The organism is Stutzerimonas stutzeri, assembly GCF_018138085.1.
In the GTDB taxonomy this organism is placed as follows: domain Bacteria; phylum Pseudomonadota; class Gammaproteobacteria; order Pseudomonadales; family Pseudomonadaceae; genus Stutzerimonas; species Stutzerimonas stutzeri_AI.
Window position 1 is genome coordinate 4152687 of sequence record NZ_CP073105.1, and the last position, 57671, is coordinate 4210357.

Consider the following 57671-nt stretch of genomic DNA (forward strand, 5'->3'; position numbering starts at 1 on the left):
GTCAGGGCCTCGACCAGCACCGGCTCGCCCGGCTCGCACAAGCCGATCAGCGCAGCGAACACGCCCTGCTGCGCCCCCGCGCAGAGCAACACCTGCTGCGGCGGGATCTCGATCGCTCGGTCACGCAACCAGCTGCTCACCGCCAGTTGGCCACGCTGCAGGCTGCGCGCCGAGGGATAGCCCTGCAGGCTGGCCAGCTCGCCCGTCGCGCACAGCGCCGCCATGCTGCGCTGTAGATCGTCATCGCCTGGGTCGAGTACCGGCAGGTTGGTTGACAGATCGACCAGCTCCGGATGGGCCTCCGGGGTTTTCAGCCGGAACAGGCTGGCCTCGCGGCTGCTGGCCAGCACATAGGTGCCGCGCCCGACCTCGCCGCCCACCAGGTGCCGACGCGCCGCTTCGCGATAGGCCTGCATGGCCGTGCTCGGATTGAGGCCGAGCGCCCAGGCCAGCCGACGCTGCGGCGGCAGTCGATCGCCCGGTTTCAGCTCGCCACGGGCAATAGCCGCGGCAATGGCATCGACCAGCGCCAGGTAACGCGGCTGATCGTCAGATTCGAGTTTGGGCAACCACATTGTTTGCCATGCAATATAAAGATTTACCCATACAATGCCCGCCGCCTAGGATCGACGTCAAACCCGCCAAGGAGCTTTCGATGTTCGATCTCGATGCACTGCGTCAGGCAGCCCAGCTGATACACCGGAGCGTACCCCCGACACCGCAATATGCATGGCCGCTGCTCGCCGAGCGGCTTGGCTGCGAGGTCTGGCTCAAGCATGAGAACCACACGCCGGCCGGCGCCTTCAAGGTGCGCGGTGGTGTGCTCTACGTGCATGAACTGCTCAAGCGCGAACCACGTCTGCCGGGGCTCGTCACCGCGACCCGCGGCAACCACGGCATCAGCCTGGCAATGGCAGCACGCAAGGCAGGCCTGCCGTTGCAAATCCTGGTCCCCGAGGGCAACTCCACCGAGAAGAATGCCGCCATGCGCGCGAGCGGCGCCGAGGTCGTCGAATACGGTCGCGACTTCGACACGGCTCGGCAGCGGGCCGCAGAATTGGCCAAGGCCAACGGCTGGCATTTCGTCCCGTCCCTGCACCCGGACCTGATTCGCGGCGTTGCCACTTACGCACTGGAACTGCTCGAAGCGGTGCCGAACCTGCGCCGGATTTACGTGCCCATCGGGCTCGGCTCCGGCATCTGCGGGATGATCCGTACCCGCGATCTACTGGGCCTGGACACGGAGATCATCGGCGTGGTCTCCAGCGCGGCAGACGCCTATGCGCAAAGCTTCGAGCAGGGCCGCATCGTCACCACCGAAACGGCAGACACCTTCGCCGACGGCATGGCTTGCCGGATGCCTGCGCCCGAAGCGCTGGAGATCATCCGTCAGGGAGCGGCGCGAATCGTGCGCGTCAGCGACGAAGAGATACGCCAGGCCATACGTGCCCTGCACGAAGACACCCACAACCTCGCCGAAGGCGCCGGCGCCGCCGCGCTGGCCGCGGCGATGCAGGAACGTGACACCAACCAGGGCGAGCGGATCGCGGTGGTGCTCAGCGGCGGCAATATCGATCGGCGGGTGTTGACGGATGTTCTCGCCGAGCGCCACGAAACGCCATCACCAGCGTCAGTCTAGAAACGGCGCGCTACGCGCCAGCAGTGCGCTGATGTCCAGCCCGCGCGGCAGTGTGCCGAAGGCACGGCCGCAGCCCTCCAGGCGGCTGGCGATGAAGGCGTCGGAGACGGCGCCGTTACCCGCCTCGAGCAGCAGTTTGGCCTGTAGCGCGACGGCGATGTCTTCGGTCAGCTGACGGGCGCGATACTGGATGTCGTCTTTATCGGCAAAAGCGCTCTGCAGGCGGCTGATATGACGCTGCAGGCGCGCATCGCCGTGGCCGTCGCCGAGTTCGGTGAACAGTACCTCGATCACGCCGGGCTCCTTCGAAAGTGCGCGCAGCACGTCCAGGCATTGCACGTTGCCCGAGCCTTCCCAGATGGAGTTCACCGGCGCCTCGCGATACAGCCGCGGCAGGATGGTGTCCTCGACGTAGCCGGCGCCGCCCAGGCATTCGCTGGCCTCGGCGACCATTGCCGGAGCGCGCTTGCAGATCCAGTATTTGCCGATGGCCGTCACCAACCGGGCGAACTTTTCCTCGGCCTCGTCGAACGGGTGATCGAGCGCGCGGCCCATACGCAGGGTCAGCGCCAGGGCAGCTTCGCTTTCCAGCGACAGGTCGGCCAGCACGTTCTGCATCAGCGGTTGCTCGGCCAGGGCGCGACCGCTGACCTGGCGATGGGCACAGTGGTGCATGGCCTGGGTCAGCGCCTGTCGCATCAGCGAGCTGGAGCCGATCATGCAGTCGAAGCGGGTCGAGGAGACCATCTCGATGATCGTGGGGATGCCGCGCCCTTCCTCGCCGATCATCCAGGCCAGGGCCCCGCGGTACTCCACTTCGCTGGAGGCGTTCGACCAGTTGCCCAGCTTGTTCTTCAGCCGCTGGATGTAGAACTGATTGCGGCTGCCATCCGGGCGGTGCCGCGGCAGCAGGAAGCAGGACAGGCCCTTGTCGGTCTGCGCCAGGGTCAGGAAGGCGTCACACATCGGCGCCGAGCAGAACCACTTGTGCCCGACCAGCTCATACGCCTGGCCCGGGCCGCTCGCGCCGACGGCATGGGCGCGGGTGGTGTTGGCGCGCACATCGGTACCGCCCTGCTTCTCGGTCATCGCCATGCCGATGGTGACCCCGCTTTTCTGCTCCATGGGCAGGTTGCGCGGGTCGTATTCGAGGCTGAGGATCTTCGGCAGCCATTGCTCGCTGATGCCGGGTTGCAGGCGCAACGCAGGCACGCTGGCGTAGGTCATGGTCAGTGGGCAGCTGCTGCCCGCCTCGGCCTGGTTGTGCAGGTACATCAATGCCGCCCGCGCAACCTGGGAGCCGGGCTGCGGGTCGGTCCAGGGCAACGAGGGGATGCCATGGGCGATCGCGGTGCGCATCAGCTCGTGATAAGCGGGGTGAAACTCCACCAGGTCGATGCGATGGCCGTAGCGGTCATGGCTCTTGAACACCGGCTTGTTTTCATTGGCCAGGAAGCCCGCCACCATCAGCGGCCCGCCGGCCAGCTGGCCGTAGGCATCGAGCCGCGACTCCGCCCACCCCCCCTTGTTGCGCCGCACCCAGTCCTGCAGGGGTAGGTCGAGACGGTACAGGTTGGCGCCTTCCAACGGCGGGACCTGGTTCAGCACCTCATGGGTTTCGGCGTATTGGTGCAGGTTCATGAGGATCTCCTTGGCAGGCGAAAGCGATGATCGACCAGACCGCTACGCGGCGAGGATGTGGATTAGCACCTCGCCGTCAGGGCGTGCTGGGCCGTCGCGAATCGCCGCTGGCAGCGACCCGCAAGAAGAAGTGAAGCATGCATGGATGCACTGAAAAAGTGCGGTTTCGGCCAAAACCTGCGCGCAGGCGATCTAGAGCCGGCGCAAGGGCACCCGCACCTTGAAGCAGCTGCCGCGACCCGGCGCTGACTGATACGAGATTTCGCCGTCGAGCAACTCGACGAGCTGACGGCACAAAGAAAGCCCGATGCCGAGACCGCCGTACTGACGCGTCATGCTGCCGTCGAGTTGGCGGAAGTAGTGGTAAAGCGAATCGTCGACGGGCGCTTCGAAGCCGATGCCGGTATCGATCACCTTTGCTTCCAGGACGAACAGGTCGCCCGCCATTTGCTCGCCACTCAGTTCCAGGCGCACATGCCCCCGCTCGGTGAACTTGATGGCGTTATCCAGCAGGTAACCGAGGCTTTGCCGCAACCGGATGGCGTCGCCCTCGAACCGGTCCGGCACGTGACCTGCGATGTCGAGCTCCAGACTCAAGCCGCGCAACGCCGCCCGCGCCCGATAGGTGGCGAACAGTTGGTCGGTCAGCGCACGCAGCTCGAACGGTTGGCTGCGCATTTGCAGCCTGCCGGCCTGCAGTTCCGTCAGCGCGAGGATGTCATTGACCAGCCGCATCATCTCGCGCGCCGAGCCAGCCGCGATCCGCTGGTATTGCTCCAGCTCGCCTTTGAGCTCCAGCGTCTGCATCAGCTCGAGGCTGCCCAGAATGCCATGCATGGGCGTACGCAATTCATGGGTGACATTTGCCAGGAACTGGTCCTTCAGGCGATTGCTCTCGGCCAGCTCGCGGTTCATCCGCTCCAGCTCGCGACCGGTTTCCTGCAGCATCCTGGCGCGCTCTTCACGCATGGCGTTGATGCGGTCGGCCAGCGCCAGCGACAGCAATGCAACCTCGACGGCAGAACCGATCTGACCGGCGTACATGGTGAAGAACGAATGCGGCAGATAGCCGAGCACCATAAGGGTGTTGATCAACCCTCCGACGAGGAAAGCCGTCCAGGCGGTCATGAAATAGCGCGCCACCCGCATCCCGCGGTACCAGGCGAGGCTGCCGGCCAGGAACACCACCAGGATGAACAGCAGCGCCAGGAGCGTGGCCAGCCGCAGCGACAATGCATAGCTGGACGTAAACGCCATCGCCATGGTGATCACGCCAATCGCCATGACCACCATCAGGGTACGGTCGACCCAGAGACTGTGCTCGCGCGTATGCAGGAAGCTGCGCGCGAACTGGCTGCCGAACAGGCCTGCCGCGCCGATCAGGAAAGGCGTGGAAGCGTTGGCCCACCACGGCGAATTGGGCCACAGGTATTGCACGCCCAGGCCATTGACCGAGACCTGATAGAGGCCGAACGAGCCGATGTACAGAATGTAATAGAGGTAGCTGCGATCACGAACGCTGAGGTAGATGAACAGGTTGTAGACCAGCATCACCAGCAACACGCCATAGATGATCGCCAGTATGTAGATGTGCGCCGACTGCTCTTCCAGATAGGCCGCCGGCGCCCACAGCGTCAGGGGCGCCTGAATCGAGCCTTCGCTCTCCAACCGGATGTAGATGCGCTGCGTCTGCTCAGGCAGTAAGTGCAGCTCGAATAGATGGTTGCGTTGCCGGATCTGCCGCAGGCCGAACGGCAGGGCATCGCCACTCTGCTGGGCGAGCCGATAGTTGCCCTGCTCATCCGGCAGATAGAGATCCAACCGATCCAGCGGCGGATAGGCCAGCTCGAGCCACCAGCGGCTGCGGTGCGCGGATTGGCTTGGGCGCAGCCGCAAGTCCACGCGCAGCCAGAAGGCCGAACGTGAATAACCCGCATTGAGCACATCGCTCTGATGGTCGACGAAGCGCCCGGCCGCATCGAGCGCGAGCACGTCCGAGATGGAAGCATCCCGACCGGGATCTTCCAGCACCGCCATGACCCGCCCCAACGGTAGCCGTCGGGTGTCCTGGTCGAATTCAACCGCGCTGGCCAGTGCCGGTAGCAGGCCGAGCATGAAGATCAAGAAGTGATGCATGGCGTATAAAACCTGCCGGCCCGCGTCAGGAAAACCCAATTCCCTGAGAGTTCGCGACCCCGAAAATGGTGGCACTTTAGCATGTAGGCGCGCGCCTCGACTCAGGTTCTGCGCCATCGTGATGAATGGCTATGGCAATCCGCCCACCGAGCCGGCCAGGACGATTGGTGATAAGCTCGCACGCCTGAAATCTGGCTGTGCCTAGCCCCGGCCACTCCATCATGCCATGCATTCGGGGAATTCGTTGATGACTGGCCCTTGCTCTCGCCCTGTTGTTCTCTGCCTTTCCGGCCACGATCCCAGCGGCGGCGCCGGCCTGCAAGCCGACATAGAAGCGCTGATCGCCCAGGATTGCCATGCCGCACCGACCGTAACCGCACTGACCGTGCAGGATACCGTCGACGTGAGCGATTTCCGTGTGCTCGATCGCGATTGGGTGCTGGCCCAGGCCCACGCCGTGATCGCTGACATGCCGATCGCGGCCGTCAAGCTGGGCATGCTCGGCTCGGTCGAAATGGTCGAAACGGTACTGCACATCATGCAGAAGCTGCCGGGCGTCCCGCTGGTCTGTGATCCGGTACTACGCGCCGGTGGCGGCGGTGCCCTGGGCAAGGATGAAGTGGGATACGCCATGCGCGAGCGGCTGTTTCCAGTCTCCACCATCGCCACGCCGAACCTGCCGGAAGCACGCATTCTCGCGGACCTGCCCGAGGGCAGCGCCGACGAGTGCGCGCAGAAGCTGCTGCCTTACATACGCCACCTGTTGATTACCGGCGGCCACGGCGACGAGACGGAAGTCCACAACCGGCTGTATTCACGTGACGGCGATCGCCACGATTTCAGCTGTCAGCGCTTGCCCGGCAGCTATCACGGTTCCGGCTGCACCCTGGCCAGCGCGCTGGCTGGCCGACTCGCCCTTGGCGAAGGCCTCGCCAGCGCCGTGAAATCCGCGCTCGACTACACCTGGCGCACCCTGCGCGATGCCGAGGCGCCGGGACGTGGGCAGTACATTCCACGCCGGCTACCGTTGGACCTGGCCTGACAGGAGCGTTGCCGATGAAAGATGCCAAGCTACGCGGACTCTACGCCATCACCGACAGCAAGCTGCTGGCCGATGGTCGCCTGCTGCCCTACGCCGAGGCGGCACTGGCAGGTGGCGCACGCCTGCTGCAATACCGCGACAAATCCGACGACGACAGGCGCCGTCTGCGTGAAGCTCAAGCGCTGGGCGATCTCTGCGAGCGCCACGGGGCCCAGCTGATCATCAACGACGACGCCGAGCTGGCGGCTCGTCTGGGCGCTGGCCTGCACCTGGGTCAGGACGACGGTTCCCTGTCGGTCGCCCGCGCCTTGCTGGGTCCTCGCGCCATCATCGGAGCGACCTGCCACGCGCGTCTGGAGCTGGCCGAGGAGGCCGTCGCCCAGGGCGCCAGCTATGTCGCATTCGGTCGTTTCTTCGACTCCAACACCAAACCCGGCGCGCCAGCGGCCACCCCGGCGATGCTCGAGCAGGCGCGCCAGCGCTTCAGCCTGCCGATCGTCGTGATCGGTGGCGTGACGCTGGACAACGCGCCGGACCTGATCGCTCGCGGCGCCAGCCTGGTGGCCGTGGTGCATGCGCTGTTCGCGGCCGAATCGGCCCGCGAGGTCGAGCGTCGCGCACGCGCATTCAGCGAGCTGTTCGTCGGCGACTGACCGACGTCATGGCGGGACCCGCCTGCGTCGCCCAACCTGTATTTCTGTATTTCCGTTTTCCTGTATTCCTAATCGAGAGGCCCGCATGTCACGTTCCGAAACCCTCTTCGCCAGCGCACAAAACCACATTCCCGGCGGCGTCAACTCACCGGTCCGCGCCTTCCGGAGCGTTGGCGGCACCCCACTCTTTCTCAAGCACGCCGAAGGCGCCTACGTCACCGACGAGGACGACAAGCGCTACGTCGACTACGTCGGCTCCTGGGGCCCGATGATTCTCGGCCACAGCCATCCCGAGGTGCTCGACGCGGTCCGCCGTCAGCTTCAGCATGGCCTGTCCTACGGCGCCCCGACCGCCATGGAAACCGAGATGGCCGAGCTGGTCTGCAGCCTAGTGCCATCGATGGAGATGATGCGCATGGTCAGCTCCGGTACCGAGGCCACCATGAGCGCGATTCGCCTAGCCCGTGGCTATACCGGTCGCGACAGCATCATCAAGTTCGAAGGCTGCTACCACGGGCACTCCGACAGCCTGCTGGTCAAGGCCGGTTCCGGTGCCCTGACCCAGGGTGTGCCGAGTTCGGCCGGCGTCCCCGCCGCCTTTGCCAAGCACACCCTGACCCTGCCGTTCAACGACCTGGCCGCGGTCGAGCAGATGCTCGGCGAAGTCGGCAACGAAGTCGCCTGCATCATCGTCGAGCCGGTTGCCGGCAACATGAACTGCGTGCCGCCGGCTCCGGGCTATCTGCAAGGCCTGCGCACCTTGTGCGACAAGCATGGCGTGGTACTGATCTTCGATGAGGTGATGACCGGTTTCCGCGTGGCACTCGGCGGCGCTCAAGCCTATTACGGCGTGACACCGGACCTGACCACCTTCGGCAAGATCATCGGCGGCGGCATGCCGGTCGGCTGTTTCGGTGGCAAGCGCGCCATCATGGAGCGCATCGCCCCGCTGGGCCCGGTCTATCAGGCAGGCACCCTGTCGGGCAACCCGCTGGCCATGGCAGCCGGCCTGACCACGCTGCGACTGATCAACCGTCCGGGCTTCCACGACGAGCTCACTGCCTATACCACGCGCATGCTCGACGGGCTCAAGGCGCGCGCCAAGGCCGCCGGCATCCCGTTCGTCACGACCCAGGTCGGCGGCATGTTCGGACTGTATTTCAGCGAAGCGAACGACATCGTCACCTTCGATGACGTCATGGCCAGCGATGCCGAGCGCTTCAAGCGCTTCTTCCACCTGATGCTCGAAAGCGGCGTGTACCTGGCGCCCAGCGCGTTCGAAGCCGGCTTCACATCCATCGCGCATGGCGATAAGGAGCTGCAACTGACCCTGGACGCAGCCGAGCGCGCGTTCGCCCAACTGGCAGCCTGATGTCCGAGTTGCTGCAAGCCACATTGCTGGCGGCCACTGCGCTGACTAGCGCGGTCTGGATCGGTATGGCACGGCGCGGGTATGGCGAACCGGACCAACCGGCCCTATTCTGCGCCCTGCTCGCGTTCAGCCTGGCGGCTGGCACGGGCGCCTGCGCCGTCGCCAGGCTGGCGTTCGGCCTCGACACCCTCGAAGCCGAGCGTTGGTTGCGGCAGGCGACGCTGTCGCTCGGGCTACCGCTGGTCGGCGTGGTGGCGCTGACACTGGGCCGTAGATGGATCTGGAGTCGACCGACCTGGGGGCGCATCGTCATCGGCCTCTGCGCCTTTTTCGAATTGGCGCGCCAATTCGACTGGAGCGCACCTTACGCACTTGCGCTGGGCCTGATCAGTGCATCGCTGGTTGTCTATGCAGGCCTGTTGCAGTGGCCCGCACGCCTGCAAACCAGCGCTGGCGCGGCTGGCGGCGCACTGATGTTGGCCCTGCAGCCCTGGAGCGGACTCGCGATCGGGCCCAACCCGCTCAGTGCCTACGAGCAACTCTTGCTGGCGCTGGCCTGCCCACTCATCGCCTGGTTGCTGCTCAATTTGCCGGGGAATCTTCGCGAAGGAATTCGCGAGCCCGCATAATTGCCAGGCGTGCGCCATCAAAGCCTTTGTAAGCAGGCGGCGGCTTATCCATAATGTGAACGTCGGCTCGTTCTTGCCGGACTTTCAGTCACCGCCCTGCTCTTCGAGGCGCTTAGATCCATGACTCGCACCGGCCGCAGCCTCGCCCTAGGCTGCCTGCTGCTACTCACGCCCCTGCTGGCCAGCGCAGGCGGCAACTCGCTGCTGATTCCGGCCACGTCCCGTTGCGCACTCAACACCGTCCCGGAAGCGATGCGCGAAGCCCTGCGTGCGTGCGAACAGGCCGCCAGCGAAGGCGATCTGCAAGCCGCCTATGAACTGGGCGAGTACTATTACGACGGCCGCCGCGCGCCGCGCGACCTGAGCAAGGCACTGCACTGGTTCGAACAGGCGTCGCTACAGGGACATGCCCTGGCTCAACATCGGCTCGGCGTGATGTTCTTCCGCGGCGAAGGCGTGCCGGCGAACAACGTCCAGGCCTACGTGGTATTGAAGATGGCGGCGGTCAATGGAGAGGAAGACGCGCTGGACACCGCCGACCGCGTCTCGGCACAGATGCGCCGCGACGAACTGGAGATCGCCACCCAAGTGCTCGGTCAGATCTTTCGCGACTACTTGATGGACTTGCAGACCGCCGACGGCAACGAGCCGTTCCGACCGTAGCGACGCGCAGGATGACCGTTCCTGCGCCCTGCGCTCATGCAGCCTCCCAGCGCACCCGCGCCGCGCCCGAAGCCGCCGACTTGCGCGCCGAGATCAGTACTTTTAACGGTCACCTGCTGGCCGTATAATCGCCGGTCATTTTTTGCACAACGCCGGCCCCGTAACATGACCCGCAAGCTCTATATCGAAACCCATGGCTGCCAGATGAACGAGTACGACAGCTCGCGCATGGTGGACCTGTTGGGCGAGCAACAGCCTCTCGAGATCACCTCCAACCCGGCGGAAGCCGACGTGATCCTGCTCAACACCTGCTCGATTCGTGAAAAAGCGCAGGAGAAGGTGTTTTCGCAACTGGGACGCTGGCGTGAGCTGAAGCTGGACAACCCGCAGATGGTGATCGGCGTCGGCGGTTGCGTGGCGAGCCAAGAAGGCGCGGCGATCCGCGACCGGGCCCCCTACGTCGATGTGGTATTCGGCCCGCAGACCCTGCACCGGCTGCCGGAAATGATCGACGCGGCGCGCACCACGAAAAAGCCGCAGGTCGACATTTCCTTCCCCGAGATCGAGAAGTTCGACCGCCTGCCCGAGCCGCGCGTCGACGGCCCGACGGCCTTCGTTTCGGTCATGGAAGGTTGCAGCAAGTACTGCACCTTCTGCGTCGTGCCCTACACCCGCGGTGAAGAGGTCAGCCGGCCGTTCGACGACGTACTCGCCGAGGTCATCCATCTGGCTGAAAACGGCGTGCGGGAAGTCACGCTGCTCGGCCAGAACGTCAACGGCTATCGCGGCGCCACCCATGACGGGCGCACTGCCGATCTGGCAGAACTGATCCGCGTGGTGGCGGCAGTCGACGGCATCGACCGCATCCGCTACACCACCAGCCACCCGCTGGAATTTTCCGACGCGCTGATCCAGGCCCATGCCGAAGTGCCGGAACTGGTGAAGTACCTCCACCTGCCGGTACAGGCAGGCTCCGATCGCATACTGGCGGCGATGAAGCGCAACCACACAGCGCTGGAGTACAAGTCGCGCATCCGCAAGCTGAAAGCCGCGGTGCCGGATATTCTGATCAGCTCGGACTTCATTGTCGGCTTCCCCGGGGAAACCGAGAAAGACTTCGAACAGACCATGAAGCTGATCGAGGACGTTGGTTTCGACTTCTCCTACTCCTTCGTCTATAGCGCACGCCCCGGCACGCCGGCGGCGGATCTGGTCGACGAGACACCCGACGAGGTCAAGAAGCAGCGTCTGGCAATCCTGCAGCAACGCATCAACCAGCAGGGTTTCGAGAACAGCCGACGGATGGCAGGCACCGTGCAGCGCATCCTCGTCACCGACTACTCTAAGAAAGACCCAGGCATGCTTCAGGGACGCACCGAGCACAACCGGATCGTCAACTTCCGTTGCGACAATCCCCGGCTGATCGGACAGTTCGTCGATGTGCATATCGACGACGCCCTGCCACACTCATTGCGCGGCTCGCTGATCGAGCAAGCGGCGAGCTGAGAGGGTCACGCTGCGGCTGACCACCGTGCAGAACGTCAGCCGCGCGTCGCCATGGATTGCCAGGGCCTGCGCGCCGCTGCTTTTTTCGCCGTGCGGCGCTATTCTCATCGAATCTTATTGCAGAGCAGGTCAATCAAAATCCCTTGAACGCCCCCATAGAACCTCATCGTTTCACCCTGGAACCCTTTGAAGCCAACCGCTTCGCCAACCTGTGCGGTCAATTCGACGAGCATTTACGCCTGATCGAACAGCGCCTGGAGCTGGAAATCCGTAATCGTGGCAACCAGTTCGAACTGGTCGGCCCGAGCGACGTGACCAAGGCCGCCGAACACCTCCTTCGCCGCCTCTATCGCGAGACCAAGAGCACGGAGCTGTCGCCGGATACGGTGCACCTGTTCCTGCAGGAGTCCGCCATGGAGGAGCTGAACAATGCCTCCACCACGCCGAACGTCTCGCTGCGTACCCGCAAGGGCAATATCCGCCCGCGCGGCGCCAATCAGCAGCGTTACGTGCAGTCGATCCTCGACAACGACATCAACTTCGGCATCGGCCCGGCCGGTACCGGCAAGACTTACCTGGCCGTCGCCTGCGCCGTCGATGCACTGGAGCGCGAACAGATCCGTCGCATCCTGCTGGTGCGTCCGGCGGTGGAGGCCGGCGAAAAGCTCGGCTTCCTGCCGGGCGATCTGGCGCAGAAGATCGACCCCTACCTGCGCCCGCTCTATGACGCCCTCTACGAAATGCTCGGTTTCGAACACGTCGCGCGGCTGATCGAGAAGCAGGTGATCGAGATCGCACCGCTGGCCTACATGCGCGGACGAACTCTGAACAACAGCTTCATCATCCTCGACGAGAGCCAGAACACCACGCTGGAACAGATGAAGATGTTCCTCACCCGCATCGGCTTCGGCTCCACGGCGGTGATCACCGGCGACATCACCCAGGTCGACCTGCCGCGCGGTACCAAGAGCGGTCTGGCGCATGTGATCGAAGTGCTCAAGGACGTCAACGGCATCAGCTTCACCCATTTCAAGCCCAAGGACGTGGTGCGTCATCCGCTGGTGCAGCGCATCGTCGAAGCCTACGAGGCCTTCGAGGATCGAGCGCCCAACGCCGGCCATCGGAGCGCGCGGGACAGCCAAGGTGATTGAACTCGACGTGCAATGCGCCAGCAGCGCCGCTGTGCCTGACGAAGCGGACCTTCGGCGCTGGTGCGAACTGGCGCTGCGCCAGCGCACCGCGGACTCCGAGCTAACCATCCGCCTGGTGGACGAGCGCGAAGGTCGCGAGCTCAATCGCACCTGGCGGCAGAAGGACTACGCCACCAACGTGCTGTCTTTTCCCGCCGACGTACCGGACGAATTGCTGGACATCCCGCTGCTGGGCGATCTGGTGATCTGCGTGCCGGTGGTCGAGCGCGAAGCGGCCGAACAAGGCAAGACGCTGTCGGCGCATTGGGCGCACCTGGTCATCCATGGCTGCCTGCACCTGCTGGGCTACGATCACATCGATGACGAGGAAGCCGAAGAAATGGAAAGCCTCGAGCGTCAACTGCTGGCAGAGCTGGGTCACCCCGACCCCTACGCCACCGAATAGCCCGAACGGGCAACTGCAAGGACCATTGAGTCAAAGACATGAGCGAAGACCGATCGAGCAACGGGCAGAAGTCCTGGTTTGGGAAAATCACCCAGGCTTTTGCCCAGGAGCCAAAAACCCGCGAGGAGCTGCTGGAAGTATTGCGCGGCGCCCACCAGAACAAATTGCTGGATAACGAAGCCCTGGCGATCGTCGAGGGCGCCATACAGGTAGCCGACCTGCAGGTACGTGACATCATGGTGCCGCGCTCGCAAGTGATGAGCATCCGTGCCGATCAGTCGCCGAAGGAATTCTTGCCAGCGATCATCTCCGCGGCGCACTCACGCTATCCCGTGGTCGGCGACAGCCTCGACGAGGTGATCGGTGTATTGCTGGCCAAGGATCTGCTGCCCCTGATCCTGCAGGACGATCAGCAGGCATTCGACATCAAGGACCTGCTGCGGCCGGCCACCTTCGTCCCCGAATCCAAGCGCCTCAACGTGCTGCTACGCGAGTTCCGCGCGAACCACAGCCACATGGCGATCGTCATCGACGAATACGGCGGCGTGGCGGGCCTGGTGACCATCGAAGACGTCCTGGAGCAGATCGTCGGCGATATCGAAGACGAGCACGACATCGAGGAAGACAGCTACATCCGCCCGCTGCCCAGCGGCGATTTTCTGGTCAAGGCGCTGACACCGATCGACAGCTTCAACGAGTTCTTCGGCAGTGAATTTCCCGACGAAGAATTCGACACCGTGGCCGGGCTGGTCATGAGCACGTTCGGGCATCTGCCCAAGCGCAATGAAGTCACCGAAATCGATGGCTTCCGCGTCCGCGTGCTGAATGCCGACAGCCGCCGCGTGCATATGCTGCGCCTGACCCGCACGCGAACGGAAAACGGCTAGGCGCCCTGCCGGCGCTTCGAAACCTTCGGTAGACTCCTCCGCTCCGCATCCTCGCCGCCGGGCATCGAACGGCGGCGGCACTTCAAGGAAACCCCATGCGCTGGATCACCCGCCCCGGCTGGCCGGGCAACCTGCTGGCGCTCGCCGCTGGCGCCCTGACCACCCTGTCGCTGGCACCCTTCGACATCTGGCCGCTGGCCCTGCTGTCGGCCGGACTGCTCTATCTCGGCCTGCGTGAGCTGGCGCCGAAACAGGCGGCCGGTCGCGGCTGGTGCTATGGCTTCGGCCTGTTCGCCTCGGGCGTAAGCTGGGTCTACGTCAGCATTCACGATTTCGGTGCCGCACCGCCGCCGCTCGCCGGCGCGCTGACGCTGGGGTTCGTCGCCGGTCTGGCGTTGTTCTTCGCCCTGCTCGGCTGGCTATGGTCGCGCTGGCTGAGACCCGCCGGCGGGCCGCTGCTCGCCGCGCTGGTGTTCGCTGCATTGTGGCTCGCGATCGATGCGCTGCGCGGCTGGATCCTGACCGGATTTCCCTGGCTGTACGCCGGCTACAGCCAGCTCGACGGTCCGCTGGCCGGACTGGCACCGGTGGGCGGGGTATGGCTGCTAACGTTCGCCATCGTGCTGAGTGCAGCCATGCTTGCCGAGCTGCCTCGCCTGCTCGCGGACAAACGCGCGTTGATCGGCGCACTGATGCTGCTGGTGGCGCTATGGGGCGGCGCGCTGGGAGTCGGCCAACACGCCTGGACGACAGCCAAGGCCGAGCCGATCACGGTCGCGGCCATGCAGGGGAACGTGGCGCAGAGCATCAAGTGGGACCCGAAAAAGCTCGAGATGCAACTGTTGCTCTATCGCGACATGACCTTCCGCAGCCGCCCCGTCGACCTCATCGTCTGGCCTGAAACCGCCGTGCCCATCCTCAAGGAGCACGCCGAAGGCTATTTGACGATGATGGGCCGCTTCGCCCAGGATCGTCGCTCGGCGATGATCACCGGTGTGCCCGTGCGCCAGCCGAACGCCGAGGGCGAGTTGCGCTACTACAACGGCCTGACGACAGCCGGCGATGCGCAAGGCACCTATCTGAAACAGAAGCTGGTGCCCTTCGGCGAGTACGTACCCTTGCAGGACCTGCTGCGCGGGCTGATCGCATTCTTCGACCTGCCGATGTCCGACTTCGCCCGGGGCGCACCGGAGCAACCGCTGTTGCAGGCGAAGGGATATCGTATCGCGCCGTTCATCTGTTATGAGGTGGTCTATCCCGAATTCGCCGCCAGCCTCGCGGCGCAGAGCGACATTCTGCTCACCGTCAGCAACGATGCCTGGTTCGGCCATTCCATCGGGCCGCTGCAACACCTGCAAATGGCCCAGACGCGCGCCCTGGAGGCCGGACGCTGGATGATCCGTGCGACCAATAACGGCGTCACCGTATTGATCGATCCGCAGGGGCGCATCACCGAGCGAGTACCGGCGTTCGAAGAGCAGGTGCTCTACGGCGAAGTCACCCCCATGCAGGGTCTGACGCCGTATCTGCGTTGGCGCTCCTGGCCCCTGATCGCAATATGTCTGGTGCTGCTCGGCTGGGGCGTGATCCGCCGCCGCTCGGCCTGAGCCCCGCCTGCCCGTCGACTGATCAACCGCTCAGTCGGCGGAGCCTCCATAGAGCAGCGGATAGATCAGCATTCCCAGGGCCTCGTTCAGCAGCAGCCCGTTCTGCCAGACGGCTTTGGCTTCTGGCAGCCAGCCACCGAAAGGACGGCCGTTGGGCACTCCGACAAAACCCATCGGCGCGACGGTCACCTGCAAGCCGTTCTGCTCGAAGCACCAGCGCGACCTCGGCATATGCGATGCCGAGGTGACCAGGATGATCCGATCGATGCCGGCATCCTTGAGCATGCTGGCGCTGTAGAGCGCGTTTTCCCAGGTCGTGCGGCTGCGCTCCTCGAGCCAGCGGGTCGGTGTCGAGAAATCGCGCTGTAGCGCCTCGGCAGCCAGCTGCGCCTCACTCGGCGGCTGACCGAAGTGCAGCCCGCCACTGGCAAGGATCGGCAGGCCCGAGGCCTTGGCCAACCGCGCCGCGAAGCGCAGCCGCTCGAGCGCAAGGTAACTGGGCTGGTCGGATCCCCAGCCGGGGTCGGCCTGCTCGCGCCCCGCCCCTAACACCACGATCGCCTGCGCACGCTGCGCGAGGTCGGCCCACTCGGCTCGATCGAGCGGCGCCTCGCGTTCAAGCGCCCGCCCGGCCCATTCCACGGTGACCGGCAGGCTCATCAGCCACAACCCACCGAATCCGACCACGAAGCACAGCGCGGCCAGCCGCGGCGCCCGGCGCCGCAGCCACCAGGCAGCGAGCAGCAGCAAAAACAGGCCGCCGGGCGGCAATAGCAGTTGTTTGAAGAAATAGCGAATCGGCATGTGCAGCTCCGGCAGATCGGTTGCTGCAACTTTACCTGTCAGGGCGTCCACTTGTCGGCAGCGAGGACGCCGTCAATGCTTTGGGTAGGTATGTAATCGCTGCCTCGCACGCAGCAGTTGCGAACCACAGGCCGAACAGGCGACCGGCCCGGCACCTTCCGGCCAACTCACACTGGCGCCACAGAGCGCGCAGCTCATCGTCTGTTGGAGCGACAACGGCGCCTGCTTGCTCCGTTTGCCCGGATGAGGATGATGGCGCAGTACATTGCGCAGTGCCGGGCGCGTCGCCTGGCGCACCAGCTGCGCCTGTTCCTCGGCCGCTGCGTGCCAACCCGACAGCCATTGCGAATCCTGCTGCAGATAGGCGCGGATCAGATCGAACTCCGCTGGCGTCAGCCCGCCGACTTCCAGCTCGGTCGTCGTGCCGGAACCATCGCCCGCGGTTCGCTCCGCCTCTTCCAGGGCCACCGTCAGCCTCTGCAGTACGCGCCCGTATAGGTTGCCCTCATCTGCCTGGCGCTCTTTACCCATGGTTCACCTCCTCGGTCGTCCCGCCCCCAGCTACAAGCGTAGCTCACACAGGAACGACGACGAGGCCCGCGACCAGCGGGGCGCGCGCTCGCCGGCAAATCAGGTTTCCCTCGGTCGCGGGGGGTCATGTATGCTACGGCGCTTCCATGCTCTCGCATCCAGCCCGTTGTGCCGCCGACTTCGCCAGGTTTCGACCGGCATCTGCGCAGCCCGTCGCCGCTTCGCGAGCAGCCAGCCATCATTCAACGCCAGTAGCCATGCACGAACAGTATCAGCCCCGCGAAATCGAAGCCGCCGCGCAGTCCTCCTGGGACGCGCAGAAATCCTTTGTAGTGAGCGAGCAGCCAGGCAAGGACACCTTCTACTGTCTGTCGATGTTCCCCTACCCCAGCGGCAAGCTGCACATGGGCCACGTGCGCAACTACACCATCGGCGACGTGATTGCCCGCTACCAGCGCATGCAGGGCAAGAACGTGCTGCAGCCCATGGGCTGGGACGCGTTCGGCATGCCGGCCGAGAACGCGGCGATGAAGAACAAGGTCGCGCCGGCGAAGTGGACGTACGAAAACATCGACTACATGCGCAACCAGCTGAAAAGCCTGGGCCTGGGCGTCGACTGGACACGTGAAGTCACCACCTGCAAGCCCGACTACTACCGCTGGGAGCAGTGGCTGTTCACCCGCCTGTACGAGAAAGGCGTGATCTACCGCAAGAACGGCACCGTCAACTGGGACCCGGTCGACCAGACCGTGCTGGCCAATGAGCAGGTCATCGATGGCCGCGGCTGGCGTTCCGGCGCGCTGATCGAGAAGCGCGAAATCCCGATGTACTACTTCAAGATCACCGCCTACGCCGATGAGCTGCTGGAGAGCCTGGACGAACTGGACGGCTGGCCCGAGCAGGTCAAGACCATGCAGCGCAACTGGATCGGCAAGTCGCGCGGCATGGAGATCAGCTTCCCCTACGACGTCGCCAGCATCGGCAGCGAAGGCGTGATGAAGGTGTTCACCACTCGCCCCGATACCCTGATGGGCGCCACCTACGTGGCCGTCGCCGCCGAACATCCACTGGCCACCCTTGCCGCTCAGAACAATCCCGAGCTGCAAGCCTTCATCGACGAATGCAAGCGTGGCGGCGTCGCCGAAGCCGACATCGCCACCCAGGAAAAGAAAGGTCTCGCCACTTCCCTGCGCGTGCAGCACCCACTGACCGGAGAGTTGCTGCCGGTCTGGGTCGCCAACTACGTACTGATGAACTACGGCGAAGGCGCTGTGATGGCCGTTCCGGCCCATGACGAACGCGACTTTGCCTTTGCGACCAAGTATGACCTGCCTATCAAACCCGTGGTGCGCACCAGCGCTGGTGACGAAACGCCCGCGCCCTGGCAGGACGCCTATGGTGAGCACGGCGAGCTGATCAACTCGGGCGAATTCAATGGCTTGGACTTCGACGGCGCCTTCGACGCCATGGAGGTCGCTCTGCAGAGGAAGGGCCTCGGCCAGGCCCGCACGCAGTTCCGCCTGCGCGACTGGGGCATCAGCCGCCAGCGCTATTGGGGCTGCCCGATCCCGATCATCCATTGCGACAGCTGCGGCGATGTGCCGGTGCCAGAGGATCAGCTGCCGGTGGTCCTGCCCGAAGATGTGGTGCCGGACGGCGCCGGTTCGCCGCTGGCTCGCATGCCCGAGTTTTATGAGTGCAGCTGCCCCAAGTGCGGCGCTGCAGCCAAGCGCGAAACCGACACCATGGACACCTTCGTCGAGTCGTCCTGGTACTTCGCTCGCTATGCCTCGCCGCATTACGACCAGGGCATGGTCGACCCCGCAGCCGCTAACCACTGGCTGCCGGTAGATCAATACATTGGCGGTATCGAGCACGCCATCCTCCATCTGCTTTACGCGCGCTTCTTCCACAAGCTGATGCGTGACGAGGGCCTGGTCAGCTCCAACGAGCCGTTCAAGAACCTGCTGACCCAGGGCATGGTGGTCGCCGAGACCTACTACCGCACCCTGGAAAACGGCGGCAAGGACTGGTTCAACCCGGCCGATGTCATTGTCGAGCGTGACGCCAAGGCCAAGGTCATTGGCGCCAAACTCGCCAGCGATGACCTACCGGTGGAAATCGGCGGCACCGAGAAGATGTCCAAGTCGAAGAACAACGGCGTCGACCCGCAGGCCATGATCGACGCCTACGGCGCCGATACCTGCCGCCTGTTCATGATGTTCGCCTCGCCGCCAGACATGAGCCTGGAATGGTCCGATTCCGGCGTAGAGGGTGCCAACCGCTTCCTGCGTCGCGTCTGGCGTCTGGCCCACGCGCATGTCAGCCACGGCCCGGCAGGTCAGCTGGACACCACCAACCTGAACGACGAGCAGAAAGCGGTACGCCGCGCGATACATCTGGCCATCAAGCAGGCCAGCGTCGACGTTGGTCAGCATCACAAATTCAACACGGCCATCGCCCAGGTGATGACGTTGATGAACGTGCTGGAAAAGGCCGCAACCGAGACCGAACAGGACCGCGCCCTGTTGCAGGAAGGGCTGGAAACCGTCGCCCTGCTGCTGGCACCGATCACGCCGCATATCTGCCACGAACTCTGGCAGCAGTTGGGCAAGAGCGGTGCGATCATCGACGCGCAATGGCCGAAGGTCGACGAATCTGCACTGGTGCAGGACAGCCTGACACTGGTTGTACAGGTCAACGGCAAACTGCGCGGGCAGATCGAAGTGCCCGCCAGCGCCAGCCGTGAAGACATCGAAGCCAGCGCCCGCGCCAACGAGAATGTTGTGCGCTTTACCGAAGGCCTGACGATCCGCAAGGTCATCGTGGTGCCGGGCAAGCTGGTCAATATCGTCGCTAACTGATTCGCCTTGGCGCATCGCGCCAAGGCTGGCAAGGGGATAACAAGATGATCAAACGCAATCTCGCGGTGGCCGGCCTGGCCCTGCTGTTGAGCGCCTGCGGTTTTCAGCTGCGCGGGACGGGTGAAACCAGTTTCGCCCTCGAGGAGATCAACCTGCAGGCACGCAACAGCTACGGCGACACGGCCAAGGATCTGGAAGAGCTCCTCAAGGACAACGGCGTACGCGTCTACCCGGGCGCACGCTACACCCTGGATCTGGTCCGCGAACAGAATCGCCAGCGCACCGCCAGCTATACGACTGCGGCGCGTACCGCCGAATACGAACTTTCCAGCGTGCTCGACTACCAGTTCCGTGGCCCGCAGGACACCGTACTGCTGGAAGACAGCGTCGAAGTGCGCAAGGTCTACGTGCATGACAGCAGCAACCTCATCGGCTCCGACCAGGAAGCCGAACAGCTGCGTCAGGAAATGCGCCGTGAGTTGCTGCAGCAGGTGAGCATGCGCATCCGCGGCATCACCCCCGCACAGCTCGACCAACTTCAGCAGACGGCTGAGGCCAGGAAGCGCGCCGAAGCCGAGGCCATCGAGGCGCAGATGCGCGAACAGAGCCAACGGCCGCTGCAATCCCCGATCGAACTGCCGATTCAGTAATGAAACGGTAGCCACCGCCGGTGGCTACCGTTCCCGGAACTCATGAAACTGCCCCCCGCCCAGCTTGCCAAGCACCTGCAAGGCGCTCTCGCGCCCGTATACGTGGTCAGCGGTGATGAGCACCTGCTCTGCCAGGAAGCCTGCGACGCTATCCGCGGAGCCTGCCGTCAGCAGGGTTTCAGTGAACGCCAGGTGCTGAACGTCGAGACCGGTTTCGACTGGGGGCAGCTCATCGAAGCGGGAGCGAGCCTCTCGTTGTTCGCCGAAAAACGCCTGCTGGAGTTGCGCATCCCCAATGGCAAACCCGGCGACAAGGGCGCCGCCGCACTGCTCGACTACCTTGCACGCCCGGCCGAAGACACCGTTTTGCTGATCAGCCTGCCCAAGCTCGACGGCAGCACCCAGAAGACTAAATGGGCCAAGGCGCTGATAGACGGCAAACCGGTGCAGTTCCTGCAGATCTGGCCAGTGGACGCGCAACAGTTGCCGCAGTGGATTCGTCAACGCCTGTCGCAGGCAGGGCTGGCCGCCGACCAGGAAGCCGTAGAACTGATCGCTGCGCGCGTCGAGGGCAACCTGCTCGCCGCCGCGCAGGAAATCGAAAAGCTCAAGCTGCTTGCCGATGGCGGTCAGGTCACGACCGAAACCGTGCAGGCCGCCGTCGCCGATAGTGCCCGTTACGACGTTTTCGGCCTGATCGACGCAGCGCTGCTTGGCCAGCCGGAGCACATTCTGCAAATGCTGGCCGGACTGCGCGGCGAAGGCGTCGAGGCACCGGTGATTCTCTGGGCCGTGGCGCGCGAGATTCGCCAGTTGGCCAACATCGCACAGCAGTACAGCCAGGGCGTGCCGCTCGATCGAGCCTTCAGCCAGGCCCGCCCGCCGGTCTGGGACAAGCGCAAGCCGCTGGTCAGCAAGGCGCTGCAGCGCCACGACGTGGCGGGCTGGCAACGCCTGCTGATGGATGCGCAGCGCATTGACGAGCAGATCAAGGGGCAAGCCGAGGGTGACCCCTGGCTGGGCTTGACGGACCTTTGCCTGCAATTGAGCGGGCGCAGACTCAAGGTCTAGCGCTCGGCCTGACGGGCGCACCGGATAACCACGCTGCAACACTCTCAGACGCGATAGCGGTCATCGCCAGGTCGGCTGGACAATTTTTGTACAAGCCTTATGATGCCTCGGCCTGATCAGAGCAACCTGGAGGGAAGATCATGAGCAAGCAACGAAAGCGGCCGAACAAGGCCAAGAGCCTGGTGGCGCAACCGCTATTTCGCAGTCGCCAGGAACAGCCGAAAAAAGGCAAAGGCAGCTACCGCCGCGAAGCCTCCCAGTCCACCAACTGGGAGGCTTCGGTCCTTCTGGCAGCTTGAAAAGCCAAGCAAGGCAAAGCGTGATAATGTCGTCCGTCGATGCCTTGCCGAGAGTGGTGCATGCTTTACACCTTCGTTCCCGTTCTGCTGTTGCGTAGCCTGATTGCCGGTTCGGCGCTGTGCATCGTGGTCGCCTGCGCCGCCGAGCCCAATGCACCGGTCACTGCCACGGCCACCGCTCAATTGCCGGCTACGCCCCAACCGCTTCCGGCACCGCCAGGCGAAGCCGAGCCGACAACGGTAAGCTTCGCCGAATGGCGCGAAACCTTCCGCAGGGAAGCCCTGCAAGCAGGCATACCGGCATCAGTGTTCGATCGCGCCTTCGCCGGCGTTACCCCCGACCCGAGCATCATCGTCGCCGACCGCAGCCAACCCGAATTCACCCGCCCCGTATGGCAATACCTGGAAGGCGCCCTGTCGCAGCAGCGAGTCGAGGGCGGCAAGCGCCTGCTGCGCCAACACCAGCAGACCCTGGATGGCATCGAAGCGCGCTACGGCGTCGGTCGGAACACTCTGGTAGCTATCTGGGGGCTGGAGAGCAGCTTTGGGCAGATCATGGGCGACAAGGGCGTGATTCGTTCGCTCGCCACTCTCGCGCATGAAGGGCGGCGTCCCGACTTCGCCAAGAGCCAGCTGCTGGCGGCACTGCAGATCCTTGAGCACGGCGATGTCACCGCCGAGCAGTTGCGTGGCTCCTGGGCCGGCGCCATGGGGCAGACCCAGTTCATTCCCACCACCTACAACACCCACGCAGTGGATTTCGACGGCGATGGCCGGCGGGATATCTGGAACAGTTCGGCCGACGCGCTGGCCTCAGCCGCTCACTACCTTCAAGCGTCGGGCTGGAAAGCCGGACAACCCTGGGGCTTCGAAGTCAGCCTGCCGGATGGCTTCGACTACGCACTGGCTGATAGCGTCATTCGCAAGCCGTTGTCCGAGTGGCGCCGCCTGGGTCTACGCGGCCTGCCCGCGACCATGGACGAAGCGAGCGCCAGCCTGTTGCTGCCCGCCGGCTACCGCGGGCCCGCCTTCCTGGTCCTCGACAACTTCAGGACCATTCTGCGCTACAACAACTCGTCATCGTACGGGCTGGCGATCGGCCTGCTTTCCGAGCGTTTCGACGGTGCCGGCCGGGTCCGGGCGAGCTGGCCGCAGGGCGAGCAGCCCCTGAGCCGCTCCGAGCGCGTCGAGCTGCAGGAGCGTCTGTCGAACCAGGGCTTCGATCCGGGCGCCGCAGATGGCATCATCGGCGCCAACACCCGCAACGCCATCCGCAGCTTCCAACAGCAGCTCGGCTGGCCCGCCGATGGCCATCCAACGCAGGAATTGCTGGGCCGCTTGCGCGCAGAGCCATAGCCGAGCAGCGCCGAACTAATCGGCCCTGCTCCGCCCCGAGCCGCTCTCTCCAAGAACAGGTCACGCTCGCCCTCGCCGGCAGTGTCGCTGGCGCACGTGAGGCGCCAATTGGTTCGGCCGCGTGAAACCCAAGCATCACTCCCTGCACAGCGCCTGCCGCAGCAGCCTGGGCAACCGACTGACGCCTCGCCAGACGGACCGTGCAGTCAGTGCCTGTGATAAACTGCCCGGCGGCCACAAAACTGCCTCGTCCCCGGAGCCTCTAGCGGAGCCCAGAAAGCCGATGTCCGAAATCTCCCAGCCCAAAACCGTCGCCAGCGGCGAAAAATTCCGCACCAGCCAGGGCATTACCGCGATCAAGGACGGGCAGAAGCGCCGGGCCTCGAGCGAGCCCCAGGTGTTCGAACCCAAGCCCAAATGGCTACGGGTCAAGGCCCCCAGCGGCAGCCGCTTCGAAGCGGTCAAGCGCAACGTCGGTGAGCACCGTCTGAGCACCGTGTGCCAGGAATCTCATTGCCCGAACATGGGTGAATGCTGGTCCAACGGCACCGCCACCATCATGCTGATGGGATCGGTGTGCACGCGCGCCTGCCGCTTCTGTGCGGTGGATACCGGCAATCCCAACGGCTGGCTGGATCTGGAAGAGCCACAGAACACCGCCAAGTCGGTGGAACTGATGGCCCTGCGCTACATCGTGCTGACCTCGGTGGATCGCGACGACCTGGAAGATGGCGGTGCCAGCCATTACGCAGCCTGCGTACGGGCCATCAAGGACAACACGCCGCAGGTGGTGGTCGAGGCGCTCACGCCGGATTTCGACGGTGACCACCAGGCCATCGAACGCGTGGTCGATTCCGGCCTGGAGGTGTTCGCGCAGAACGTCGAGACGGTCAAGCGTCTGACCCGCGAAGTACGCGACCCACGTGCGGGCTACGAGAAGACGCTCAAGGTTCTCGAGCACGCCAAGAAACACCGTCCGGAGGTACTCACCAAGACCAGCCTGATGCTCGGCCTGGGCGAGACCGATGAAGAAATCCTGCAAACCATGGACGACCTGCGCGCCATCGGCGTGGACATCCTTACCCTCGGCCAGTACCTGCAACCGACCCGCAACCATCTGCCGGTCAAGCGATGGGTCAGCCCGGAAGAATTCAACCGTTTCCGCGATATCGGCCTGGAAAAGGGCTTTATGGAAGTGGCCGCTGGCCCGCTGGTGCGCTCCAGCTACCGGGCCGACCGGGTGTTCGAAAAGAACAATCTGGGCCTGGCCGCGCCGGTGCCGGTACCCGGCCAGTCGTTCGACAGCAGCCTGATTCCGACCCTCAACCTGAACTGATCGGGTCGAACAACGCCCGCTCCAGACGCCGTCTGGGGCGGGCGTTTTCATATCCGCTCCCGCTCACATCGCACGAGCCAGCGCTCGGCTTAGTATTCCATTGCGCCTGTCAGAGTCTGCTGCTGCGCGTACCCGAGGTGCTTGACCAGTTGCTCGCGCAGGCGGGCACTGACCTCGGAAAAGGCGACTGGCCCCGCGACCAGATCCGCCAACTGGGTCATGCTCATCCCGGCGTAGCCGCAAGGGTTGATCCGCCCGAAGGGCTCCAGGTCCATGTCCACATTGAGCGCCAGACCGTGGAACGAGCGCCCGTTACGGATGCGCAGACCGAGCGATGCGATCTTCGCCCCATCGACATAGACCCCCGGCGCGTCGGGCTTGGAGATGGCCTGTACATCGTAGCTGGCGAGCAAATCGATGAGACTTTGCTCGATGCGGCTGACCAGTTCGCGGACACCGATGCCCAGTCGCCGGACGTCCAGCATCAGGTAGCACACCAACTGCCCCGGGCCGTGATAGGTGACCTGCCCACCCCGATCAGCCTGTACCACCGGAATATCGCCGGGCAACAACAAATGTTCGGGCCTGCCGGCCTGACCCTGGGTGAATACCGGCGGATGCTGCAACAGCCAGATCTCGTCGCCGGTGGCCGGCCCACGCTCATTGGTGAAACGCTGCATCGCTTGCCAGGCGGGCTGGTATTCCAACAAGCCGAGCTCACGCACCCCGAGGATAGCGGTGCTCATTGGCGAATTCCGGTTTCGATCAGCTGAGGCCGATACGGGCAGCCAGACATCAGAGCACCATGTGCACGCGGCCGGTCGCGCGTAGATCGACATGGATCGCCTGCAGCTGCTCGACGCTGGTCGCCGTGATCAGCACCTGTACGGACAGGAAGCGCCCGTTGCGGCTGTCGCGAGCGACCAATGTGGTTTCGTCGAAGTCCGGCGCATGCCGCCGAATCACCTCCACCACCGTCGCGCTGAAATCCTCACCGGCATCCCCGATCACCTTGATCGGGTAACGCTCGCAGGGAAATTCGATTTTCGGTGGTGCTGCATCAGTTTTACGTTCGGTCATGGGTAACGGACTCGTGATCCGCGAGCACGCCCGGCGGATAGCCGGGCGCGCTCAAGAGGCATCAGTTGAAAAGGTTGAAGAAGAACAGCTGGATGCTATCCCAGAGTCGGCTGAACAGCCCACCCTCTTCCACGGTCTCGAGGGCGATCAGATCGGTGCTCTGCAGCACTTGGCCATCGAGCGTGACGTCGACTCGACCGATCACGTCGCCCTGCTGGATCGGGGCCGTGAGTTCAGGATTGAAGGTCAGGCCAGCCTGCAGCTTGTCCAACTGTCCGCGCGGCAGGGTCAGAGTCAGGTCGTCCTGCAGACCCGCGCTGATCTGGTCCTGTTGGCCTTTCCAGACGCGGGACTTGGCCAGCTCGACGCCCTTCTGATAGAAGGTCTTGGTCTCGAAGAAACGGAACCCGTAGGTCAGCAGCTTCTGCGTCTCGGCCGCACGGGCCTGCTCGCTGTTGGTGCCGAACACCACGCTGATCAGGCGCATGCCATCACGCACCGCGGAGGCGACCAGGCAGTATCCCGCCTCCTCGGTATGCCCGGTCTTGAGCCCGTCAACGGTCTTGTCGCGCCACAGCAGCAGGTTGCGGTTGGGCTGCTTGATATTGTTCCAGAAGAATTCCTTCTGCGCGTAGATGCTGTAATGCGCCGCGTCCTCGTGGATGATCGCGCGGGCCAGCTTGGCCATGTCGGCTGCCGAAGAGTAATGCTCGGGGTTCGGAAGCCCGGTGGCGTTCATGAAGTGCGAGTTGCTCATGCCCAGCCGCTGGGCCGTGCTGTTCATCAGATCAGCGAAGGCTTCCTCGCTGCCGGCAATGTGCTCGGCCATGGCAACGCTGGCGTCGTTGCCCGACTGGATGATGATGCCGTGCAGCAGATCGTCGACCGATACCTGCGTGTTGACCTGGATGAACATCCGCGAGCCACCGGTACGCCAGGCCTTTTCGCTGACCGTGACCATGTCGCTCTCGGAAATCTGGCCCTTCTTGATTTCCAGCGTGGCGATATAGGCCGTCATCAGCTTCGTCAGGCTGGCCGGGGGCAGGCGCTCGTCTCCCGCGTTCTCGACCAGTACCTTGCCACTGGCCGCGTCCATCAGAACGTAGGATTTCGCCGCCAGTTGCGGTGGCGATGGAATGACTGGCTCGGCCCAGGCTACCGGCGCGACGACCAGCACGGTGAGGAGGAACAGTCGATGCACGAAGGTGGTGATAGTCATTGCTCTCTCAGAAAGATTGATGTGCCAAAGGGTTGTTGAATAAGCGCGCCATGTTTTTTTTCGAGCACCGGAAGGGGCTAATCACCCCGCACCCGCCGGGGATTTCCCAGGTTGGCGAGACGAACGCTTTGCTCGAGCTGCGCGGCTTCATCCGCGGAGTGGATCGGCCCCAGGCGCACCCGATGCAGAATCTGCTCCTGATGCACCACGGAACTGACGAACACTGGCGCGGCAGTCATGCTGCTGAGCTTGTCACGCAACAGCTGGGCCGCGTCCGGGTTGGCGAACGCACCGACCTGCAGGAACACGCCTGGCTTGGCCGCAGCGGCCGGCTTGTCGCCTTTGTCGACCTGCACCGGCAAGGTGGCGCCGGCGTGCTGTGCCGGCGGCGGCGTGTACTGTTCGACGGGCTGCGCCAGCGAAGGCCCGGCAACCTTGCTGGGGGCTTGCGACTGCGCCAGCACCATGGGTACCGGCTGCCCGCGTTCGGCCCACCACTGCTCGGGGTCGATGCCTTCGACCTTGACCCGCGCCGTACCGACTTCGGCGTAACCCAGCTTCTTCGCCGCAGCGAACGACAGGTCGATGATCCGATCGGAGTAGAAGGGGCCGCGGTCATTGACCCGCAACACCACGGTCTTGCCGTTGTCGAGATTGGTCACCCGCACGTAGCTGGGCAACGGCAGTGTCTTGTGTGCGGCGCTCATGCCATACAGGTCGTATTTCTCGCCGTTGGCGGTAGGCTGGCCATGGAACTTGGTGCCGTACCACGACGCCGTCCCGGTCGCGCGATAGTTACGCCCATCGCCGATCGGATAGTAGGTCTTGCCCAGCACCGTGTAAGGATTGGCCTTGAACGGGCCGTTATGCGGCATCGGTGTCGCATCCGGAATGCGCGAGACATCCACGTCCCACCAGGGCGCGCCGTCCTTGTGCGGGCGAGCATAGTCACCGGCACTGCCAACGCCGGCAGTCGCCGCCGGCCCCGAGGAGCGTGGCGTCGGCGACGAACAACCGGCCAGGAGGGCAACGGCAAGGGCCGTCGCCAGCAAACGAGCGGTCATTGATCACCTCGCGCGCGCGCCAGCCGTTCGGCGAGCTGCTGCACCGCCATGGCGTACATCACGCTCCGGTTGTAGCGCGTGATGACATAGAAATTCGGCAAGCCGACCCAATACTCGTCGCCGTCGGCGCCATCCAGGCGGAAAGCCGTCACGGCGGTGTCATCGGCGATAGCCTTGTCGGTCCGCCACTGCCAGCCCAGCTCACGCAACTCGGCCGCACTCAGGACCGGCTCGAGGCCCTCGGTCAGACCTTCGCCGTGCCGCTCGCCCTTGACAGTGGCGCGGGCGACCACCGGCTCGCCGGCCACCCAGCCGTGCTGTTTGAAGTAATTGGCGGCACTGCCGATAGCGTCGACGGGGTTTTTCCAGATGTCGATATGGCCATCGTCATCGAAGTCCACGGCATACGCGCGAAAACTGCTCGGCATGAATTGCGGCAAGCCCATCGCACCGGCATACGAGCCGGTCAAGGTGAGCGGGTCTACCTGTTCTTCACGCGCCAACAACAGGAACTCCTTGAGCTGCTGGCGGAAGAAGGGTTCGCGTGGCGGGTAATCGAAACTCAACGTGGACAGCGCATCGATGACGCGATAATTGCCGGTATTGCGCCCGTAAAAGGTTTCGACGCCGATGATCGCGACGATGATTTCGGCCGGCACGCCATAGACTTGCTCGGCCCGCGCCAGCGCTGCTTCGTTTTCCCGCCAGAAGTCGACGCCCTGCGCGATGCGTGAATCGGTGATGAAGATCGGCCGGTACTCTTTCCAGGGCTTCACGCGCTCGGCCGGCCGCGAGATGGCGTCGAGAATGGCCTGCTTGCGTTCTGCCTGTGCCAGCATTTCCACCAGCTGCTCACCGGCGAATCCGTAATCCTGGGTCATTTCACGAACGAACTCGGCAACCTTCTCGCCTTCATAGTCCGCCGCAATCGCCACGGAGGCGCAGCCGAACCCACTGAACAGACCCGCTCCGCAAAGCACCCGTGCCAACCAGCCACGCCGTAATGGATTCAAGAAATTCACTCTAATCAAACCTGTGCGATCCACTTGCGATGGGTGTGAATCGACATCAAAACCCCGAACCCTGATAGCAGGGTCACCAATGAAGTGCCACCGAAACTGATGAAGGGCAACGGCACCCCCACGATCGGAAGCAGCCCGCTGACCATACCGATGTTGATGAATACATAGACGAAGAACGTCATCGTAAGCGCGCCGGCAAGCAGCTTGCCGAACAGCGTTTGCGCCTGGGCGGTGATCACCAACCCGCGCGCGATCAGCAACGAGTAAACGAACAGCAGCAAGCAGACGCCGACCAGGCCGAACTCTTCAGCGAGGACCGCAATGATAAAGTCCGTATGGCTTTCCGGCAAAAAATCCAGGTGCGACTGGGTACCCATCAGCCAGCCCTTGCCAAACACGCCACCGGAACCGATCGCCGCCTTGGACTGGATGATGTTCCAGCCGGTCCCGAGTGGATCGCTCTCCGGATCGAGAAAAGTATGCACACGCTGCTTCTGGTAGTTGTGCAGAACGAAATACCACATGCCCACGGCGACGGGCACGAGGGCCGCGACGGCGCCCAGTATCCAGCGCCACCGCAGGCCGGCCATGAACAGTACGAAGGCACCGGAGACCAGCACTAGCATCGAGGTGCCCAGGTCCGGCTGTTTGAGAATCAGCACGAAGGGCGTCAGGATCAGGCCGAGGCTGACCATCGTGTGCTTGATGCCCGGCGGCAACGCCCGGGCGGACAGATACCAGGCAATGGTCATCGGCATGATGATCTTCATGAATTCCGATGGTTGAAAGCGAATCACCCCGGGGATGCTGATCCAGCGGGTCGCGCCCATGGCGGTGTAACCAATGAAATCCACCGCCACCAGCAGCGCCACGACCATGAGATACCCCAGCGGCACCCAGCGCGCCATGAATCGCGGCTCCAGCTGGGCGATCACCAGCATGGCGCCGAGACCGATGCCGTACGAAGCCGCCTGCTTGAGCAGCAGATCCCAACTCTTGCCGCCGGCCGAATAGAGCACGAACAGGCTGCCGGCGGCCAGCAGCAGCAACAGCAACAGCAACACCCCGTCAATGTGCATGCGCTGCAGCAAGGTCGCCCGCCGGCGCATCACGTCGGTGGTCGACAGGGTACGATCGAATGTCCCGCTCATTGCTTGGCCACCTCGGCGGTCGGCGGTTTCGCATATTCGGCCTTCAGTTCGCCGTTTTCATCGAGCAGCCAGGCGTCCATGACCTGCTTGGCCACCGGCGCGGCGACACCGGAACCGGACTCACCGTTCTCGACCATGACCGCCACCGCGATTTGTGGATTGTCCACAGGCGCGAATGCGACGAACAGCGCGTGGTCGCGATGGCGCTCGGCAAGCTTGCCGCTGTCGTAGCGCTCACCCTGCTTGATCGCCACCACCTGGGCGGTACCGCTTTTGCCGGCGCCGCGGTATTTCATCGTGTCGCCGACCTTTCTCGCCGTACCGCGCGCGCCGTGCAGGACCTGCTCCATGCCATTGATCGCGGCCTTCCAGTAGCGTGGATCGCGCAACTCGATATCCGGCACCGGCTCCGGATCGACCGGAGCCTGGCCCTCGAGGCTTTTCGCCAGATGCGGCCGAATCCACTTGCCATGGGTCGCCATCAGCGCCGTGGCCTGTGCCAGCTGCAACGGTGTGGCCTGCATATAGCCCTGGCCGATGCCGAGAATGACGGTTTCGCCCGGATACCAGGGTTGACGGTAACGGGCACGCTTCCAATCGCGCGACGGCATCAGCCCGGCGGTCTCCTCGAACATGTCCAGCGCCACGCGCTGTCCGATGCCGAAACGACTCATGTAGTCGTACATGCGGTCGATGCCCATCTTGTGTGCCAGCTCGTAAAAATAGGTGTCGTTGGAGCGCATGATGGCAGTCTCCAGATTCACCCAACCATCGCCACCACGGTTCCAGTTGCGGTACTTGTGCTTGACGTTCGGCAGCTGGAAAAAGCCGGGATCGAATACTCGCGTGTCCTCGGTGACGACGCCGGTATCGAGACCGGCCACTGCCATCATCGGCTTGATCGTCGAGCCGGGCGGATACAGCCCGCGCAACACCCGGTTGAACAGCGGCCGGTCGATCGAATCGCGAAGCTCGCCGTACGCCTTGAAACTGATGCCCGTCACGAACAGATTCGGATCGAAGCTCGGTTGACTGACCATCGCCAGCACCTCGCCGGTTGCCGGCTGCAGCGCCACGACCGCCCCTCTACGCCCCGCCAGCGCGGCTTCCGCCGCCTTTTGCAGATCCAGATCCAGGGTCAGGGTAATGTCCTTGCCGGGGATCGGATCGGTCCGCTTCAGCACCCGCAGCACTCGGCCACGCGCATTGGTCTCAACCTCCTCGTAGCCCACCTGACCGTGCAGCTCGTCTTCGTAGAAGCGTTCGATGCCGGTCTTGCCGATATGATGCGTGCCGCTGTAGTTGACCGGATCGAGCTGCTTGACCTCCGCCTCGTTGATACGCCCGACGTAACCGACCGAGTGCGCGAAGTGTTCGCCCTGCGGATAATGCCGGACCAGCTGCGCCGCGACCTCGACGCCAGGCAGGCGGAACTGGTCGACGGCGATGCGGGCGATCTGCTCCTCGGACAGCTCGTACATGATGGGTACCGGCTCGAACGGCCGGCGCCCTTGCAGCACGCGCTTCTCGAACAGCTCCCGCTCCTCGCTCGACAACCCCAGCACCTCGACCACGGTGTCGAGCGTCTTGCGCCAGTCCTCGGCGCGCTCACGGGTGACCGTCAAGCTGAAGCTCGGCCGGTTGTCGGCAATGATCTTTCCGGTCCGATCGAAGATCAGCCCCCGGTTGGGCGGAATCGGCTGAACATGGACCCGGTTGTTTTCCGAGAGTGTGGAGTGGTACTGGTACTGGATGACCTGCAAGTAATACAGGCGCGCAATCAAGACCCCGATCAACAGCACCACCATCACGCCACCCACGAGCACGCGCTGACGCACCAGGCGGGCGTCCTTTTCGTGGTCCTTGAGGGGAATGGGCTGTGACATCTTGGGCTTGGCTGAACTACTTGTGGTAAGGATGGCCCGACAGCAACGACCAGGCGCGATATATCTGCTCGCCGATGAGGATGCGCACCAGCGGATGAGGCAAGGTCAAGGGTGACAGCGACCAGCGCTGCTCACTGCGCGCGCAGACTTCGGGGGCCAATCCTTCCGGACCTCCGACCATCAGATTCACGTTGCGTGCATCGAGGCGCCAGCGTTCCAGCTCGGCGGCCAGTTGTTCGGTGCTCCAGGGTCGCCCGGTCACTTCCAGAGTGACGATTCGTTCGCCCGGTTGCACCTTCGCCAGCATGGCCTCGCCTTCCTGGCGTATCAGCCGCGTCACATCGGCATTCTTGCCGCGTGTGTTGAGCGGAATCTCGTGCAGTTCCAGTGGCAGCTCGGACGGCAGGCGCTTGGCATACTCGTGCCAACCGTCCTCGACCCAGCGCGGCATCTTCGACCCCACCGCCACCAGCTTGATCCGCACGGGTGTTTATTCCTGCTCGCCGGCGTGCTGCGCGCGGCTCTGCTCCGCTCCCTGCCAGAGACGCTCAAGGTCATAGAACTGGCGAGTCGGCACCTGCATGACATGCACCACCACATCGCCCAGGTCGAGCAGCGCCCACTCGCCGCCGTCCAGGCCTTCGCTGCCCAACGGCCGCACGCCCTGCGCCTTGACCTTTTCCAGCACGTTGTCGGCCAACGACTTGACGTGACGGCTGGAGGTACCGCTGGCGATCACCATGAAATCGGTGACGCTGGTCTTGCCGCGCACATCGATGGTAGTGATATCGGCGCCTTTCAGGTCTTCCAGGGCGCTGACGGCCAGCTGGACCAAAGAATCATTTTGCATAACTTGAAACAACCTCAGTTCGACGCCCGGTAAAGTCCGTGCGCGTTGATATAAGCCAGTACGGCGTCGGGTACGAGAAAACGGACCGATCGGCCGCTGGCCAGAAATTGACGAATTCGTGTCGCTGACACCTCGAGCGGCGCCTGCCAGACGAAAGCGATTTGTCCGCTGCGGCCAGAAAGCGCCAGCGGGTCGTTGACGCTGCGCGCCGCCAGCAGGTCGCGCAAGGCTTGCGGCGCGTCGCTATCGGCATCCGGCCGCTGCATGACCAGGATGTGACAGTGATCGAGCAGTTCTTCCCAGCGATGCCAGCTGGGCAGCCCGCAAAAGGCATCCCAGCCGACGATGAGATGGATCTGATCCTGCTGATCCAGCTCTTCACGCAACGACTCCAGCGTGTCGAGTGTGTACGAAGGCCTGTCGCGCTCCAGCTCGCGCGCATCGACCGCGAGCGGCGGCACGTCCTGCACCGCCAGCCGAACCATGGCCAGACGATCCTGAGCGGAGCTGTTCGGCGCCTCGCGGTGCGGCGGGCGAAAGTTGGGAACGAGCCGCACTTCGTCGAGGCCGAGCGTCTCGGCCACTTCCAGCGCCCCGCGGAGGTGCCCGATATGCACCGGGTCGAAGGTACCGCCGAGAACGCCGATGCGCCGTGGCCGTTGATTAACGCCCATCAAGTACGCACATGGCCGTCGCCGAAGACTACATACTTCTCGCTGGTCAGCCCTTCCAGCCCCACCGGACCACGCGCGTGCAGCTTATCGGTGGAGATGCCGATCTCGGCGCCCAGGCCGTATTCGAAGCCATCGGCAAAGCGGGTGGAGGCATTGACCATCACCGACGCGGAATCCACTTCGGTGATGAAGCGCCGGGCGTCGGTGAAGTTTTCCGTGATGATGGCGTCGGTGTGCTGAGAACCGTAGCGGTTGATATGTTCGATCGCCTGGTCGAGCGAATCGACCACTCGGATCGACAGGATCGGCGCGTTATACTCGGTGGTCCAGTCCTCTTCGCTGGCCGCATGCACCGCTTCGCCGAGCAGCTCGCAGGTGCGCGGGCAGCCACGCAGCTCGACGCCCTTTTCGTGGTAGATGGCCGCAAGCGGCGGCAATACGCGCGCTGCGATGGCCGTATGCACCAGCAGCGTTTCCATGGTATTGCACGGCGCGTAGCGCTGGGTCTTGGCGTTGTCGGCCACACGAATGGCCTTGTCGAGATCGGCGGCCTGGTCGATGTAGACATGGCAGATGCCGTCCAGATGCCTGATCACCGGGACCTTGGCATCGCGGCTGATGCGTTCGATCAGGCCCTTGCCGCCGCGCGGCACTATGACATCGACATAGTCCGGCATGGTGATCAACGCGCCGACGGCAGCACGATCGGTGGTCTCGACGACCTGCACCGCTGCGGCCGGCAGCTCGGCTTCGGCCAGCCCCAGCTGGATGCAGCGGGCAATCGCCTGGTTCGAATGAATCGCTTCCGAGCCGCCGCGCAGAATCGTCGCGTTGCCAGACTTCAAGCAGAGGCTGGCGGCATCGATGGTCACGTTCGGCCGCGACTCGTAGATGATGCCGACCACGCCCAGCGGCACGCGCATCTTGCCCACCTGAATGCCGGAGGGCAGATAGCGCATGTCGCGGATTTCACCAATCGGATCGGGCAAGGTCGCAACCTGGCGCAACCCCTCGATCATGTCGTCGATACGCGCCGGCGTCAGCGCCAGCCGGTCGAGCATGGCCTCGTCCAGGCCGTTGGCGCGCCCAGCGGCGAGGTCTTGCTGGTTGGCTGCCACCAATTCCTCGCGCGCGGCATCGAGCGCAGCGGCCGCGGCATGCAGGGCTCGATTCTTCTGCGCGGTGGTGGCGCGCGCAAGCACCCGCGACGCCTCGCGAGCGGCGCGACCGAGGCGGGTCATGTAGTCGAGTACGGACTCGGTCATGGTCTGGCTGGCCTGACTGGAGAGAAAGCGGCTGATTATAGCCACCCATGCGTCCGGCGCACAGCGGCGTCGGGCGAATGGCTGAAAAGCGTGGCGTGCAGTAGCCTGATCCGCCCGAGCCGTCGCGCGCCCGACAACCGCTCACCGCAAGCTGAAGCCGTCGGGGGCGCCATCAACATTGGCAGAATCATGCCCGGCACTTGAAACCGGAGCGCCAGCTGCCAGGTCGAAACCCTCTCGACTCAAGGAAACCTCCATGCCCGAATGGCTCACCACACTCACCGGCTGGCTCGCTGACAATCCACAATGGCTGGGCTTGAGCCTGTTCCTGGTGGCGTGCCTGGAGTGTCTCGCGGTGGTGGGCCTGCTGATGCCCGGCACCGTCCTCATATTCGGTATCGCTGTGCTCGCCGGCAGTGGCGTGCTGAGCCTCGGCGAAACCCTGCTGCTGGGTTACGCCGGTGGCCTGCTGGGCGACCTGCTGTCCTACGGACTGGGACGCCGCTATCACCAGAGCATTCGTAGTATGCGGGGCCTGCGCAACAACCCGCAGTGGCTGACCCGCGCCGAGCTGTACTTCGAGCGCTACGGCATCGCCAGCCTGCTGGTGGGGCGCTTCATCGGCCCGCTGCGCCCCATGCTTCCTCTCACCGCCGGCATGCTCGACATGCCATTCGGACGCTTCCTGCTGGTCAGCCTGGTCGCCGCAGCCGGCTGGGCGATGGCTTATCTGTTGCCGGGCTGGACAGCCGGCGCGGCCGTGCGATTGCCGCTGCCCGACGATTTCTGGCCAGAGGCGGGCGTGGTGATCGCGGTACTGTTGCTGCTGATCGGCGGCGTGGTGCACGGCAGCCTGCATCAGTTGCGCTGGGTCACACCGTACGCAGCGGCACTCAGCGCCGCCACACTGATCGGCCTGTTCATCGGCTGGCCCTATCTGGTGGAGTTCGACCAAGGCCTGATGACGGTAGTCCAGGGCGAGCGCAGCCCGATATTCGATCGTTTCGTGGTCGTGGTCACGCGGGCCGGGGATTTCCATACCCAGCTGTGGGCCGCAGTACTGTTGAGCGTGCTGCTGCTCGTGGTGAAACAATGGCGAGCGGCGACGTTCGCTATCCTCACGCTACTGGGCACGGCACTGGCCAACGGCGCGCTGAAAGCGACGTTCGGACGGGTCCGTCCGGAAATCCTTCTCGAGCCCCTGCAAAGCTTCAGTTTCCCCAGCGGCCACAGCTCGGCGGCGTTCGCGTTCTTTCTTACCCTCGGGGTCCTTGCGGGGCGGGGCCAGCCGCCACGCCTGCGTCTGGCCTGGGTACTGCTGGCAGGACTGCCGGCAACCGCCATCGCGTTATCACGTGTCTACCTCGGAGTGCACTGGCCGACCGATGTGATCGCCGGTGCGGTTCTGGCCGCCACCATTTGCGCTGCGAGCCTGACCATCGTGCAATGGCGCGCACCGATGAATGCACTCTCGCCCAAGGTGTGGTGGCTGATCCTGCCCGCGGCCCTTGGCCTGATCGGCGCATTCTCGATCTGGGCATTGCCAGGCGCCATGCTGCTGTATCGCTATCAGTAGCCTACGGCCAGCAGCGCCCGCTAGACGTCGTCGCCATCGACCGCATCGCCCTGCAACTGCTCCAGCCAATGCTGGATTCGCTGCAGTTGCAGCGGCGCATCGTCCAACTGCAACAGTTCGACCTTCTGTTCCGGCTGAAAGGGCAGCAAATAGGCCAGCTGGTACGCCAAGGAACGCTGCCCCTGCACGGCACCGCCCATGCCCAGGGTTTCGACCAGCGGGTGCTGGCCCAGAGCCTCGAGCAGAATCGCCAGGTCAGCGTGCTCGTCACCCAGGGGCAGATCGCCGCCTTCGTCGCGCCAGCTGATCTCAGCGACGGTCAGCTGATCACGCTGCACCTCTGCCGACAGCACATCGAAGCGACGCCCGCCTTCGACGCGGATGCCCAGCAAGCCGTTGGGACGCTGCTGCCAGTCGCGAATCAGCGCCTCGCAACCGGTCGATGCGTACTCGCTCGCCGCCAGGCCCACCTCGCTGCCCTCGATGAGGCGGACCACACCGAAGCCATGACCGGCTTTTAGGCAGCTGCTGACCATATCCAGATAACGCGCCTCGAAGATCTGCAGATCGAGGGTGCAACCGGGAAACAACACGGTATCGAGCGGAAACAACGGCAGCTTCATATCAACTCCTCAGGACAACAGCAACACCGCCAGCGGCAGCAGCACGGCGGTCATCACCCCCATCAGGCTCATCGCCAACGCCGCGAAGGCACCGCACTCCTCGCTTTCCTGCAGTGCCTGCGCGGTACCCACCGCATGGGCGGTCAGGCCCAACGCCATGCCGCGGGCCGCAGGATGCTGAACGCCAAAGCGACGTAACAGTTCCGGACCGACGATCGCACCGATGATGCCGGTGATCATCACGAACACCGCGGCCAGCGCGACCACCCCGCCGATCTGCTCGGCTACCAGCATGGCGATCGGTGAGGTCACCGATTTCGGCGCCAGGGTCATCAGAATCACCTGGTCGGCGCCAAAGGCCCAGGCCAGAGCCATGCCGAGCGCAGTCGCAGCGGTACCCGCCAGCAACAGGGTCACCATGATCGGACCGAACAACTCGCGGATTCGGCGCAGATTCAGATACAGCGGGACCGCCAGCGCCACGGTGGCCGGTCCGAGCAGAACGGTGAGCATCTGCGCGCTGTCGCGGTATTGCTGGTAGGTCAGGCCGCAAGCCAGCAGGATGCCGACGACCATCAGCATCGACACCAGCACCGGCTGCAGAAACACCCAGCGAGTTTTCTCATAGGCGGCATAAGCCAACTGGAACGCCGCCAGCGTGATGGCTACGCCGAACAGCGGGTGATGAATCACCGCATCCCAGGCCGCCTGCCACTGCCCGCCGATCATGCTCGGCCCGCCCGACGCTGCTGGCGGCGGATCAGCGCCTGCATCAGCCAACCGGTGAACACCAGCGAGACCACCAAGGACAGCACCAGTACGCCGACGATGGCCCAGAAGTCGTCGAGAATCGCCTCGGTATAGGCCATCACGCCCACAGCCGGTGGCACCAGCAACAGCGGCAGGTAACGCAACAGGCTGCTGGCAGCCAGTTGCAGGGATTCACTGGCCTGGCCACGCATCAGCAGCGCCACGAACAGCAGCACCAGCCCGATGATCGGCCCCGGCAGCACCGGCAGGATCAACACGTTGAGTGCAGTGCCGAGCAGTTGGAACAGCACCAGCCAGGTTAGGCCGCGTAGCAGCATGGATGTCTCCTGAGTGAGGGAATCGACATTATAAGCCAGTCCCCGCCACCCGGCGGGGGCCGGCACGGGCTTGACCTATGGGCCACCATTCGCACGACCATGCGTGCTTGATCGATCCGCGGCCCCATGCTGATCTAACCCTCAGACGCTGCACCGACATAACAACAAACGTCCGGAGGTCATATGCCGCAGGTACCCGTCACTGAACTCAAGAACTACATTGGCAAGGAGCTCGGTCACTCCGACTGGCTCACCGTCGATCAGCAGCGTGTCGACCAGTTTGCCGAATGCACCGGCGACCATCAGTTCATTCATATCGATCCGGAGAAAGCCGCCCAGACGCCGTTTGGCGGCACCATCGCGCACGGCTACCTGTCCCTCTCGCTGCTGCCCCTGCTGATGGAGGACCTGATGGTCCGGCCCGAAGGCACCAAGATGGGGGTCAACTATGGTCTCGACAGCCTGCGCTTCATCCAGCCGGTGAGAGTCGGATCGCGGGTCCGTATAGCCGCGACACTGCTTGATGCCTATGAGAAGAATCCGGGGCAATGGCTGCTCAAGGCCCGCGCCGTCATGGAAATCGAAGGCGTGGAGAAACCGGCCTACATTGCCGAAACCCTGGCGCTCTGCGTCGTCTGACCTCACGGGGTGCGCCGTTGTCGCACCCCGCCCCGTTTGCGGCATACTGCCGGCCTCCTCTCTCTGGATAGCCGCATGCGCCGCCTCACCCTGCTTCTGCTCGCTTGCCTGCTGGTCGCCTGCGGCGATGGCGAGCCCTTGCTACCGCCCGACGCGGTGCTACCGGATGGAGGGCGCTACCGCGGCGAGATCGTCGACGGGCGCCTGCAAGGCCAGGGACGAATCGACTACCCCAACGGCAGCCTTTACCGCGGCGGATTCAAGGACGGCCAGTGGCATGGCCAGGGCAGTTGGCAAGGCGCCAACGGCGATCGCTACGAAGGCGAGTTCAGACAAGGCCTGTTCGAGGGCCAGGGGCGGTTCATCTACGCCACCGGCGGTGTCTACGAAGGTCAGTTCCGCGGCGGCAGCCTCAACGGCGAAGGTCGCTATACCGAAGCGGGCTTGAGCTACGAAGGCAACTTCAGGGACGGTCTCTACCACGGCCAAGGCAAGCTGCAGCACGACGGCACGACCTATCAGGGCGCGTTCGCCAACGGCCAGCCCAATGGCGAAGGCAGCCGCAGCGACGCCGACGGTGCATACAGCGGTACCTTCGTCGATGGCCAAGTGAACGGCGAAGGTGCCTATCGGGGCAATGGCGGCGATCACTACATCGGGCGCTTCGAGAATGACCTGTTTCACGGCCAGGGCCGCTATGAAGACGCCGACGGCAACGTCTGGACCGGAGGCTTCGAGCACGGCGAGCTGAGCGGCCCGGGCGAGTACGCCGGCATCGACGGCTCCCGCTACAAGGGCGCGTTCGAGCATTGGCAGTATCAGGGCGAAGGGCAACTGCAACAGCCGGACGGCAGCCGCTACCAGGGCCAGTTCCACGCCGGGCGGTTTCACGGGCCGGGCACGCTCACGCTGGCCGACGGCACCGAACAGCGCGGCATGTGGCGCGCCGGTCGCCTGAGCCATGACGCCACCGGCAAACGCCTGCCCGATCCGCTGGAAATCGGCCTGTTGCGCCAGGGGCCGCTGCTTGCAGACATGCTCGAGGCGGTGCCAGCCTCGACCGCAGCGGCAGAACTCTACAGCCTCACCGTCGCCGGCGACGGACGCCAGAGCGTGTTCATGCGTGAGGTGGATTATGTCGATGCACTGCTGGCCGAACGCTTCGCCGCGCGCGGCCAGATAACCTTGGTCAACCATCGCGACCAGCTCACCGAGCGGCCGCTGGCGACCCGCGAGACGATCGCGCGCGCTGTCCGTACGCTGGCCGAACGCAGTGGCGCCGAGGACCTGATTTTCATCTACCTGACCAGCCACGGCTCGGCCGATCATCAGTTGGTGCTGGCGCAGCCCCGCATGGCCCTGGAAGACCTTCCGGCAACGGACCTGGCGACCCTGCTGCAACCGCTTGCCGAACGCGACAAGGTGGTCGTGATCTCAGCCTGTTACTCCGGCGGCTTCATCGAGCCGCTGAAGAGCCCCAATACTCTGGTGATTACCGCCGCGCGCGCTGACCGCGTGTCGTTCGGCTGCTCCGAGGAAAGCGACTTCACCTACTTCGGCCGCGCCCTGTTCGCCGAAGCGCTGCAGCAAACCCGCGATATCGTGCAAGCGTTCACGCTGGCACAGGCGAGGGTTGCCGAACGGGAGCAAGCCGACCACTATCAGGCTTCGGAGCCGCAGATCTGGGCGCCGCAGCAGGTTGTCGAACACTGGCGAGTGCTGAACGAACCACAGCCCGCGCCGACCGACTGAATCGTCACAGGAAGCCAAACCATGTATTTGACGCCCCAGCGCATTTTGCTTGCCGGCGCCACCGGACTGACCGGCGAGCATCTGCTCGACCGCCTGCTCAACGAACCTACGGTCGAGTGCGTCCTCGCGCCAACCCGCAAACCCCTGGCCGAGCATCCGAGGCTGGAGAATCCGATCGGCCCGCTACGGACCCTGCTGCCGCAGCTGTCAGGCCAGATGGACACGGCATTCTGCTGTCTCGGCAGCACGCTCAAGGAGGCAGGAAGCCAGGACGCGTTCCGCGCCATCGATCTCGTTCTGGTCGTCGAATTCGCCAGGCGCGCGCGCGACCTGGGCGCACGACACCTTCTGGTGATCAGTTCCCTGGGCGCGAGCCCGGACAGCTCGATCTTCTACTGCCGGGTCAAGGGCGAAATGGAAGAAGCCTTGCGCGCTCAGGATTGGCCACAACTGACCATCGCACGCCCGTCGCAATTGCTGGGGCCGCGCATGGAAGTACGTCCGGTGGAACGATTGACCGCCCCACTCTCCTACCTGCTGCCTGGCAAGTACCGGGGCATTTCGGCCTGCACGCTGGCGCGCGCCCTCTGGCGCCTGGCGCTGGAGGAAGGTGATGGGATACGGGTGGTCGAGTCGGACGAGTTGCGGCGGCTGGGGAAATAGGCTGGAGGCCGAGCAGCGAAGCCGGCAAGCACCTCTCAGGCAAGTGAATTGCGGCTCGTCCAGCCCTCAGCCTTCAGCCTTCAGCCTTCAGCCTTCAGCGTCTTTTTCGTCTTTTCAGCTTTTGATGAAATGCTCGCGGTAATGACGCAGTTCGGCGATCGACTCACGGATGTCGTCCAGCGCCAGATGCGTCCCCCCCTTCTTGAAGCCGGCCAGCACGTCCGGTGCCCAGCGCGCGGCAAGCTCCTTGAGCGTCGAGACATCTAGGTTGCGATAGTGAAAATAGGCCTCCAGTCGCGGCATGCGCCGGTACAGGAAGCGCCGATCCTGGCAGATGCTGTTGCCGCAGATCGGCGACTTGCCCTTGGGCACCCATTGCTCGAGAAATGCCAAGGTCTGCGCCTCGGCTTCCTCGGTGGAAATCCGGCTGTCACGCACGCGCTGCGTCAAGCCCGAACCGCCGTGCTGCCGGGTATTCCACTCGTCCATGCCGGCGAGAATCTCGTCGCTCTGATGAATGGCAATGACCGGACCCTCAGCCAGTACGTTGAGTTGGCTGTCGGTGACGATGGTCGCCATTTCGATGATGACATCGTTGTCAGGATCCAGACCGGTCATTTCCAGGTCGATCCAGATGAGGTTCTGGGGGTTCTGCATGGTGGGCTCCTCGGCTGTGGCGCGCAGTTTAGCCGTTCGCGCAACGGCCGTCAGGTTGCGCATCGACGCCTGGACGCCAGATCAACAGGCGCGAACGTCGCCAGTCATCGACCGGCAGGGTTTCCTGCGGCTCGACACCGGGGACCTCGAAGCTGTTACTGATCAGCAAGGCGCTCGGCCGCATCTCGTCGCACGCCTTGCGCCACAACGCCGGCATGGGTGCCGGAGAGAGAAAGCAATAGACCACGTCGTAATCGCTCAGCGGCTCGCGCCAGAAGCTGCGAAAGCGCACTTGGCAGTTACGCTGGAACAGGCAGCGCAACCAGCACAGCGCGAAGGTCAGGGGCGCGGTCTCGACACCGACGAAGTGCGCGGCGGGATAGGCCCGCGACAGCCGTAGCAAGGTCCCGCCCAAACCGCTGCCCAGATCGATGAAGCGAAAACCATCCGGCAAATGGCCCAGACGCTGCTTCAGGCGCTGTTCGGCCGCGGTGCCTGTCAGATACAGCGGCACCCGCTCGCCCAGGGCATTCCAGTTCAGCAACAACAACGCGATAAAGCCGCCCAGCAGCAGCCAGGGCGGCAGCGCGTGGCCCTGCATCAGCACCAGCCCCGGAACGAAACCGATGTTGATCGGCAGCCACCAACGCGACAGGCCGAACCGCAGGCCCAGCAATGCTGCGAGCGCACCCTGCAGCCAGGCCGCGGTGAGCAGGCTGACATGCCAATCGAGCAGGCGCGCCAGCGCGAGCAACGCAAACCAGGTGAAGACTAGCGAAAGCAGTTGGCCAAGCATGGCCAGCAGGACGGGAAACCGCGCGAAGGGTAATGCTCGCATAGGCGCTCATCAGACCGGAAACCGACACAGAGTCTACCCCTCCGGCCGCAGCCCATACAGGGCCGTAGCCACGCGCGGGGGCATGCTAGACTCGCCTACTTTTCCAGCCCGGGCACCGCACATAAATGGCCAAACGCCAACTCAACCGCCGACAAAGCTGGCGCATCGAGAAAATCCAGGAAGAGCGCGCCTCACGGGCCGCGCGGCGAGAATCGCGCGCCGTTGAAGAGCTCGAGGGTGGCGATCTCGGCCCGGAACAAACCGGCCTGGTGATCGCTCACTTCGGCGTGCAGGTGGAAGTCGAGGCGCAGGAAGGCGAACACCGCGGTCAGTTGTTCCGCTGTCATTTACGCGCCAACCTGCCAGCCCTGGTGACCGGCGACCGAGTGGTCTGGCGACCGGGCAACCAAGGCATCGGCGTGATCGTCGCGCAACTGCCTCGGCAGACCGAGCTGTGCCGCCCCGACACCCGTGGCCAGCTCAAGCCGGTGGCGGCCAACGTCGACCTGATCGTCATCGTCTTCGCGCCCCTGCCGGAACCCCACGCCAATCTGATCGATCGCTATCTGGTCGCCGCCGAGCATGCCGGCATCACGCCCTTGCTGTTGCTGAACAAGGCGGACCTGATCGACGCCCAGAACCAGGGCGCTCTCGATGCGTTGCTGGCGGTGTACCGAACGCTGGGCTACCCGCTGATGGAAGTGTCGGCCCATGACGGCGCCGGCATGGACAGCCTGAAAGCACGCCTGGACGGCCATGTCAGCGTGTTCGTCGGGCAGTCCGGCGTAGGCAAGTCGTCACTGGTGAACAGCCTGCTACCGGGCGTCGATACCCGGGTCGGCGCGCTGTCCGAATTGACCGGCAAGGGCACGCATACCACCACCACCGCGCGACTGTTTCATTTTCCCGGTGGCGGCGAGCTGATCGACTCACCGGGCATCCGTGAGTTCGGCCTGGGGCATGTCAGCCGCGGCGACGTCGAAGCCGGCTTCATCGAGTTTCAGGAACTGCTCGGGCACTGCCGCTTTCGCGACTGCAAGCACGACCGCGAACCGGGCTGCGCACTCTTGAAAGCGCTGGAACAGGGGCGGATCCAGCCGCAACGAATGGCCAGCTATCGACACATCATCAGTAGCCTGCCGGAAGCCGAGTACTAGCTTGAACCCCGCGCGGCGATCATTCGCCGCCCGGCTGATCGAACTTCAGCACGCCGTCCTCGAAGATGTTCAGCCGCTCGCGCAGCGGAGCGGCCTGTAGCGGCTCGCCTGAGTTGGCTGCCGGCGCCGCAGCACTGGTGTCGGCTGCCGGCTTGGTCGCTTCGGCATCCGACTGTTCGCCTTCGATGTCGCGCTGCGCTTTTTTCGTCAGCACAAGAATATCGATGCGGCGATTGACCGGGTTCAGCGGATCGTTACGGTCGAACAGCGCCGAAGAGGCATAGCCCACCACGCGAGCGATCTGATCCTCTGGATAGCCGCCAGCGACCAGCGTCCGTCGTGCGGCGTTGGCACGCCCGGCGGACAACTCCCAGTTACCGAAATCCCCCCGCCCGGAATAGGGCTTGGCATCGGTATGGCCACTGACGCTGATCTTGTTCGGCACCGCGCGGATGGTATCGGCCATCGCCAGCAGGATGTCCTCGAAATAGGGCTGAAGCTGGGCGCTACCGAGCGCGAACATCGGCCTGTTCGCAGCGTCCATGATCTGGATGCGCAATCCGTCCTGGGTGATCTCGAACAGTATCTGATCCTTGAAGCGGGTCAGCTCGGGATTCTCGTCGACCTTGTTCTGCAACTCCTGTAGCAACAGCTCCAGTCGTTCACGCTCCAGCTGTTCGGAGAGCGTTTCGACCTGCTCGGCGTCAAGCGACGCCTCGGTCTGCTTGGCCGCCGGATCGATCACGTCATTGAGTGTGCGGTCCGGGGCGGGCGTGGGCGTGCCACCGAGATCGATTACGTGCGGGCTCGCGCTCTCGGTGAAACCGATCGGGTCCTGAAAGTAGCCGGAAATGGCGCGCTTCTGCTCCGGCGTGGCGGAAGACATCAGCCACATCACCAGAAAGAAGGCCATCATGGCCGTCGCGAAGTCGGCGAAGGCAATCTTCCAGGCGCCGCCATGGTGGCCGGCGGCCGACTTCTTGACGCGCTTGACGATGATTGGCTGGGTGTTTTCCATGTCGCTTAGCTACCACGCATGGCTTGTTCGAGTTCGGAGAAGCTCGGACGATGCGCCGGCAGCAGCACCTTGCGTCCAAACTCCACGGCAAGCGTCGGCGGCATGCCGGATGCCGAGGCCACCAGGGTCGCCTTGATGGCCTCGTAGAGGTTCACCTCTTCCTTGGCATCGTGCTCAAGCGCTGCAGACAGCGGCCCGAAGAAACCATAGGACGCGAGGATACCGAGGAAGGTACCCACCAGCGCGGTCCCCACCTTCTCGCCGATTTCCGCGTTGTTGGCCTCGGCCAGCACCGACATGGTGATGACGATCCCCAGTACCGCCGCCACGATACCCATCGCCGGCAGGCCGTCAGCGATCTTGGACACCGCGTGCGAAGGGTGTTCGAGTTCTTCCTTGAGGCCATTGAGCTCCATGTCGAACAGGCCTTCCAGCTCATGCGGCGCCATGTTTCCAGAGGACATGATGCGCAGGTAATCACAGATGAACGCCGTCATCCGGTCGTCCTTGAGGATCGCCGGGTATTTGCTGAAGATCGGGCTGGCGCTGGGGTCTTCGAGGTCGGCCTCGATCGCCATCATGCCTTCGCGGCGGCTCTTGTTGAGAATCTCGTAGAGTAGCCCCAGCACTTCCAGGTAGTACTTATGGGTGAAGCGCGTGCTGAACATCTGCAGCGACTTCTTGAACACCACCTTGGTGGTGCTGCCTGGGTTGGCCTGCAGGAAACCGCCGAGGGCAGCGCCGCCGATGATCATCACCTCGAACGGGTGAATCAGCGCGCCGAGCTTGCCGCCGGACAGCACAAAGCCGCCGAGCACACTGGCGATAACTACGATGATGCCGATGATTTTTGCCATAGAAGGTACGTCTAAAACCTGATCTCAGGGCACCTGAAACAAGTCGCGCGAAGTCGCACGAGCTTGCATGGGGACAGGCGAAGGGGCAGATGAAAAGAATTGTTCTGGTTATCGGAACTTTTGCGCCAGACTAAAGGCCATCCCGATGAAATGCTAGTTCGACGGCGCCATCATAATGACCCAAGTACCCCGCACGCTTGACGCCTGGCTCGATGCACTGGACGCCGTCGTGCTGCCCGCGGCTGCCGCTCCGTACGCCCGCGTCCAGCGAGCACTGCGCGACAGCAGCCTGTCCCTGCGACAGATCGCCGAGCTGATCCAGACGAGCCCGGCCCTGGCACTGGTCGTCATCCGCGAAGCCAACCGCGGCGCGGCGGCGAGCAGCAAACCCGCCGAAAGCCTGGAAGTCGCCCTCAGCCGTATCGGCCTGAAGCGCGCAGAGGCCCTGTTTGCAAACATCCCCGCTGCTAGACCTGACGAGATACCGGCGCCGCTGCGACAGGTGTTGCTCATCAGCCAGCACGCCAGCCAGCAGGCCAGCGGGCTGTTCGCTTCGCGCCTTGCGCGGCTCTGGCAAGAGATCCATTGGGGCAGCCTGCTGTTTCTCGCCCCCGTCTGGGCGATGGTCGCGGCCCACCCACAACTGCTCGATGAGTGGGAGCAACGCGTGCTGGTCAAGCGCGAACCGGCTCGCCAGGTCGAGCAGTCGCTGCTCGGCGTGTCGCTGCTGGAACTCTGTATCGCGACCGCCAAGCGCTGGGGGCTGCCCGACTGGATCATCCAGGGCTATCAGCTGCTCAACGAGCATCGACGCATGCTGATCAAAGCGCTGCACATCGCTCGCGATAACGAGCACCCGCTGCATCAGCAGCAGATGCTCGATGCCGACCCGCCGTTGCGTCGCTGGCTTACGCTGCCGAGCAACACCATCGTCCTGGCCAACGGCCTGGCGCTGTCGGCGCACCACAGCTGGAGCGGCGTTCACAGCCTGCGCTGGCAGCGGCTGGCCGGCCTCTATCTGCAGGTTCCGCTGGCAGAGCTGCAGCAGATGGTGCATCAGCAGGCCGCCAGCAGCGCGCGAGCGATCGGAGCGACCGAGCTCTGGCACCCCGCTCAGGGCCTGCTCTGGCCATGGGAATGCGTTTTCCAGATGGAGCGGACCGCCGCATCGCCCAATACCGAAGCGTCCGCGCAATGGCGCGCGCATTGCCGTGAATTGCTTTGCGAACCCTGCCCATACGACAACATCGTTCAGCTCACCGCGGCCGCCTGCAACGCTCTGAGCTGTGCCGGCCTGCAACGGGTGCTGTTGATGCTCGTCGACCGCAAGCAACGGCGCCTTGTCAGCCAGCAGAGCAGTGGCCTGCCGCGCGAGGCTGCGCGCCTGGTGCTTGATGTGGACTCGAGCCAGGTGCTGCGCAAGCTGCTTGAAAAACCCGCACTGCTGCGGCTCAAGCCGGACAATCTGGCGCAGTTCTCGGCCATGCTGCCAGGGGCGCTGAAGTCGCTTTTTCCCAGCGAGCACCTGCTACTGCGCTCGATTGGCCATGAGGGCCGGGTCGTGATGTTGCTTGCGGCCGATCAGAACAACACCGCGTTCAGCGAAGCGAACCTGCAGCTGTTCACCAAGACCGTCCAATGCATCGAGCGAGCCCTGGCGACCTTCAGCAAGCGCGGTCGCTGATTTTTTCGCTAGACTTGGCCCTTCCCGAACGAGCGAGGATTGCCGTGTCCGCTTTTTCAACCCTGCCCCTGGTCATCGAGCCGGCCGACCTGGCCGAGCGTCTGGGCGCGCCCGAACTGATTCTGGTCGACCTGACCAGCGCTTCCCGCTACGCCGAAGGCCACCTGCCCGGGGCGCGATTCGTCGACCCCAAGCAGACCCAGCTCGGCCAGCCGCCAGCGCCCGGACTGCTGCCCGGCAAGCCCCAGCTGGAAGCTTTGTTCGGCGCGCTCGGGCATCGGGCCGACGCGGTCTACGTCGTCTATGACGATGAAGGCGGCGGCTGGGCCGGGCGATTCATCTGGCTGCTGGATGTCATCGGCCACCGGCATTACCACTACCTCAACGGCGGCCTGCGTGCCTGGCTGGCCGAGCAGCGGCCGCTATCGCAGGACAGCCCTGCCGCAGCGGGCGGGCCGGTCGCATTGCAACTCAGCGAAACACCCAGCGCCACCCACGAATACATCGAAAGCCGGCTCGGCTCCGCGGACCTGGTGATCTGGGATGCCCGCTCGCCCGAGGAGTACCGAGGCGAGAAGGCGCTGGCGGCACGTGCTGGCCATATTCCAGGCGCAATCAACTTCGAATGGACCGCAGCGATGGACCCGGCGCGCGCGTTGCGCATCCGCGAGGACATCGCCGAGCGCCTGGAAGCGCTCGGTATCACGGCCGACAAGGAAATCATCACCCACTGCCAGACGCATCATCGCTCGGGCTTCACCTACCTGCTGGCCAAGGCGCTGGGGTATCCGCGCATCAAGGGATATCCCGGCTCCTGGGGCGAATGGGGCAACCTGCCCGACACCCCCATCCAGCAATGAAAAGGCTCTCCATGAAAGATCGCTTGTTCGTACTCAGCCAGTACCTGCTACCGCATCACCTGATTTCGCGCCTGGCCGGTTGCGTGGCCGAGTGCCGCCTACCTTGGGTGAAGAACACCTTCATCAAATGGTTCGTTAAGCACTTTCAGGTCGACATGCACGAAGCGCAGATCGAAGACCCCACCGCCTACGAACACTTCAACGCCTTCTTCACCCGGGCCTTGAAAGACGGCGCGCGCCCTCTCGACCCGACGCCCGGTGCGATACTCAACCCCTGCGACGGGGCGATCAGCCAGCTCGGCAAGATCGAGCAGGGCAGGATATTCCAGGCCAAGGGACACAGTTACAGCGTCACCGAGTTGCTCGGTGGCGACCATGAGCGTGCAGCTCCCTTCATGGGCGGGGATTTTGCCACCGTCTACCTGTCACCCAAGGACTACCATCGCGTGCACATGCCGCTGGCCGGGACGCTGCGTGAAATGGTCTACGTACCGGGCCGGATTTTCTCGGTCAACACCGTAACCGCCGAGGGCGTGCCGGAGCTGTTCGCGCGTAACGAGCGCGTGGTCTGCCTGTTCGACACCGAGCGCGGTCCGATGGCGATGGTGCTGGTCGGCGCCATGATCGTCGCCAGCATCGAGACCGTATGGGCCGGATTGGTCACACCACCCAAGCGCACCCTGAAGACCTTCCGCTACGATGAAGCGGCCCGAACCGCCGTGCATCTGGAAAAAGGGGCGGAGATGGGTCGTTTCAAGCTGGGCTCGACGGTGATACTGCTATTCGGGCCGGACCAGGTCAGCTGGGCCGAACAGCTATCGGCCTTGACCCCGGTGTGCATGGGCGAGGGACTGGGACAGGCCAAGGCGACGCCGCCCGCCACCATCCCGGCTGACGAACCGACACAGCCTTAGCACCGCACCAATGGTCGGCTATCACTGGCCAAGTGCTCCGTGTCCGTTATGATGTGACTGTTACAGTTGCATTTTGATATCACATTGTGATGGGCGCCCGACCCGCACCGGCAGGATCGCCAGCGGTGCGCTGGAAGCCTGCCACGGAGCTGATCGTTTGGAAAATCAAAGCCAACCATTGTTGCTACGCGTGACGACGCCGAACACTCAGGCGCTGTCCTTCTGCGAACCCAGCGTGCGCGGCGTAAAGCAGTGGCTGTCCGGCCTCCCCAAGGCCAACCTCGGCGAGACGGCTCGCCAGCTGTACCAGGCCTTGCTTGAACTCAACAAGCTGCGCACGACTGCCCAGTTGCGCCTGCAGCTGCTTGAGCTGCTACGGCCGGAAATCCACTTCGTTTGCCGTGAGCTGGAACGTCACCTCCATCACCAGCCGATCGTGCTCGGCGAGCGCCCACGCAAGGTGGCGAGCCTTTGCCAGGCGCTGCACAACCATCTCGCTACCGGTTACAAGCTGATTGTCGTGGAACTGGTGCCACAGACCGGGCGTGAACGCCTGCAGCTGGTCACCATCTCGCTGCAACGCGCAATCCGCAGCCTCTGTGCAATGCTGGTTCGCTCCACTCAGCTGTACAACCCAACTCCCGAAGGCTTGTGGTTCGAGCTGCATCAGCTGTACGCCATCGCCGTTGCGCACGGGCTTCATCGCACTGTCGTACGGGACGACCTTTGCTACCGGGTCAAGGGGCTGAGTATCGAGCAGAGCTATATCGTCGCCCTGATGATCGGCAGCGCCCGCTGCAACCAGATGCGCCAACAGAACATCGCCCAGCTGGCGCAGTTGCTCGAGCCCTGGAGCGCACTGGTGCGCCTGGAAAAGACGCCCGGCCCGTCCAGCCAGTTCGGCGTCTCTGCACGTATCGATGGGCCGCCACGCTATCGATCGATGTTCGCGGCCGAGGAGCGCCCTTACCTGCTCGGCATCGATCCCCATGGCCTGGTCCGGGCCATCGAGCAACACCTGCGGTCAGCGCCAGAGTCCGCCGAAGACCGGACGCTTGCCCTGCCCGAGGGAGTGAGCCTCGACCTGTTGCACCACGTCAGTGCCGCCTGGGGCGACGTTTCCGAGCGCAGCTTCCAGCGCACCCCGGCACAAGGTTCAATGAAGCTGTGCATCGGCATGAGCGCGCTGCACTATTACCTGGCGGGCCAACGCGAGTTTGGCGAACTGCTGAAGCGGCCCGATGCGACGCGCTCGGCCGTGTTCAAGCTGAACAACGCCGCGCCGGATGTCTGGGCTGTCGCCTTCGATGCCCAGGCGATGAGCGTCGAAGAGATTCTGCCGAGCGACCATATCGAATTCGTCCGCCCCACCGCGGCTGCAACGTCCGAGAGCGGGCCGCCGGACGAGCCGAAGGCGGACAACGCCTTTCCGACCTTCGAGGTGCATCGAGTCGACCACAGCCCCGGCGGCTTCTGCCTGTCCTGGCCGGATGACGTGCCGGCGCAGCTCCAGACCGGTGAATTGCTCGGTTTGCAGGATGCTGGCAGCCAGGCCTGGAGCATCGCGGTGGTGCGCTGGATTCGCCAATTGCGGGGCGGCGGCCCGCAAATGGGCGTCGAGCTCATCGCCCCGTCTGCGCAACCCTGCGGCCTGCGCCTGCTACGCAAGACCGAGCAGGGCAGCGAATACTTGCGCGCCCTGATGCTGCCTGAGATAGCCGTCATCTCGCGGCCGGCGACACTGATCGTGCCCCGCTTGCCGTTCCAGGAAGGTCAGAAGGTACAGATCAATCAGAACGGCGAAGAACTCCGCGCACTGCTGTGTCGTCGCCAGGCCGGCACCGGCAGCTACAGTCAGTTCGAATACCAACGGGTGGGCGTGGCGACGCCCCAGGAGACATCGATCACAGCCCGGGGAACCCAGTCGGCACCGCGCGGTGAAGATTTTGACTCACTCTGGCACACGCTGTAGATTGCGGCACACCGTTCCTTAGCCCCAACGCCCCGTCTCAGGCGCAATCCAAAGCTGCTGCCATGGCCCCGCAAAAGAAAACCATCCGCCTGCTGATCCTCGAGGATTCGCAGAATGAAGCTGAGCGACTGGTCAGCCTGTTTCGCAATGCGGGCCAGGCGACGCGCGTGCATCGGCTCACCTCCAGCGATGACCTTGCCGACGCGCTCCAACAGACCTGGGACCTGCTGATCAGCGCGCCGACCAGCAGCAATCTCGATCCAAGCGAAGCCATCGGCGCCATCCGCAAGCAGGCCAAGGACATCCCGGTCATCCAGTTGATCGACGGCAACGACACCGACGCCATTAGCGAAGCCCTGGCATTGGGCGCCCAGCGTGCACTGCCGCAGGGCGAGGACGAATGGCTGATCATGGTCGCCAACCGGGAGCTGGCGAATCTCGACGAGCGCCGCGCCCGGCGATCGGCGGAGGTGGCATTGCGCGAGGCCGAGAAGCGTTGCCAGCTGCTGCTGGAAAGCTCGGTAGACGCCATCGCGTACGTTCATGACGGCATGCACATCTATGCCAACCGCGCCTACCTCGAACTGTTCGGCTACGAAGACGTGGAAGAACTCGAAGGCATGCCGATGATCGACCTGATCGCCTCGTGCGATCAGGGCGAATTCAAGGGCTTTTTGAAGCAATACCAGTCCCTGCAAGGCAGTGCCGAGCTGGTGTGCGGCGGTGTCCGCGCCGATGGCGGCAATTTCAAGGCGCGCATGCACTTTTCCCCCGCCACCTACGACGGCGAACCCTGCATCCAGGTCGTCATCCGCGCCGAGAGCGGCAATGACGAGCTGGAAAAACTGCGCGAAATCAGTAGCCAGGATCAGGTGACCGGACTGTATAACCGCAACCATTTCCTCGAACTGCTCGATGGCGCGGTGGAGCGCGCCGTGAACGCAGGGCAGCCTTCGAGCCTGGCCTACCTGCGCATCGACCGCTTTGCGAGCCTGCAGGCCGAGATCGGTCTGGGCGACTCGGACCGCCTGCTCGCCGAGCTGGCCGGGTTGTTACGCGAGCAGTTCGAGCAATCGGCGGAGCTGGCGCGCTTCGGTGACGATGCCTTTGCGCTGCTGATGGCCGATGCCACACCGCAGCAGCTGGAACCGACGCTCGTCGAGCTGTTGCGCAAGGTCGAAGGGCACCTGTTCGAGATCAACGGTCGTACCGTTCAGACCAGCCTGACTATCGGCCTCGCCGCGCTCGATGAACAAACAGCGAAAGCACGAGACGTAATCGACCGCGCCCACCGCTGCGCCGAAGAGCTCAGCGACGGCAATGCACTGCGCATCTACGATCCTGCTGCCGAACTCGCCGCCGCCGCCAACCGCGGCAACCTGCTGGCGATGCTGCAGCAGGCCCTGGAAAAGAACAGCTTCCGCCTGCTGTTCCAGCCGATCATTAGCCTGCGTGGCGACAGCCACGAGCATTACGAGGTGCTGCTGCGCCTGCTCGACCCGCAAGGCGTCGAAGTGCCGCCCGGCGAGTTTCTCGGCGCCGCAAAGGAGGCTGGGCTGGCTACCCGGATCGACCGTTGGGTACTGCTCAATTCCATCAAGCTGCTCGCCGAGCACCGCAGCAAAGGGCACAGCACGCGACTGTTCGTGCATATCTCGAGCGCCAGCGTGCAGGATCCCGCGCTGCTTAACTGGCTCGGCGTCGCACTCAAGGCTTCGCGCCTGCCGCCTGACTCGCTGGTTTTCCAGATCGACGAGCAGGACGCCGTCGCCTATCTGAAACAGGCGAAAGCCCTGACTGAAGGGCTGAACGGACTAGGCTGTCGCATCGCCCTGAGCCGCTTCGGCTGCGTGCTGAACCCGTTCAATACGCTCAAACACCTGGGTGCCGATTTCGTCAAGATCGACGGTTCCTATACGCAGGAGCTGAGCCGCCAGGAGAGCCAGGACGCGCTCAAGCAACTGCTCGCCGATCTGCATGAACAGGCCAAACAGACCATCGTGCCCTTCGTCGACAGCGCAACCATCCTTGCGACGCTCTGGCAGGCCGGGGTGGGCTATATCCAGGGCCAATACTTGCAGGGGCCGAGCCAGTCGATGGACTACAACTTCTCGTCGGACGACGAATAGGCAAGAGCTGGAGACTGGGCAGCTAGGCGTCCCCTGCTCAGGTGAAGGGGACCAGCGCTCTTTTCGGCTTTACTCCGTTCCCTCGCGATCGCGGAAACCGAGCAGGTAGAGAATACCGTCCAGGCCCAGCGTCGAAATCGCCTGCTTGGCCGATTGCTTGACCAGCGGCTTGGCCCGGAAAGCCACCCCCAGGCCGGCAAGCCCGAGCATCGGCAGATCGTTCGCCCCGTCGCCAACGGCAATCGTCTGCTCCAGCCGCAAGCCCTCGCGCTCGGCCAGTTCGCGGAGCAGATCGGCCTTGCGCTGGGCATCGACGATCGGCTCCTGTGCGACACCGGTGAGCTTGCCATCGACGATTTCCAGCTCGTTGGCATAGACGTAGTCGATACCCAACCTGGCTTGCAGCTGACGCGCAAAATAGGTGAAGCCGCCCGACAGGATCGCCGTTTTGTAGCCCAGCCGCTTGAGCTCGGCGAACAGCAGTTCCGCCCCTTCGGTCAACCGCAGCCCAGCACCGACTTCGGCCAGCGCGCGCTCTTCCAGCCCTTCGAGCAAAGCCAGGCGCTCCTTGAAGCTGGCGCGGAAATCCAGCTCACCGCGCATCGCGCGCTCGGTAATCTCCGCAACCTGGTCACCGACGCCCGCCACCTTGGCCAGCTCGTCGATGACCTCCGCTTCGATCAGGGTCGAATCCATGTCGAACACCGCCAACCGACGATTGCGGCGGAACACGGAGTCGCGCTGGAAGGCGATATCGACATTGAGTTCCTGCGCCACGCTGAGGAACTCGGCACGTAGCGCAGCGGTATCGGCGGGCTCCCCTCGCACGGAAAACTCGATGCAGCCCTTGCCCAGCTCTTCGGGCACGTCCAACGGCTGACGACCGGACAGGCGATCGATGTGATCGATATTGAGCCCGTACTTGGCGGTGATCGAACTGACCCGCTGCAACTGCTCGGCGGTGACCTTGCGGGTCAGCAGCGTGACGATGTGCCGGGCCTTGCCCTGCCCTGCGACCCACTGCTGATAGTCGTCCTCGGCCACCGGCGTGAAACGCACCTGCTGATCGTGCTTGTAACCAGTGAATAGCACATCCTTGAGCACCGATGAGGCCCGTTCGGTATCAGGAATTTCCACCAGGATGCCGAACGACAAGGTGTCGTGAATCACAGCCTGACCGATATCCAGGATATTCACGCCACCTTGAGCGAGCACGCCGGTGATGGCCGCGGTCAGCCCGGGGCGATCTTCCCCGGTGATATTGATCAGGACGATTTCACGCAAGGCGCAGCTCCTATGCAAAGAAGGCCGGCATTCTACAACAGCCGGCCGCTGGCTGAGCGCTGCCAGCGGCCATGCCCCTCTGGATGTGGTCGTTTCCCACTCGACACCGAGTAATTCGCCAGCTTTTCCCGGGTGACCTTTAGCCCCCTGTGCGCTTTCCGTATACTGCGCGGCACCTTCCTCAAGAGTAGAGCCGCGCTCTGTGAACCGGCCCGCATCCGTCAAGCCCGACAATTTCTTCCTGCTGATCTACCGCGCACTACGCCAGCGGCGCATCCCGTTGGTGTTGCGGGTAGCCAGCCACACCCTGCTGCTGGTGGCCTTGGCCCTGGTGATCTACGCCTGGGTCATGGGCATGCAGTTCAAGCATGCGATGGAACAGCAGGCCGAGGCCCTGGGGCAGAGCTTGATCACCCAGACCGCCGCCTCGGCAACCGATCTGCTGGTGGCCAATGACATCCTCAGCCTCAACGTGCTGCTAAGCAATCTGGTGAAGAACCCGCTGGTCGCCCATGCCGCGATCTACAGCGTCGACAATCGCGTGCTGGCCGAATCCGGCACGCGCCCGCAGCGAAATCTGCTGGGCGACGAAGAAGGGCTGTATTCCACACCCATCAGCTTCCAGGAAGTAATCGCCGGGCATCTGCGCATCAGCCTGGACATGCGGCAGTTCCAGCAGCCCATGACCATCAGCCTGCAAAGCATGGGCCTGCTCGCGCTGATTCTTCTGGCATTGACGCTGATCCTCAGCACCCGCCTGGGCCGGCAGATCTCCCTGCCCCTGATGCAGCTGCGTCTATGGCTTCGCGACCCGGACGATCCGGCACCCGGCGCCGGCCGGCAGGATGAAATCGGCGACCTGGCCAGGCAGCTGCAAGCACGCCTGGTACCTGAGGAACCGGAACCCGACATCGAGCTGGACGACAGCATGCAGGATCTCTATTCGGCACACTTCGACACGCCGGCCGCGGCGCCGAGTGCCGCCTATCAGCACAGCGGGATCGACCGGACCTACCACGTCGATGATGAAGACGAAGACGATCGCTCGATCGGCTCCGCGCTGGCCGAACCAGACGAACCCCTTCAGTTCGACGAAGAGCCGTCCTTCGAAACGCCCACGCCGCAGCCAGCGCCAATCGCTCCTGCCCCCGTGATACCGGCCACCGCCGGCAAGAGCGGCGTGCTGGCGATCCAGCTCGGCGCCCAGGAGCAATTGCGCCGTCTGCCTCGCGACCGTCTCACCGACTTGCTGCAGCGCTACCGCGATTGCCTGGAGCAGGCCGCCACGCTGTATCAGGCCGAACTGCATACGCTCAACGACGGCAGCAGCCTGATGCTGTTCCACAGCCAGGACGACGAGCAGAACTATCTGACCCATGCCCTGTGTTGCGGCGAGTTGATGCGCGCACTCGGACATGCCTTGCAGATCGAAGTCGCCGATAGCGGCCTTACGCTGAACCTGCAACTGGGCCTGACCCAGGGTGAAGGACTCTACGACCTCAGCCAGGGCGACCTGCTGCTCAGCGAACCCGCACAGGCGGCCCTGGCTATGTCGCAGCACAGCCGCAACCTTCTGCTGATCGAACGCGAAATCGGTGAAGACCGCCTGATCATTCAGCGCGCTCGGATTCGCCCCATCGCCAGCCCAGAAGGGGCCTGCTGCGTCGAGCGCCTGCTCGACCCCTACCCGTCCCTGCTCGAGCGCCAACTCGCACGCATGCATGAACTGCGCAACCGCCGCTAAATCGCTGCGACAGCGGGCGGCATAGCACGCCTGCGCCCCGTTAGCGGATAGCGGATAGCGGATAGCGGATAGCGGTGATGATAGAGCTGGATCTCTGCGGCCTAGACACGCCCTTGCAGGCATCAGCCCACACAGCAAAAGGCCCGCCGGAATGGCTTGATCACCATTCGCGCCGGGCCTTGTTGGCTGTAGGCAATCGCCTTGGCGGCGTATTAGAAGCGAAACACTTCCAGATCGGTCCTGATCGGCTCGACCGCAGGAATCGCCGGGGGCGCGGCGGGTTTGCTGGGCGCCTTGACGACATTGCGTTTGACCGGCGTCTTGGCAACCGTCATCGGCTCGATAGCGGCGGCCATCATCTCGCTCAAGCGTTGTAGCAGCACACTCTGCGCCCGCACCTGATCGGCCGTGGTACCTTGATGCTCTTCCTGAAGCCGGACCAGACGGCTGCCCTGACGCTTGCCCTGCTTGTCCAGCAGCCGCCATTGGGCCTCCAGCACCGCGGGGTGCTGCGGACCGGAATCGAGCCGAGTGATTTCCAGTTCGACCTGGACATCGGGGCTGAAGCCCTTGCTACCAGGGCTAAGCTCGAGACTCTGCGTATTCAGGCGCCAGGCCAGCTGCCGCATGAGCAGTTGGTTGATGTCGCCTTGCAGATCACCGGCCCAGCGCGCCTGTTGCCCATCGGCAGCCAGGCTTCCATCCGGCAGCCGCTGCAGCAAGGCGTCGTGCTGCAGATAGTCGGCCAGCTTCACCGGACCCAGCAAGATCGCCACGCCATCCGCTGCCTGCGCAGGTGTTTCTACAGCGCCGTTGTCGAGTCGGTACATCGGCACGGGTTGAGTCACACAGCCAGCCAGGCTGACACAGGCAAATAGCAAAACAGTTGTGAGGCGCTGCACGTTCGTCTCTACCTTGGCACCGGACCCGGGCGACCTGGCAGGCGATGGGCGTCTATCCGCCCAGCTGCACAGTCACCCTCATCGTCGTACCGATCGTCTTTGGCTCTCGATGCGGCTGAGGGGCAGCCGCATCGCGAACGGGTGAAAATTTGAAGGCCGCTATCTTCCGTGAAACCGGCGCTGGAAGCCAGTCTCTAATACCTCTCCTTCTTAGTTCGCGGTTTCCACCTGCAACCCATCCACGCGTTGGAAACCGCGTGGCAGCTTGTTTCCACGCCGTCCGCGCTCGCCCTTGTAGTGTTCCAGGTCATCGGATTTAAGCGACAAGGTACGCTTGCCGGCCTGCAACACCAGCGTTGCCCCTTCGGGCAGCACGGCAAGCCCCGTCAGATATTCCTCACGGCTGGCGACACGATCACCGGGAATGCCGATGATCTTGTTGCCCTTGCCTTTGCCCAGCTGTGGCAAGTCGCGGACCGGGAAGACCAGCAGACGGCCCTCGGTCGTGACGGCGGCCAGCCAGTCCTGATCGCGGTTCGCCAACGGGCGTGGCGCCACCACACGCGCACCTGCCGGCAACGACAGCAGCGCCTTGCCCGCCTTGTTCTTGGCCTGCAGGTCTTCGCCCTTGACCACGAAACCGTAGCCGGCGTCCGAGGCGATCACGTACAACGCCTCGTCATCGGGCAGCAAGACGCACTCGAAGCTGACGCCCGGCGGCGGCGTCAGCCGTCCGGTCAGCGGCTCGCCCTGACCACGCGCCGAAGGCAGCGAATGCGCGGCCAGCGAGTAGCTGCGCCCGCTCGAGTCAATGAACACGG

53 protein-coding genes and 1 pseudogene (2 of these 54 cut by a window edge) are annotated in these 57671 nt (G+C 64.0%); 28 read left to right on the top strand and 26 right to left on the bottom strand.

The genetic code is table 11. The features are described from left to right. Positions 1-575: the 5' portion of a PLP-dependent aminotransferase family protein gene (locus KCX70_RS19145; protein ID WP_212618473.1), read on the bottom strand. Its footprint begins 766 nt before the window's first position; 575 of the gene's 1341 nt are visible here — the first part of the coding sequence; its start codon is at positions 573-575; the stop codon falls past the left edge of the window. A gap of 80 nt (positions 576-655) precedes the next feature. Here KCX70_RS19145 and KCX70_RS19150 point away from each other — a divergent pair, with 80 nt between their 5' ends. After that, complete coding sequence (locus KCX70_RS19150; protein WP_212618474.1) at positions 656-1639, top strand: threonine dehydratase; 984 nt, start codon at positions 656-658, stop codon at positions 1637-1639. On the opposite strand, the gene KCX70_RS19155 is transcribed toward KCX70_RS19150, so the two are convergent. Both KCX70_RS19155 and KCX70_RS19160 read right to left on the bottom strand, forming a co-directional pair. Continuing rightward, complete coding sequence (locus tag KCX70_RS19155) at positions 1631-3280, bottom strand: acyl-CoA dehydrogenase family protein (protein ID WP_212618475.1); 1650 nt, start codon at positions 3278-3280, stop codon at positions 1631-1633. The two genes, KCX70_RS19150 and KCX70_RS19155, sit on opposite strands and share 9 nt — an antisense overlap. Before the next feature lie 204 nt (positions 3281-3484). After that, positions 3485-5416, bottom strand: a pseudogene (locus tag KCX70_RS19160) (sensor histidine kinase); the annotation flags it as partial. A 247-nt stretch (positions 5417-5663) separates the two neighbouring features. Between KCX70_RS19160 and KCX70_RS19165 the strand changes: the two are divergent. The 10 genes from KCX70_RS19165 to lnt all read left to right on the top strand — a co-directional run bounded on the left by KCX70_RS19165 (position 5664) and on the right by lnt (position 15371). Continuing rightward, positions 5664-6458 carry a bifunctional hydroxymethylpyrimidine kinase/phosphomethylpyrimidine kinase gene (locus KCX70_RS19165; protein WP_212618477.1) on the top strand — a complete coding sequence of 265 codons (795 nt, stop codon included), beginning with the start codon at positions 5664-5666 and terminating at the stop codon, positions 6456-6458. 14 nt (positions 6459-6472) lie between these two features. Continuing rightward, the gene (gene thiE, locus KCX70_RS19170; protein ID WP_212618478.1) at positions 6473-7111 is read left to right on the top strand and encodes a thiamine phosphate synthase; all 639 of its coding nucleotides are present in this window, start codon (positions 6473-6475) and stop codon (positions 7109-7111) included. 85 nt (positions 7112-7196) lie between these two features. Beyond that, positions 7197-8483, top strand: a complete 1287-nt coding sequence (hemL, locus tag KCX70_RS19175) for a glutamate-1-semialdehyde 2,1-aminomutase (protein ID WP_212618479.1) — start codon at positions 7197-7199, stop codon at positions 8481-8483. Beyond that, on the top strand, positions 8483-9112 hold the full coding sequence (locus KCX70_RS19180; protein ID WP_212618480.1) for a hypothetical protein: 630 nt from the start codon (positions 8483-8485) through the stop codon (positions 9110-9112). The genes hemL and KCX70_RS19180 overlap by 1 nt, the downstream gene beginning before the upstream one ends. Positions 9113-9232: 120 nt before the next feature. Then, positions 9233-9775 carry a tetratricopeptide repeat protein gene (locus tag KCX70_RS19185; RefSeq protein ID WP_212618481.1) on the top strand — a complete coding sequence of 181 codons (543 nt, stop codon included), beginning with the start codon at positions 9233-9235 and terminating at the stop codon, positions 9773-9775. A 165-nt stretch (positions 9776-9940) separates the two neighbouring features. After that, positions 9941-11281: a tRNA (N6-isopentenyl adenosine(37)-C2)-methylthiotransferase MiaB gene (gene miaB, locus KCX70_RS19190; protein ID WP_212618482.1), complete on the top strand. Its 1341-nt coding sequence runs from the start codon at positions 9941-9943 to the stop codon at positions 11279-11281. Between the two features lie 143 nt (positions 11282-11424). Then, positions 11425-12432 (top strand): PhoH family protein, encoded by a 1008-nt coding sequence (locus KCX70_RS19195; protein ID WP_212618483.1) that lies wholly within the window; start codon positions 11425-11427, stop codon positions 12430-12432. Beyond that, a complete protein-coding gene (gene ybeY / locus KCX70_RS19200) occupies positions 12425-12877 on the top strand; it encodes an rRNA maturation RNase YbeY (protein ID WP_212618484.1) in 453 nt (150 codons plus the stop codon). Before KCX70_RS19195 ends, ybeY begins: the two co-directional genes overlap by 8 nt. 38 nt (positions 12878-12915) lie before the next feature. Continuing rightward, on the top strand, positions 12916-13764 hold the full coding sequence (locus tag KCX70_RS19205; protein ID WP_102853207.1) for an HlyC/CorC family transporter: 849 nt from the start codon (positions 12916-12918) through the stop codon (positions 13762-13764). Positions 13765-13859: 95 nt separating this feature from the next. Continuing rightward, a complete protein-coding gene (gene lnt, locus KCX70_RS19210; RefSeq protein ID WP_212618485.1) occupies positions 13860-15371 on the top strand; it encodes an apolipoprotein N-acyltransferase in 1512 nt (503 codons plus the stop codon). Positions 15372-15401: 30 nt separating this feature from the next. On the opposite strand, the gene KCX70_RS19215 is transcribed toward lnt, so the two are convergent. Beyond that, a complete protein-coding gene (locus tag KCX70_RS19215) occupies positions 15402-16175 on the bottom strand; it encodes a YdcF family protein (protein WP_212618486.1) in 774 nt (257 codons plus the stop codon). Positions 16176-16247: 72 nt separating this feature from the next. Beyond that, positions 16248-16706, bottom strand: a complete 459-nt coding sequence (locus KCX70_RS19220) for a hypothetical protein (protein WP_021209673.1) — start codon at positions 16704-16706, stop codon at positions 16248-16250. Between the two features lie 257 nt (positions 16707-16963). On the opposite strand from KCX70_RS19220, the gene leuS reads away from it, so the two are divergent. The 6 genes from leuS to lipA all read left to right on the top strand — a co-directional run bounded on the left by leuS (position 16964) and on the right by lipA (position 24282). After that, positions 16964-19570: a leucine--tRNA ligase gene (gene leuS, locus KCX70_RS19225; protein ID WP_212618487.1), complete on the top strand. Its 2607-nt coding sequence runs from the start codon at positions 16964-16966 to the stop codon at positions 19568-19570. Positions 19571-19614: 44 nt separating this feature from the next. Beyond that, on the top strand, positions 19615-20220 hold the full coding sequence (lptE, locus tag KCX70_RS19230; protein WP_102846655.1) for an LPS assembly lipoprotein LptE: 606 nt from the start codon (positions 19615-19617) through the stop codon (positions 20218-20220). A 42-nt stretch (positions 20221-20262) separates the two neighbouring features. Beyond that, positions 20263-21291, top strand: coding sequence for a DNA polymerase III subunit delta (gene holA, locus KCX70_RS19235; RefSeq protein ID WP_212618488.1), 1029 nt, complete (start codon positions 20263-20265; stop codon positions 21289-21291). A gap of 140 nt (positions 21292-21431) precedes the next feature. Next, positions 21432-21590, top strand: coding sequence for an alternative ribosome rescue factor ArfA (arfA, locus tag KCX70_RS19240; protein WP_021209677.1), 159 nt, complete (start codon positions 21432-21434; stop codon positions 21588-21590). A 60-nt stretch (positions 21591-21650) separates the two neighbouring features. Next, on the top strand, positions 21651-22946 hold the full coding sequence (locus tag KCX70_RS19245; protein WP_212618489.1) for a lytic murein transglycosylase: 1296 nt from the start codon (positions 21651-21653) through the stop codon (positions 22944-22946). 283 nt (positions 22947-23229) lie between these two features. Then, the gene (gene lipA / locus KCX70_RS19250; RefSeq protein WP_212618490.1) at positions 23230-24282 is read left to right on the top strand and encodes a lipoyl synthase; all 1053 of its coding nucleotides are present in this window, start codon (positions 23230-23232) and stop codon (positions 24280-24282) included. 89 nt (positions 24283-24371) lie between these two features. Here the strand turns inward: lipA and lipB are convergent, their stop codons facing one another. From lipB to KCX70_RS19305, 11 genes are all read right to left on the bottom strand, one after another. Beyond that, a complete protein-coding gene (gene lipB / locus KCX70_RS19255; RefSeq protein WP_212618491.1) occupies positions 24372-25028 on the bottom strand; it encodes a lipoyl(octanoyl) transferase LipB in 657 nt (218 codons plus the stop codon). A gap of 49 nt (positions 25029-25077) precedes the next feature. Continuing rightward, positions 25078-25362: a DUF493 domain-containing protein gene (locus KCX70_RS19260; RefSeq protein ID WP_021209681.1), complete on the bottom strand. Its 285-nt coding sequence runs from the start codon at positions 25360-25362 to the stop codon at positions 25078-25080. A gap of 61 nt (positions 25363-25423) precedes the next feature. After that, a complete protein-coding gene (locus KCX70_RS19265; protein ID WP_021209682.1) occupies positions 25424-26581 on the bottom strand; it encodes a D-alanyl-D-alanine carboxypeptidase family protein in 1158 nt (385 codons plus the stop codon). A gap of 77 nt (positions 26582-26658) precedes the next feature. Then, the gene (locus tag KCX70_RS19270; RefSeq protein ID WP_212618492.1) at positions 26659-27645 is read right to left on the bottom strand and encodes a septal ring lytic transglycosylase RlpA family protein; all 987 of its coding nucleotides are present in this window, start codon (positions 27643-27645) and stop codon (positions 26659-26661) included. Beyond that, positions 27642-28526, bottom strand: coding sequence for a lytic murein transglycosylase B (mltB, locus tag KCX70_RS19275; protein ID WP_241787031.1), 885 nt, complete (start codon positions 28524-28526; stop codon positions 27642-27644). Before mltB ends, KCX70_RS19270 begins: the two co-directional genes overlap by 4 nt. A 146-nt stretch (positions 28527-28672) precedes the next feature. Then, positions 28673-29818, bottom strand: coding sequence for a rod shape-determining protein RodA (gene rodA / locus KCX70_RS19280; RefSeq protein ID WP_021209685.1), 1146 nt, complete (start codon positions 29816-29818; stop codon positions 28673-28675). Next, positions 29815-31704 carry a penicillin-binding protein 2 gene (gene mrdA, locus KCX70_RS19285; protein ID WP_021209686.1) on the bottom strand — a complete coding sequence of 630 codons (1890 nt, stop codon included), beginning with the start codon at positions 31702-31704 and terminating at the stop codon, positions 29815-29817. Before mrdA ends, rodA begins: the two co-directional genes overlap by 4 nt. A gap of 16 nt (positions 31705-31720) precedes the next feature. Beyond that, a complete protein-coding gene (gene rlmH / locus KCX70_RS19290) occupies positions 31721-32188 on the bottom strand; it encodes a 23S rRNA (pseudouridine(1915)-N(3))-methyltransferase RlmH (RefSeq protein WP_102846659.1) in 468 nt (155 codons plus the stop codon). Between the two features lie 6 nt (positions 32189-32194). Continuing rightward, positions 32195-32554: a ribosome silencing factor gene (rsfS, locus tag KCX70_RS19295; protein WP_212618493.1), complete on the bottom strand. Its 360-nt coding sequence runs from the start codon at positions 32552-32554 to the stop codon at positions 32195-32197. A gap of 14 nt (positions 32555-32568) precedes the next feature. After that, entirely contained in the window at positions 32569-33228 is a 660-nt protein-coding gene (gene nadD, locus KCX70_RS19300) for a nicotinate-nucleotide adenylyltransferase (protein ID WP_102853195.1), read from the bottom strand. Next, positions 33228-34493, bottom strand: coding sequence for a glutamate-5-semialdehyde dehydrogenase (locus KCX70_RS19305; protein ID WP_212620391.1), 1266 nt, complete (start codon positions 34491-34493; stop codon positions 33228-33230). Before KCX70_RS19305 ends, nadD begins: the two co-directional genes overlap by 1 nt. Before the next feature lie 256 nt (positions 34494-34749). Between KCX70_RS19305 and KCX70_RS19310 the strand changes: the two genes are divergently transcribed. Beyond that, positions 34750-36069, top strand: a complete 1320-nt coding sequence (locus KCX70_RS19310; RefSeq protein ID WP_212618494.1) for a bifunctional DedA family/phosphatase PAP2 family protein — start codon at positions 34750-34752, stop codon at positions 36067-36069. Positions 36070-36089: 20 nt separating this feature from the next. Here the strand turns inward: KCX70_RS19310 and KCX70_RS19315 are convergent, their stop codons facing one another. From KCX70_RS19315 to KCX70_RS19325, 3 genes are read right to left on the bottom strand one after another with little or no spacing between them, the layout of a single operon-like run. Continuing rightward, positions 36090-36692, bottom strand: coding sequence for an LON peptidase substrate-binding domain-containing protein (locus KCX70_RS19315; RefSeq protein ID WP_212618495.1), 603 nt, complete (start codon positions 36690-36692; stop codon positions 36090-36092). 9 nt (positions 36693-36701) lie between these two features. Continuing rightward, the gene (locus tag KCX70_RS19320; protein WP_021209693.1) at positions 36702-37421 is read right to left on the bottom strand and encodes an LrgB family protein; all 720 of its coding nucleotides are present in this window, start codon (positions 37419-37421) and stop codon (positions 36702-36704) included. Continuing rightward, positions 37418-37780 carry a CidA/LrgA family protein gene (locus tag KCX70_RS19325; protein WP_021209694.1) on the bottom strand — a complete coding sequence of 121 codons (363 nt, stop codon included), beginning with the start codon at positions 37778-37780 and terminating at the stop codon, positions 37418-37420. Before KCX70_RS19325 ends, KCX70_RS19320 begins: the two co-directional genes overlap by 4 nt. A gap of 183 nt (positions 37781-37963) precedes the next feature. On the opposite strand from KCX70_RS19325, the gene KCX70_RS19330 reads away from it, so the two are divergent. The 3 genes from KCX70_RS19330 to KCX70_RS19340 all read left to right on the top strand — a co-directional run bounded on the left by KCX70_RS19330 (position 37964) and on the right by KCX70_RS19340 (position 40834). Further along, positions 37964-38419: a MaoC family dehydratase gene (locus KCX70_RS19330; RefSeq protein WP_212618496.1), complete on the top strand. Its 456-nt coding sequence runs from the start codon at positions 37964-37966 to the stop codon at positions 38417-38419. Positions 38420-38494: 75 nt separating this feature from the next. Beyond that, positions 38495-40171 (top strand): C13 family peptidase, encoded by a 1677-nt coding sequence (locus KCX70_RS19335; protein WP_212618497.1) that lies wholly within the window; start codon positions 38495-38497, stop codon positions 40169-40171. A gap of 21 nt (positions 40172-40192) precedes the next feature. Continuing rightward, a complete protein-coding gene (locus KCX70_RS19340; RefSeq protein WP_212618498.1) occupies positions 40193-40834 on the top strand; it encodes an oxidoreductase in 642 nt (213 codons plus the stop codon). Between the two features lie 114 nt (positions 40835-40948). On the opposite strand, the gene orn is transcribed toward KCX70_RS19340, so the two are convergent. Both orn and KCX70_RS19350 read right to left on the bottom strand, forming a co-directional pair. Beyond that, complete coding sequence (orn, locus tag KCX70_RS19345; protein WP_021209698.1) at positions 40949-41491, bottom strand: oligoribonuclease; 543 nt, start codon at positions 41489-41491, stop codon at positions 40949-40951. A gap of 28 nt (positions 41492-41519) precedes the next feature. After that, on the bottom strand, positions 41520-42329 hold the full coding sequence (locus KCX70_RS19350; RefSeq protein ID WP_212618499.1) for a class I SAM-dependent methyltransferase: 810 nt from the start codon (positions 42327-42329) through the stop codon (positions 41520-41522). Positions 42330-42454: 125 nt separating this feature from the next. Between KCX70_RS19350 and rsgA the strand changes: the two genes are divergently transcribed. Beyond that, complete coding sequence (rsgA, locus tag KCX70_RS19355; protein ID WP_212618500.1) at positions 42455-43486, top strand: small ribosomal subunit biogenesis GTPase RsgA; 1032 nt, start codon at positions 42455-42457, stop codon at positions 43484-43486. 19 nt (positions 43487-43505) lie between these two features. Here rsgA and motB read toward each other — a convergent pair whose 3' ends face one another. Together motB and motA are read right to left on the bottom strand one after the other, a co-directional pair. Further along, positions 43506-44504 carry a flagellar motor protein MotB gene (motB, locus tag KCX70_RS19360; RefSeq protein WP_212618501.1) on the bottom strand — a complete coding sequence of 333 codons (999 nt, stop codon included), beginning with the start codon at positions 44502-44504 and terminating at the stop codon, positions 43506-43508. Positions 44505-44509: 5 nt separating this feature from the next. Then, entirely contained in the window at positions 44510-45361 is an 852-nt protein-coding gene (gene motA, locus KCX70_RS19365) for a flagellar motor stator protein MotA (RefSeq protein ID WP_021209702.1), read from the bottom strand. Between the two features lie 175 nt (positions 45362-45536). Between motA and KCX70_RS19370 the strand changes: the two genes are divergently transcribed. From KCX70_RS19370 to KCX70_RS19390, 5 genes are all read left to right on the top strand, one after another. Further along, positions 45537-47045, top strand: coding sequence for an HDOD domain-containing protein (locus KCX70_RS19370; RefSeq protein ID WP_212618502.1), 1509 nt, complete (start codon positions 45537-45539; stop codon positions 47043-47045). 44 nt (positions 47046-47089) lie between these two features. Continuing rightward, positions 47090-47905 (top strand): rhodanese-like domain-containing protein, encoded by an 816-nt coding sequence (locus tag KCX70_RS19375; RefSeq protein ID WP_212618503.1) that lies wholly within the window; start codon positions 47090-47092, stop codon positions 47903-47905. Between the two features lie 11 nt (positions 47906-47916). Next, positions 47917-48819 carry an archaetidylserine decarboxylase gene (asd, locus tag KCX70_RS19380; protein ID WP_021209705.1) on the top strand — a complete coding sequence of 301 codons (903 nt, stop codon included), beginning with the start codon at positions 47917-47919 and terminating at the stop codon, positions 48817-48819. A gap of 157 nt (positions 48820-48976) precedes the next feature. Then, a complete protein-coding gene (locus KCX70_RS19385) occupies positions 48977-50791 on the top strand; it encodes a molecular chaperone (RefSeq protein ID WP_212618504.1) in 1815 nt (604 codons plus the stop codon). Between the two features lie 62 nt (positions 50792-50853). Then, positions 50854-52920, top strand: a complete 2067-nt coding sequence (locus KCX70_RS19390) for an EAL domain-containing response regulator (RefSeq protein ID WP_212618505.1) — start codon at positions 50854-50856, stop codon at positions 52918-52920. A 69-nt stretch (positions 52921-52989) separates the two neighbouring features. On the opposite strand, the gene serB is transcribed toward KCX70_RS19390, so the two are convergent. After that, entirely contained in the window at positions 52990-54204 is a 1215-nt protein-coding gene (serB, locus tag KCX70_RS19395) for a phosphoserine phosphatase SerB (protein ID WP_021209708.1), read from the bottom strand. A gap of 202 nt (positions 54205-54406) precedes the next feature. Between serB and KCX70_RS19400 the strand changes: the two genes are divergently transcribed. Further along, on the top strand, positions 54407-55948 hold the full coding sequence (locus KCX70_RS19400) for an AhpA/YtjB family protein (RefSeq protein WP_212618506.1): 1542 nt from the start codon (positions 54407-54409) through the stop codon (positions 55946-55948). Positions 55949-56160: 212 nt separating this feature from the next. On the opposite strand, the gene KCX70_RS19405 is transcribed toward KCX70_RS19400, so the two are convergent. After that, positions 56161-56796, bottom strand: a complete 636-nt coding sequence (locus KCX70_RS19405; protein WP_249121666.1) for a PqiC family protein — start codon at positions 56794-56796, stop codon at positions 56161-56163. A gap of 264 nt (positions 56797-57060) precedes the next feature. Further along, positions 57061-57671: the final stretch of a DNA topoisomerase IV subunit A gene (gene parC, locus KCX70_RS19410; RefSeq protein ID WP_212618508.1), read on the bottom strand. The gene runs 1648 nt beyond the window's last position; 611 of the gene's 2259 nt are visible here — the last part of the coding sequence; the start codon falls outside the window, past its right edge; the stop codon is at positions 57061-57063.

Coding starts and splice junctions, on each gene's coding strand:
- KCX70_RS19150 (WP_212618474.1), top strand. CDS start 656: ATGTTCGATCTCGATGCACTGCGTCAGGCAGCCCAGCTGATACACCGG.
- KCX70_RS19155 (WP_212618475.1), bottom strand. CDS start 3,280: ATGAACCTGCACCAATACGCCGAAACCCATGAGGTGCTGAACCAGGTC.
- KCX70_RS19165 (WP_212618477.1), top strand. CDS start 5,664: ATGACTGGCCCTTGCTCTCGCCCTGTTGTTCTCTGCCTTTCCGGCCAC.
- thiE (WP_212618478.1), top strand. CDS start 6,473: ATGAAAGATGCCAAGCTACGCGGACTCTACGCCATCACCGACAGCAAG.
- hemL (WP_212618479.1), top strand. CDS start 7,197: ATGTCACGTTCCGAAACCCTCTTCGCCAGCGCACAAAACCACATTCCC.
- KCX70_RS19180 (WP_212618480.1), top strand. CDS start 8,483: ATGTCCGAGTTGCTGCAAGCCACATTGCTGGCGGCCACTGCGCTGACT.
- KCX70_RS19185 (WP_212618481.1), top strand. CDS start 9,233: ATGACTCGCACCGGCCGCAGCCTCGCCCTAGGCTGCCTGCTGCTACTC.
- miaB (WP_212618482.1), top strand. CDS start 9,941: ATGACCCGCAAGCTCTATATCGAAACCCATGGCTGCCAGATGAACGAG.
- KCX70_RS19205 (WP_102853207.1), top strand. CDS start 12,916: ATGAGCGAAGACCGATCGAGCAACGGGCAGAAGTCCTGGTTTGGGAAA.
- lnt (WP_212618485.1), top strand. CDS start 13,860: ATGCGCTGGATCACCCGCCCCGGCTGGCCGGGCAACCTGCTGGCGCTC.
- KCX70_RS19215 (WP_212618486.1), bottom strand. CDS start 16,175: ATGCCGATTCGCTATTTCTTCAAACAACTGCTATTGCCGCCCGGCGGC.
- KCX70_RS19220 (WP_021209673.1), bottom strand. CDS start 16,706: ATGGGTAAAGAGCGCCAGGCAGATGAGGGCAACCTATACGGGCGCGTA.
- leuS (WP_212618487.1), top strand. CDS start 16,964: ATGCACGAACAGTATCAGCCCCGCGAAATCGAAGCCGCCGCGCAGTCC.
- lptE (WP_102846655.1), top strand. CDS start 19,615: ATGATCAAACGCAATCTCGCGGTGGCCGGCCTGGCCCTGCTGTTGAGC.
- holA (WP_212618488.1), top strand. CDS start 20,263: ATGAAACTGCCCCCCGCCCAGCTTGCCAAGCACCTGCAAGGCGCTCTC.
- arfA (WP_021209677.1), top strand. CDS start 21,432: ATGAGCAAGCAACGAAAGCGGCCGAACAAGGCCAAGAGCCTGGTGGCG.
- KCX70_RS19245 (WP_212618489.1), top strand. CDS start 21,651: ATGCTTTACACCTTCGTTCCCGTTCTGCTGTTGCGTAGCCTGATTGCC.
- lipA (WP_212618490.1), top strand. CDS start 23,230: ATGTCCGAAATCTCCCAGCCCAAAACCGTCGCCAGCGGCGAAAAATTC.
- lipB (WP_212618491.1), bottom strand. CDS start 25,028: ATGAGCACCGCTATCCTCGGGGTGCGTGAGCTCGGCTTGTTGGAATAC.
- KCX70_RS19260 (WP_021209681.1), bottom strand. CDS start 25,362: ATGACCGAACGTAAAACTGATGCAGCACCACCGAAAATCGAATTTCCC.
- KCX70_RS19265 (WP_021209682.1), bottom strand. CDS start 26,581: ATGACTATCACCACCTTCGTGCATCGACTGTTCCTCCTCACCGTGCTG.
- KCX70_RS19270 (WP_212618492.1), bottom strand. CDS start 27,645: ATGACCGCTCGTTTGCTGGCGACGGCCCTTGCCGTTGCCCTCCTGGCC.
- mltB (WP_241787031.1), bottom strand. CDS start 28,526: ATGACCCAGGATTACGGATTCGCCGGTGAGCAGCTGGTGGAAATGCTG.
- rodA (WP_021209685.1), bottom strand. CDS start 29,818: ATGAGCGGGACATTCGATCGTACCCTGTCGACCACCGACGTGATGCGC.
- mrdA (WP_021209686.1), bottom strand. CDS start 31,704: ATGTCACAGCCCATTCCCCTCAAGGACCACGAAAAGGACGCCCGCCTG.
- rsfS (WP_212618493.1), bottom strand. CDS start 32,554: ATGCAAAATGATTCTTTGGTCCAGCTGGCCGTCAGCGCCCTGGAAGAC.
- nadD (WP_102853195.1), bottom strand. CDS start 33,228: ATGGGCGTTAATCAACGGCCACGGCGCATCGGCGTTCTCGGCGGTACC.
- KCX70_RS19305 (WP_212620391.1), bottom strand. CDS start 34,493: ATGACCGAGTCCGTACTCGACTACATGACCCGCCTCGGTCGCGCCGCT.
- KCX70_RS19310 (WP_212618494.1), top strand. CDS start 34,750: ATGCCCGAATGGCTCACCACACTCACCGGCTGGCTCGCTGACAATCCA.
- KCX70_RS19315 (WP_212618495.1), bottom strand. CDS start 36,692: ATGAAGCTGCCGTTGTTTCCGCTCGATACCGTGTTGTTTCCCGGTTGC.
- KCX70_RS19320 (WP_021209693.1), bottom strand. CDS start 37,421: ATGATCGGCGGGCAGTGGCAGGCGGCCTGGGATGCGGTGATTCATCAC.
- KCX70_RS19325 (WP_021209694.1), bottom strand. CDS start 37,780: ATGCTGCTACGCGGCCTAACCTGGCTGGTGCTGTTCCAACTGCTCGGC.
- KCX70_RS19330 (WP_212618496.1), top strand. CDS start 37,964: ATGCCGCAGGTACCCGTCACTGAACTCAAGAACTACATTGGCAAGGAG.
- KCX70_RS19335 (WP_212618497.1), top strand. CDS start 38,495: ATGCGCCGCCTCACCCTGCTTCTGCTCGCTTGCCTGCTGGTCGCCTGC.
- KCX70_RS19340 (WP_212618498.1), top strand. CDS start 40,193: ATGTATTTGACGCCCCAGCGCATTTTGCTTGCCGGCGCCACCGGACTG.
- orn (WP_021209698.1), bottom strand. CDS start 41,491: ATGCAGAACCCCCAGAACCTCATCTGGATCGACCTGGAAATGACCGGT.
- KCX70_RS19350 (WP_212618499.1), bottom strand. CDS start 42,329: ATGCGAGCATTACCCTTCGCGCGGTTTCCCGTCCTGCTGGCCATGCTT.
- rsgA (WP_212618500.1), top strand. CDS start 42,455: ATGGCCAAACGCCAACTCAACCGCCGACAAAGCTGGCGCATCGAGAAA.
- motB (WP_212618501.1), bottom strand. CDS start 44,504: ATGGAAAACACCCAGCCAATCATCGTCAAGCGCGTCAAGAAGTCGGCC.
- motA (WP_021209702.1), bottom strand. CDS start 45,361: ATGGCAAAAATCATCGGCATCATCGTAGTTATCGCCAGTGTGCTCGGC.
- KCX70_RS19370 (WP_212618502.1), top strand. CDS start 45,537: ATGACCCAAGTACCCCGCACGCTTGACGCCTGGCTCGATGCACTGGAC.
- asd (WP_021209705.1), top strand. CDS start 47,917: ATGAAAGATCGCTTGTTCGTACTCAGCCAGTACCTGCTACCGCATCAC.
- KCX70_RS19390 (WP_212618505.1), top strand. CDS start 50,854: ATGGCCCCGCAAAAGAAAACCATCCGCCTGCTGATCCTCGAGGATTCG.